Annotated in this window: 49 protein-coding genes (1 of these 49 only partly in view); 24 read left to right on the forward strand and 25 right to left on the reverse strand. The window is 34.8% G+C overall.

Translation table 11 applies throughout. The features are described 5' to 3' along the window. Positions 1 to 94 precede the first annotated feature (94 nt). From K350_RS0116420 to K350_RS0116445, 5 genes are all read left to right on the forward strand, one after another. Positions 95 to 1006 carry a hypothetical protein gene (locus K350_RS0116420; RefSeq protein ID WP_156027068.1) on the forward strand — a complete coding sequence of 304 codons (912 nt, stop codon included), beginning with the start codon at positions 95 to 97 and terminating at the stop codon, positions 1004 to 1006. Between the two features lie 796 nt (positions 1007 to 1802). After that, on the forward strand, positions 1803 to 2438 hold the full coding sequence (locus K350_RS0116430; protein WP_162144185.1) for a fibronectin type III domain-containing protein: 636 nt from the start codon (positions 1803 to 1805) through the stop codon (positions 2436 to 2438). A 130-nt stretch (positions 2439 to 2568) separates the two neighbouring features. Beyond that, complete coding sequence (locus tag K350_RS0116435) at positions 2569 to 3192, forward strand: hypothetical protein (protein ID WP_028980844.1); 624 nt, start codon at positions 2569 to 2571, stop codon at positions 3190 to 3192. Then, positions 3176 to 4198, forward strand: a complete 1023-nt coding sequence (locus K350_RS0116440) for a prenyltransferase/squalene oxidase repeat-containing protein (RefSeq protein ID WP_028980845.1) — start codon at positions 3176 to 3178, stop codon at positions 4196 to 4198. Before K350_RS0116435 ends, K350_RS0116440 begins: the two co-directional genes overlap by 17 nt. Continuing rightward, positions 4195 to 5145, forward strand: a complete 951-nt coding sequence (locus tag K350_RS0116445; protein ID WP_028980846.1) for a hypothetical protein — start codon at positions 4195 to 4197, stop codon at positions 5143 to 5145. The genes K350_RS0116440 and K350_RS0116445 overlap by 4 nt, the downstream gene beginning before the upstream one ends. Positions 5146 to 5220: 75 nt before the next feature. On the opposite strand, the gene K350_RS0116450 is transcribed toward K350_RS0116445, so the two are convergent. Further along, a complete protein-coding gene (locus K350_RS0116450) occupies positions 5221 to 7347 on the reverse strand; it encodes an RICIN domain-containing protein (RefSeq protein ID WP_081671039.1) in 2127 nt (708 codons plus the stop codon). A gap of 269 nt (positions 7348 to 7616) precedes the next feature. Continuing rightward, the gene (locus K350_RS0116455) at positions 7617 to 8048 is read right to left on the reverse strand and encodes a hypothetical protein (RefSeq protein ID WP_037576080.1); all 432 of its coding nucleotides are present in this window, start codon (positions 8046 to 8048) and stop codon (positions 7617 to 7619) included. A gap of 384 nt (positions 8049 to 8432) precedes the next feature. Here K350_RS0116455 and K350_RS0116460 point away from each other — a divergent pair, with 384 nt between their 5' ends. Next, positions 8433 to 9245, forward strand: coding sequence for a LuxR C-terminal-related transcriptional regulator (locus K350_RS0116460; RefSeq protein WP_028980849.1), 813 nt, complete (start codon positions 8433 to 8435; stop codon positions 9243 to 9245). Between the two features lie 407 nt (positions 9246 to 9652). Here K350_RS0116460 and K350_RS0116465 read toward each other — a convergent pair whose 3' ends face one another. The 3 genes from K350_RS0116465 to K350_RS0116475 all read right to left on the reverse strand — a co-directional run bounded on the left by K350_RS0116465 (position 9653) and on the right by K350_RS0116475 (position 14365). Beyond that, the gene (locus K350_RS0116465) at positions 9653 to 10828 is read right to left on the reverse strand and encodes an MFS transporter (protein ID WP_037576083.1); all 1176 of its coding nucleotides are present in this window, start codon (positions 10826 to 10828) and stop codon (positions 9653 to 9655) included. A gap of 288 nt (positions 10829 to 11116) precedes the next feature. Continuing rightward, the gene (locus K350_RS0116470) at positions 11117 to 13069 is read right to left on the reverse strand and encodes a T9SS type A sorting domain-containing protein (RefSeq protein ID WP_028980851.1); all 1953 of its coding nucleotides are present in this window, start codon (positions 13067 to 13069) and stop codon (positions 11117 to 11119) included. A gap of 174 nt (positions 13070 to 13243) precedes the next feature. Further along, complete coding sequence (locus K350_RS0116475; RefSeq protein WP_028980852.1) at positions 13244 to 14365, reverse strand: helix-turn-helix domain-containing protein; 1122 nt, start codon at positions 14363 to 14365, stop codon at positions 13244 to 13246. 1174 nt (positions 14366 to 15539) lie between these two features. Between K350_RS0116475 and K350_RS0116480 the strand changes: the two genes are divergently transcribed. The 7 genes from K350_RS0116480 (at position 15540) to K350_RS0116510 (ending at position 22390) form a co-directional block, all read left to right on the forward strand. Further along, positions 15540 to 16118 (forward strand): porin family protein, encoded by a 579-nt coding sequence (locus tag K350_RS0116480; RefSeq protein ID WP_028980853.1) that lies wholly within the window; start codon positions 15540 to 15542, stop codon positions 16116 to 16118. 498 nt (positions 16119 to 16616) lie between these two features. Then, a complete protein-coding gene (locus K350_RS31395; protein ID WP_051313217.1) occupies positions 16617 to 17420 on the forward strand; it encodes a hypothetical protein in 804 nt (267 codons plus the stop codon). A 564-nt stretch (positions 17421 to 17984) separates the two neighbouring features. After that, a complete protein-coding gene (locus K350_RS31400; protein WP_051313218.1) occupies positions 17985 to 18659 on the forward strand; it encodes a hypothetical protein in 675 nt (224 codons plus the stop codon). A gap of 675 nt (positions 18660 to 19334) precedes the next feature. After that, the gene (locus K350_RS0116495) at positions 19335 to 19982 is read left to right on the forward strand and encodes a dienelactone hydrolase family protein (protein WP_037576085.1); all 648 of its coding nucleotides are present in this window, start codon (positions 19335 to 19337) and stop codon (positions 19980 to 19982) included. Positions 19983 to 20188: 206 nt separating this feature from the next. Continuing rightward, entirely contained in the window at positions 20189 to 20584 is a 396-nt protein-coding gene (locus tag K350_RS0116500) for a DoxX family protein (RefSeq protein WP_028980855.1), read from the forward strand. 16 nt (positions 20585 to 20600) lie between these two features. Beyond that, a complete protein-coding gene (locus K350_RS0116505; RefSeq protein ID WP_081671041.1) occupies positions 20601 to 21257 on the forward strand; it encodes a phosphoribosyltransferase in 657 nt (218 codons plus the stop codon). Between the two features lie 128 nt (positions 21258 to 21385). Next, on the forward strand, positions 21386 to 22390 hold the full coding sequence (locus tag K350_RS0116510) for a hypothetical protein (protein ID WP_037576088.1): 1005 nt from the start codon (positions 21386 to 21388) through the stop codon (positions 22388 to 22390). An 8-nt stretch (positions 22391 to 22398) separates the two neighbouring features. Here K350_RS0116510 and K350_RS0116515 read toward each other — a convergent pair whose 3' ends face one another. After that, positions 22399 to 23382 carry a ribose-phosphate diphosphokinase gene (locus K350_RS0116515; protein ID WP_028980858.1) on the reverse strand — a complete coding sequence of 328 codons (984 nt, stop codon included), beginning with the start codon at positions 23380 to 23382 and terminating at the stop codon, positions 22399 to 22401. A 338-nt stretch (positions 23383 to 23720) separates the two neighbouring features. Between K350_RS0116515 and K350_RS0116520 the strand changes: the two genes are divergently transcribed. Next, entirely contained in the window at positions 23721 to 25253 is a 1533-nt protein-coding gene (locus K350_RS0116520; RefSeq protein ID WP_028980859.1) for a sensor histidine kinase, read from the forward strand. Between the two features lie 279 nt (positions 25254 to 25532). On the opposite strand, the gene K350_RS0116525 is transcribed toward K350_RS0116520, so the two are convergent. After that, on the reverse strand, positions 25533 to 26126 hold the full coding sequence (locus tag K350_RS0116525; protein WP_028980860.1) for a dihydrofolate reductase family protein: 594 nt from the start codon (positions 26124 to 26126) through the stop codon (positions 25533 to 25535). A 368-nt stretch (positions 26127 to 26494) separates the two neighbouring features. Between K350_RS0116525 and K350_RS0116530 the strand changes: the two genes are divergently transcribed. Continuing rightward, positions 26495 to 26740: a hypothetical protein gene (locus K350_RS0116530; protein ID WP_156027069.1), complete on the forward strand. Its 246-nt coding sequence runs from the start codon at positions 26495 to 26497 to the stop codon at positions 26738 to 26740. Positions 26741 to 27105: 365 nt separating this feature from the next. Then, entirely contained in the window at positions 27106 to 27447 is a 342-nt protein-coding gene (locus K350_RS0116540; protein ID WP_028980862.1) for a hypothetical protein, read from the forward strand. A 505-nt stretch (positions 27448 to 27952) separates the two neighbouring features. On the opposite strand, the gene K350_RS33115 is transcribed toward K350_RS0116540, so the two are convergent. The 4 genes from K350_RS33115 to K350_RS32750 all read right to left on the reverse strand — a co-directional run bounded on the left by K350_RS33115 (position 27953) and on the right by K350_RS32750 (position 31758). After that, a complete protein-coding gene (locus K350_RS33115; RefSeq protein ID WP_425423916.1) occupies positions 27953 to 28129 on the reverse strand; it encodes an Ig-like domain-containing protein in 177 nt (58 codons plus the stop codon). Positions 28130 to 28133: 4 nt separating this feature from the next. Then, on the reverse strand, positions 28134 to 30209 hold the full coding sequence (locus tag K350_RS31405; RefSeq protein ID WP_081671042.1) for a cellulase family glycosylhydrolase: 2076 nt from the start codon (positions 30207 to 30209) through the stop codon (positions 28134 to 28136). A gap of 335 nt (positions 30210 to 30544) precedes the next feature. Further along, on the reverse strand, positions 30545 to 31291 hold the full coding sequence (locus K350_RS29200) for an OBAP family protein (protein ID WP_051313220.1): 747 nt from the start codon (positions 31289 to 31291) through the stop codon (positions 30545 to 30547). A 281-nt stretch (positions 31292 to 31572) separates the two neighbouring features. Then, on the reverse strand, positions 31573 to 31758 hold the full coding sequence (locus K350_RS32750) for a hypothetical protein (RefSeq protein ID WP_156027070.1): 186 nt from the start codon (positions 31756 to 31758) through the stop codon (positions 31573 to 31575). A gap of 562 nt (positions 31759 to 32320) precedes the next feature. On the opposite strand from K350_RS32750, the gene katG reads away from it, so the two are divergent. Continuing rightward, positions 32321 to 34603 (forward strand): catalase/peroxidase HPI, encoded by a 2283-nt coding sequence (katG, locus tag K350_RS0116565; RefSeq protein WP_028980865.1) that lies wholly within the window; start codon positions 32321 to 32323, stop codon positions 34601 to 34603. Between the two features lie 134 nt (positions 34604 to 34737). On the opposite strand, the gene K350_RS0116570 is transcribed toward katG, so the two are convergent. The 4 genes from K350_RS0116570 to K350_RS0116585 form a co-directional block, all read right to left on the reverse strand. After that, entirely contained in the window at positions 34738 to 36171 is a 1434-nt protein-coding gene (locus K350_RS0116570; RefSeq protein WP_028980866.1) for a T9SS type A sorting domain-containing protein, read from the reverse strand. A 158-nt stretch (positions 36172 to 36329) separates the two neighbouring features. Further along, positions 36330 to 36836, reverse strand: a complete 507-nt coding sequence (locus K350_RS0116575) for a hypothetical protein (RefSeq protein WP_028980867.1) — start codon at positions 36834 to 36836, stop codon at positions 36330 to 36332. A gap of 116 nt (positions 36837 to 36952) precedes the next feature. Next, on the reverse strand, positions 36953 to 37540 hold the full coding sequence (locus K350_RS0116580; RefSeq protein WP_028980868.1) for a hypothetical protein: 588 nt from the start codon (positions 37538 to 37540) through the stop codon (positions 36953 to 36955). Positions 37541 to 37651: 111 nt separating this feature from the next. Next, entirely contained in the window at positions 37652 to 38569 is a 918-nt protein-coding gene (locus tag K350_RS0116585; RefSeq protein WP_028980869.1) for a hypothetical protein, read from the reverse strand. A 603-nt stretch (positions 38570 to 39172) separates the two neighbouring features. On the opposite strand from K350_RS0116585, the gene K350_RS31410 reads away from it, so the two are divergent. Then, positions 39173 to 42394 (forward strand): PAS domain-containing protein, encoded by a 3222-nt coding sequence (locus K350_RS31410; protein WP_051313221.1) that lies wholly within the window; start codon positions 39173 to 39175, stop codon positions 42392 to 42394. A 191-nt stretch (positions 42395 to 42585) separates the two neighbouring features. Here the strand turns inward: K350_RS31410 and K350_RS0116600 are convergent, their stop codons facing one another. From K350_RS0116600 to K350_RS0116630, 7 genes are all read right to left on the reverse strand, one after another. Next, positions 42586 to 43008: a VOC family protein gene (locus tag K350_RS0116600; RefSeq protein ID WP_028980870.1), complete on the reverse strand. Its 423-nt coding sequence runs from the start codon at positions 43006 to 43008 to the stop codon at positions 42586 to 42588. Between the two features lie 256 nt (positions 43009 to 43264). Continuing rightward, positions 43265 to 43966 (reverse strand): RibD family protein, encoded by a 702-nt coding sequence (locus K350_RS0116605; protein WP_028980871.1) that lies wholly within the window; start codon positions 43964 to 43966, stop codon positions 43265 to 43267. Beyond that, on the reverse strand, positions 43960 to 44385 hold the full coding sequence (locus K350_RS0116610; RefSeq protein WP_028980872.1) for a (R)-mandelonitrile lyase: 426 nt from the start codon (positions 44383 to 44385) through the stop codon (positions 43960 to 43962). The genes K350_RS0116605 and K350_RS0116610 overlap by 7 nt, the downstream gene beginning before the upstream one ends. A 43-nt stretch (positions 44386 to 44428) precedes the next feature. Further along, entirely contained in the window at positions 44429 to 45523 is a 1095-nt protein-coding gene (locus tag K350_RS0116615; protein WP_051313222.1) for an NAD(P)-dependent alcohol dehydrogenase, read from the reverse strand. Between the two features lie 187 nt (positions 45524 to 45710). Further along, on the reverse strand, positions 45711 to 46214 hold the full coding sequence (locus K350_RS0116620; RefSeq protein ID WP_028980874.1) for a DinB family protein: 504 nt from the start codon (positions 46212 to 46214) through the stop codon (positions 45711 to 45713). A 201-nt stretch (positions 46215 to 46415) separates the two neighbouring features. Then, positions 46416 to 47639 (reverse strand): RNA polymerase sigma factor, encoded by a 1224-nt coding sequence (locus tag K350_RS0116625; protein WP_028980875.1) that lies wholly within the window; start codon positions 47637 to 47639, stop codon positions 46416 to 46418. A 46-nt stretch (positions 47640 to 47685) separates the two neighbouring features. After that, positions 47686 to 48027, reverse strand: coding sequence for a YciI family protein (locus K350_RS0116630; protein ID WP_028980876.1), 342 nt, complete (start codon positions 48025 to 48027; stop codon positions 47686 to 47688). A 648-nt stretch (positions 48028 to 48675) separates the two neighbouring features. Between K350_RS0116630 and K350_RS33000 the strand changes: the two genes are divergently transcribed. Together K350_RS33000 and K350_RS0116640 are read left to right on the forward strand one after the other, a co-directional pair. Beyond that, a complete protein-coding gene (locus K350_RS33000; RefSeq protein ID WP_028980877.1) occupies positions 48676 to 49479 on the forward strand; it encodes a helix-turn-helix transcriptional regulator in 804 nt (267 codons plus the stop codon). 57 nt (positions 49480 to 49536) lie between these two features. After that, positions 49537 to 50031 carry a DUF7000 family protein gene (locus K350_RS0116640; protein ID WP_028980878.1) on the forward strand — a complete coding sequence of 165 codons (495 nt, stop codon included), beginning with the start codon at positions 49537 to 49539 and terminating at the stop codon, positions 50029 to 50031. Between the two features lie 108 nt (positions 50032 to 50139). On the opposite strand, the gene K350_RS0116645 is transcribed toward K350_RS0116640, so the two are convergent. Next, complete coding sequence (locus K350_RS0116645; protein ID WP_028980879.1) at positions 50140 to 51951, reverse strand: hypothetical protein; 1812 nt, start codon at positions 51949 to 51951, stop codon at positions 50140 to 50142. Between the two features lie 283 nt (positions 51952 to 52234). On the opposite strand from K350_RS0116645, the gene K350_RS0116650 reads away from it, so the two are divergent. Continuing rightward, positions 52235 to 52924, forward strand: a complete 690-nt coding sequence (locus K350_RS0116650; RefSeq protein ID WP_028980880.1) for a DUF421 domain-containing protein — start codon at positions 52235 to 52237, stop codon at positions 52922 to 52924. Then, positions 52925 to 53635 carry a DUF421 domain-containing protein gene (locus K350_RS0116655; RefSeq protein ID WP_028980881.1) on the forward strand — a complete coding sequence of 237 codons (711 nt, stop codon included), beginning with the start codon at positions 52925 to 52927 and terminating at the stop codon, positions 53633 to 53635. It begins immediately after the preceding gene. 12 nt (positions 53636 to 53647) lie between these two features. Here the strand turns inward: K350_RS0116655 and K350_RS0116660 are convergent, their stop codons facing one another. Continuing rightward, on the reverse strand, positions 53648 to 54154 hold the full coding sequence (locus K350_RS0116660) for a CinA family protein (protein ID WP_028980882.1): 507 nt from the start codon (positions 54152 to 54154) through the stop codon (positions 53648 to 53650). 337 nt (positions 54155 to 54491) lie between these two features. On the opposite strand from K350_RS0116660, the gene K350_RS0116670 reads away from it, so the two are divergent. Both K350_RS0116670 and K350_RS29210 read left to right on the forward strand, forming a co-directional pair. Next, positions 54492 to 55283: an SDR family NAD(P)-dependent oxidoreductase gene (locus K350_RS0116670; protein WP_028980883.1), complete on the forward strand. Its 792-nt coding sequence runs from the start codon at positions 54492 to 54494 to the stop codon at positions 55281 to 55283. Between the two features lie 409 nt (positions 55284 to 55692). Continuing rightward, positions 55693 to 57282, forward strand: coding sequence for an MFS transporter (locus tag K350_RS29210; protein ID WP_051313223.1), 1590 nt, complete (start codon positions 55693 to 55695; stop codon positions 57280 to 57282). Positions 57283 to 57298: 16 nt separating this feature from the next. Here K350_RS29210 and K350_RS29215 read toward each other — a convergent pair whose 3' ends face one another. Further along, on the reverse strand, positions 57299 to 57671 hold the 3' end of the coding sequence (locus tag K350_RS29215) for a glycosyltransferase family 9 protein (protein WP_051313224.1). Its footprint extends 746 nt past the window's final position; 373 of the gene's 1119 nt are visible here — the last part of the coding sequence; the start codon falls outside the window, past its right edge; its stop codon occupies positions 57299 to 57301.

Here is a 57671-nt window from a genome sequence, read left to right on the forward strand (position 1 = left end):
ATTAGCCTTAAAAACTTTACCTTTTGGCTCAATTTGTTTTTTAAATTACAGTTTTTATACAATTATTAATTTTTAACCAACTAAAACTAATTTCATGATGAAAAAATCAAAAGTATTTTTTTTAGGATTGCTGGCACTTGTTGTAGCATGTAAACAGAACGATCAAGAAGGTATTCTGCCAAAATCTGATCCGGAGTCTGAAGCTAAAAAAGCTGCTACCTTTAGTGTCCAGAATCTTGATCAGCACCATTTTTTAGTAAGCTTAACCAATATCAATGCTCTTGACCACACTTTCAAATATTCCAATGGTGAAAGTTCTAAGTCAGTTATTGATACGGTATATTTTCCTTTCAAGGGCTCTTATGAAATAACATTGGAAGTACTTACAGCTAATGGAACATCATCTTCTTCAAAGAAGGTAAAAGTGAACAAAGATGATGCATCTAATCCTGACCTTAACGACCCTATAGTTAAACTCCTTACAGGAGGACTTCAAGATATCGATGGTAAAACATGGGTTGTTTCTGCAGCACCATTTCAGTCGGGTATGGGACCTTTTAATACATTAACACCTGACTGGTACAATTTTCCTGAAGGTTTAATCGGTTTTGCTTGGGAAAATGGTATACTTCAAAATTCCTTTACATTTAATTTAAGAAATTACCAATACACTCCTAAAAATACCTCGGTTACTGTTCACTATGCTTATGCCAACAGATATTTTGGGACTTCTCAACCTATGTATGGCGATATTGCCTTATCGGATCCGGATCATGTGCAAGCACCATTCACGGTTAAAAATGCACATACTGGTATAGGAACCGGCTATACAATTGATATAGCCAATAACAGTTACATCGGCTATTGTGAAAAACGCAATCATTATGAGATTGTAAGTATCACTAATGATACTCTTCGTATAAGAAACCCTTATAGTGATGACGCTTATACAGACCCTTCCAATGATGTAGGGGTAAGATACTTTACACTTGTAGCAAAGCATTAATTGATAACAATATTATGCTATTAATAGAATGGCTTGCGTTTGCAAGCCATCTTTTTTTTCAGGACAACTATATCTTTTAATACTTTCTCTTTCACAGATTGCATAGCTAAAAAGTAATTGTAGCTATTTTCTTAAAAAAGTTTACCCTGCTTTACCAATACATTTTTTATTCAATTCCGAAAAAGCTAGAGACAAGCCTTCATATCTGGAATTCATTTATGTAAATTTCACATTCTTGACTGAGAATTTCTTTTTCCTTTTCAGGATTTTAAACTCCTATATAGGAAGTTCAATTTTATATGTAGCTATTTCTTATTTCTATGTAGGAATTTCTTTTTCCTATGTGGGAATTTCTTTTTCCCATATAGGAATTTCATTTTCCTATATAGGAATTTCTTTTTTCCACATAGGAATTATCGATTCCTATGTAGGAATTTCTTTTTCCTATATAGGAATTGTCTTTTCCTATGCAGGAATTTCTTTTTCCTGAATAGGAATAGCTTTTTCCTAATTAAGGTTTTAAATAATCAAGAATATGATGTATACTTTTTAGAGTTCAACTGAGAGAAAGCATTATTAATATATAAATTGATTTTGTCGTAGAAATCTTTAATTCTTATTTAATTTCTATTTTTTCTTATTTAGTAGTAAAGTCTGTTTACCATACAGAACAAATCATAAAATCAACTGATATTTAATTACATGTACAAAATTTTTTTGAGAAATTTCTTGCTTTTGATTCATGATATATAAATTTTTATCTCAACATTTTTTTAAACATCAAAAACATACAGCTATGTCCAGCACCAAAAAAGCCAAGGTTAAGCTTAACCTTAAAGGTTCTACTCTAGAAGAAAAGCTTATTCTATCAAGACAAATATTACAGGCACTTACAGAAAATGAACAGTTTCCATCCCCCATTCCAACGCTGGAGACATTATCTGCTGCAATAGTGGAACTGGATAAAGCAAATGCAGATTTAAAACAATCCCGTCAAGCTGTTTCAACCAACCTTAGTATTTTAAAGGATAAATCTATAGAACTTAATTCTGTACTAAATCAACTGGCTGCTTATGTAGAATGCACTGCAAAGGGAGATGAGATCAAAATTAAACAAGCAGGTATGAATATAAAAGCTCAAAAGACTTCCTCCGGAATTCCTTCTGCACCGGAGAACTTGCAGGCTGTTGCAGCCAATGAAAAGGAAATAGAACTTTCCTGGGAATCTGTAAAGCATGCTAAAAGTTATGTTGTACAACTTACTTCTGACTTGAGCAAAGATGATAACTGGAGCATAGCCATTATTTCTACCAAGTCCAAAGCCACAATAAAGAATCTGGAAAGTGGAAAAAAATATTGGTTTAAAGTTGCAGCAATAGCATCGGCTGGTCAGAGCGCATGGAGCGATCCGACAACCAAATATGCTATTTAATCAGCATGTGCAGATTTCTGCTTATCTCTCATAAGTTATGTCCTTGCGGGGATGGTATTAGGCGGAGGTGTATGGATAGATGTAAAATTAAAATTAATCTTTTTTATAAACCTTTAAACCAAATAAAGCTATGCCAAAATGGAAAACACGCAAGGAAGGTGGTTCCTGGGTCGGAGGAGGAACTGAAATTGAAACTTGCAATATACAAATGAAAAATGCGATTACTGCTGCATTTAACCAGATCAATACCCATCCCAGTGTTGGTTGCTTTCCTACACTTGCCCTTAACCTCGTCACACTATGGGGCAATGGTGACGGTGAAGGATCTCTTCTGATAGATTGTGGGGATACAGGATGCAACGGAAATGAGGGTGCAAGCACATCTCCACCACCTCTTAGAATATTTGCTGCAGGAGAGTTGAAAATATGTACCAGAGAGCCTAGCAGAATAGGTCCTGTTTTAATTCATGAAATTATACATGTTACAGGAGGCACTAAGCTTGATTCCAAAGCTGCGGAACATGCCATTTTTGCAGGCAATGGCGCGCTCCTTCCCACAGCCGATGAATGGAACCAGATTGTAGCACAAACTAAGCCAGGGGAAGATCTTCAGGTGAGAATAGGTAAATATGTCATTTATGATGCCAGGACCGGAGAAATTTTCTCCAACGAACGTGACCAGAGAGGCGCACGCTGCTTTCAGAGCAATGATTGGATAAGAACCTTGAATACTGGCAGTGGAAGTTGGGTATAGCATATCGAAAGCAGAGCAATTTCTCTTTTCTTCGACTGGAAAGTTCAGTTTATGGAATGACTTTCACACACTGGCCGGAAAAAGTTCTGAATGGGTAAGCTGTTATGTATTGTCTGCACTTCTTTCCCAACCGATGGCTAAGAAAGAATGGATGAATGATATGCAGATTAAATTAAATCTGCTAAAACTCCGTGATTTCCTGAGAGTACCCAAGGGATATAATTTTAAAGTACCAGCAGATGCTGATTCATCTGCATGGTACCTTTCTGTATTAACTCAGGTTGGAAGTCCAAAAAACAATGACCGGATTGACAAGCTTATCTGCTTCCTGAACAAGCACAGAACAAGCGATGGAGGTTTCTCTACTTTTCATTCAGGTTCTCCTATCCGGAACTTTATTAAAGCGAGTCCTCTTCATAATATGGATGGCTGGCAGCAATCACATGCTTGTGTTGCACCTTTTGTAATCATGTTGCTTTCAGATAAAGAGCGAGGATCACAAGAATATATTCTCCGCAATCAGAAACAGGATGGTTACTGGGCATCTTATTGGTGGACGGATGATTTGTATTCTACTTTTTTAAATGTTCAATGTCTCGCATCTCTGTTTCCGGAAGAAGAGAAAGCCATTGCAAAAGGAAAAGACTGGTGCAGGAGGCAGTTTGTAAATGATAGTTATATAGCCAATTTTAAATTTCCTTTTGGTTCAGCTTTCACGACAGCATTGGGAATTTCAACATTGCTGCAAGGAATTGTTTCGAAAGATGATATTTATATTTCCCGTAAGGCAAGTGAATGGCTTATTGATTCACAATTGTCCGAAGGAAACTGGCAACCTTCAGCACTGCTGCGCATCCCCTTCCCGGATTGCATTCATCCTGGTAGTATGAATTATTCCGAACAACTAAAGGGCGGTGGAGCATTATGCATAGATGAGCATACCTTTTTCACGACTGCTACAGTAATGCGGGCGTTAAAGTTATTTCACCAAAGGAATCTCTCATGAACGATATCTATTCCTACAGATCCAAAGCTTACAATCTTTTGAACCAATTTCAACTGGTCATGAGTCCTTCTGAGCTGAGAACATTTCATCAGAAAGTGATGGAGTGCGGGAAAAATGAATTCGAATACCTGATCAGTGAACTGAACAAAAAAGATCAACTGGTAATGGAGCTCGTTAAGCAAAGACTGGAAAATGAAGGTCTATTGTCATTGGAAGAAGTAATGCAACGTGTGCTCGGATTCGGATACTTTCAAACAGAAGGTTTTTCTTGCTTATGTAGCAATTTAAACTCCAATAACAAACGGAGATCTTCACTTGGAGCCAGGGCAAATTTCATTCTTTCATTCTATGACTTCTTAGTTGACTCGGATTTAATAAGAATAATTGAGGCACATGAATTTGACAATTTGCTTCGAAACAACAAGCCATTCTATTCACCATTGATTTTATTTTATCGGAAAGAAAATTGCGAAAGGATGATAGAAATGCTGGTAAAAAATTTCAGGGAAGGTGTTTCTGCCTCTTTAAAAGATAAGGAGCAGAATGATTTGTTTACTATCATTTTAATGGCATGTAAAATACAGAACAGCATTACCAAACCTGCGAACACTTCTTATGAGAAACTGGAAGAGAAATCTATCTACCCTTTCTTAATTCTTGCTTATATATCTCAACAAACGCCTCTCCCATCTTCTGTTATCAACTGGGCAAGTGATTTCGGGAGACTGATAGGTTTAGTAGATGATCTTAGCGACTATGAACTAGACCTGCTTAAAAATTCTCCTAATGGCATATCTGATTGTTTTATGAAAGATAGCCAGGGCATCAGCCATTTTGAAGAGAAATTCATAGCCCTTCTCAATCGCCTGTTCAGGACTACCAATCTAACTCCTTCTCCCATATTTACTGCAACTATTAACTCATGGATAAGCAGTTGGAATATTTGAATTTCTTATTCACTAGGCCAATCGATTTCAATAGTCCCTGCTTTTAAAACTTTCCTCTTAAACTCTCCTGCACCATTACTCTATCACAATCCCAGAAGAGATTTTGAATTCATCACCTTCCACGACAATGACGTAAATACCATTGCCTACTTTTCCGGTTTCAATAGCTTGATCACCTTGTAAATTACCTGTTAACTTTACAATTTCTTTTCCGCATAAGTCAAAAAGTGAAATTTTACTGGCACTTAAATCCCCGAGTGATACATATATTTTTTCTCTTGCAGGATTAGGATAAACCCTTATCTGTGCAGAAGCTGAAAAATCTCCAATTGAAGTTATTATATCTGCTGACTGAAAACTCCACTGTTGATTGTTGTTGTTGGAAGAATAGTCAGAATACTGTACAACAGGATTGCCATCTGTAAGTTTGCCATCTTTGTTGTCAAGCACTTTTCCGCTCATTCTGTTCATGATCCTGAAATAACCATTCCCCATATCAGTGAGCTCCCATTGTTGAGCAAACGTTGTTGGGGCTGCACCATCTTGCACAATCGGATCCAGATTGGTGACCGAATTATCATTACTTAAAAACTTTCCATCCAGAGAATTCTTAATAGAATAGTAACCATTTTTCAGATCGGTAATTTCCCAAATCTGGCTTCCTGAATTAGCAGTACCATTCTGCACAACCTGATCTGCTGAGATGCCATCCAGCACTTTACTACTGGTTCTGTTGACAATCCTATAGGTTTTACCAGATTGAGTTTTTTCGCTTACAGCGGTAATTTCCCACAACTGGTTGTTACTATAATTAAATACACCTAACTCTGCATCGGCTCCTGCTGCATTTGATGAACCGAAAATCTGCAGGGCTTTACCCAATGTATTTACACTTACAAATCTATGGTATCCGTTTCCACAATCAATGATCTGCCATTTCTGATTGTAGGCATCGCTCCAATTGTATTGGATGGCCTTTGCACCTGCATCTTTTGATGCTCCATTTATATCAATAACTTTTCCGCTTTCAATATTCGTAATTCTAAAAAAAGAAGCTCCCAGATTTTGAATTCTCCAATGCTGACTGGCAGTGCCTATATAATTCTGCTGTTGAACAGCGCTTCCGTTTGTACCCAATACTTTTCCTGAATGCTTGGCAGTGATTTTATAAACTCCATTTTGAAAATTAGCAGCTCCTGGAGCCCATACTCCAGTTTTAGTATCTATATTCCACTGATCGTTCCAACCTACACTCAGCTTGGTTCCGGAAACAGTAATCGGAAGCAGCACAATCCTGGACATTGCAAAATTATTGACAGACCAGCGATCTCCCATGTATAAAAAGGTAGTAGTCTCAGCGCCTGTAACAGGAACTGCAAAACCAACCTGAGATTCATAAGTATGAGTATTGGTCACTGCAATATTTCCCCCACTCGTCCAAGGGCCTGCAAGTGTTTTCGAATAGAAATATCGGTTATCGTTAAAATCCCATCCTGTGCACCAGGACATGAGCCAGAAATAGTATCCTCCAGTCTTGATGATGGCATGCCCTTCACATTCCATATCATCACTGGCATTGCCTCTGTAAACTTCTTTGACGATACCTGTATAATTTTCATCCAGCTCAAAAAGGCTCACATTCTGATTTCCCTTTGTAGTGCAAATGAGATATGCTTTGCCATCGTTATCCTGATAGACATTAAGATCCCTGCTATCGATATTCATAGGTCTGAAATGTGAACGGAAGGTGTAATTACCACCAATGGTGTTACAGGTGGCATATGCCACTTCTGCAACACTGTAAGCATTGTATCCTTCATAATGCATCCATATGATAAATTGACCAGTTTTTTTATTGTGTAATAATTTTGCCCGCTCCACTACAGCGCCGTTGTTAAGTTCTGCATGTGAAGTTTTTTTAAGGATCTGATTCACAAAAGTCCAGTTTTTAAGGTCTGGAGAGGAATATAGATTTATGCCTTCAAAAGTATAATTGGATTTCGAACGGTCCATCCCCCATAAGTAGTAGATGCCGTCTACAATTATAATTCCTCCTTCAGTGGCTGCTATGAGATTTCCTTTCTTATCCCTCCAGTCACCTCCTGGAACAATTGAGTTCATCTGCGCAAGGGCTGTATTGACAGAAAAGATACTCTGCGAAAACAGTATAAAGAAGATGTAATTTAGTAGACGACTGGTCATCGGAGGGTATTTTATATAGGTTTCGAATTAAAATAAGTAGTTAAAAACTCTTAATCTATATAAAATCGAAAGGTCGAAAGGTAAACATGAATTAAGATGTTTTTTCGAACATAATTTCGGGGATGGCGGATAGCTTTGAATAAATCTTGTATAAGTCAAATGTCTTATCCAATTGCCTTAATGTGATTTGGGATTAATGAAATCTAAGGAGAAACGGGATTCTATGAATTTTCAGAACCTGATATTGCCCTTATCGCAACCAGTTTTGTTTAGTTATTTGCAAACCTGTTTTTATTAATTTCTGATGCCACTTTAAGTTCAATAAAAACAAGTCCGCAAATGACTATAGTTTCCATTGAGAAGTAAGTGATACCAGCAATTGTGAGTATCGGGTGATAAACTATTATAAGTCCAATAGTCAAAACACAGTAAAGTAAGTTTGAAACACTAATTGCTATTATGGATGAGATCCGGTTTTCTTTTAAGAAAAAGTAACATGCAATTGAATATATAGAAAAACATGCTGCTATTACTGAAAGATAAGTCAATACTATTATGGGCATTCCGATGTATTCATTAAAATTTCTCGATAATACAAATAGAATAAATGCAGTAAGCATAGCTCCCAGACTGTCTGTTAAGAAAAGTATCTCAGGCTTTTCTGTTAGGTAATATATTATGTCTTTTACTTTTTTAATCATTAAGATGTCAGGTACTTTGACTGTGATATAGTTATAATATTATATTTTGAACAAAATTTTCATTCTCAGACTTTTTAAATTCTGCCACCAATGATTGAACACAATCAATTACCAGATTTAAGGAAAAAAACTATTTTTGGGTATATCCTATGTATCATCAAATCGTATACATCAAAGTTCTATTGAGCATAACATTCAAAGTAAAATTACGCTGTGGTAAATTAAATAATCAGTCAATTCCTATAGCGGGATTCCTTTAAAATGAGAGAAAACATCCTTTGAATCCAGCATAAATTTAGCTTTCATTCAATAAATTGAGTCAATATTCTTGAGATTTATTTCCTCTGACAAAAACGTTCATTGAAAATTAAGCGTTTACAAAAAATGGTTAAGAATATAATGGAGTTAGAAAATTTCTATAAAATATGGGAAAAACACGCACTTCTCCATATTTCCCCTCATACAGAAATCAAAAGTAATTTCGATTTATTCAACAATGAACAGTTTAAGAAACTGATGGCGAATTCGCCGTTTGTGACATATATAATTAACCATGTTACTTCGAAATATGAATTCTTCAGTGATAACTGTGAAATGGTTATGGGGTACAGCTCTGAAGAATTTAAAGAAAAAGGTGTGCCGCTAGGTATGAGCATTACCGACCCTGAATATTCTGATCACGTTGCAAATTTTCTTATTCCTAAGGTATTTGAATTCGCGGAAAAATATGCTAAGAATCATGAGCTTTACAAACTAAAATTCTCTTACAATTATAAGATCAGAAAGAAAGATGGTACATCTATCTGGATCTGGCAACAAATGACAATTCTTGAAGCAGATGATAACGGAAATCCCTTACTCACAATGGTTCATTTGTCTGACATTACACATATGAAGAAAGATAAAAAGGTAGACATATGCATTAGCAAAAAGTTGGAAAAAGAATATGAAATCATTTATGTCGCAAGTTATCCGGAAGACTTTACAGAGGAACTATTATTATCAAAGAGAGAACTTGAAGTATTAAGTCTCATAAGTAAAGGCGAATCTTCAAAATGCATAGCAGCAAAATTACATATAAGCATATACACAGTTAATAATCATCGTAAGAATATGCTGGAAAAGACAGGTTGCCGAAACGCTTTGGAATTAATAAACTATGGCCGAAGTAAGTGTCTGGCAATAGTTGACTTGTAACAGGTTCATCATAAATTAATTATGATTCAGAAATAACATTTTTTAATCTATACTTTTTATTATCAGGCTGATCCTCTTTTTACTATCCTATTAGAATCTTTTTCCATCTTTTAATTTTTCAACAGTTATAATAATCTTAGAAAAAATGACTACAAATAGCTATTTCCACAAAGCTCATATTCCGTTAATTTTGATAAAGTCAATTACGCATTATTCAGTTAAATCAGTTTAAGCAGATGCTAACTAATTAAAAATGAATAAAGACTATTTGTTAACCTGGGATATTTTTTGAACATTTTTTTTGGGGAGACTGGGCTGCAAAGTTCAGTCCCTCCTTTTTAGTAAATAAGAGATTGAATATTTTATATCTAATATTATATAAATCAGCCAACAATATAATAGGATAATTATTTGTTCCTGGCTTTACCTGTTGATACAAAGTATAATACAATCAAAACAACTGCTGCAATTGCAAATACTTTTGTTATTACTTCCAGACCAAATTCACCTGAAAGCAATCCGGCAAAACCAGGAAGTAATGAACCTCCTAACATAGCTGCAGAGATTTGTACACCTATTGCCGTTGCAGCATGTTCTTTACCTACTCTTTCAGGAGTCACGGAAATAAGACTTGGAAACACGGGAGCATTCGACAAACCAATAATTATGATTCCAAGAAGCGTTGAAAAATTATTAATATCTAAAGTAATAAGAAACGCCCCTCCTACTATTCCCATAAGAGCAGCTTTTATAGACTTGTGTACTGTAATTTTTGTAAGAACGATACCAGAGAATATTCTTCCTATCGTCAGACTTCCCCAATAGGTGCTTGTCCAAAGCCCTGCCTCTTCCGCCGCTATTCCTCTTGACTTAGTAAGAATAGTAAATACCCACTGGCCGAATCCTTGTTCTAACCCTGTATATAGAAAGAATATGACCATATTGATCCAGATAATCGGTAACTTCAATGTCTGTAGATATTCAGCTCCCGAATGATGTTCTTCTTCTTGCAAAGCAACCTGCCAGTATTTTTGTGTAAATAAAAATAAGACAGAAAGCGATATTTGTATGATGGCAACAGATATATAGCCATGATACCATTGATAATGATGGGCAAGTAAAAAGGTAACTAGAAGAGGTCCTGCTGTGGCACCAACCCCATAAAAAGCGTGAAGCCAATTCACAGTGCTTGCATTAAAACGGGAAGCAACAAATGTATTGATAGAAGAATCAATTGCTCCCCCTCCTGATCCCAAGAAAAATGAGGCAATGATGGCAAAATGCCAATAATCAGTTAATGCATATGTAAGCAAACTAAAAGCTGTTAAAAGACAGCTGAGCATTAACAACCTCCCTAAGGATAACAGTTTAAGAATTTGTCCATTTGTGCTACTTGTCAAAAGATATCCTGTAGTAAAACATACTAACAATATTCCAAGGGTGTCAAGTGGGACATCAAACTTTGAACTCATGAAAGGCCACGCTATTCCAAGTAAACCGTCAGGAAGACCTAAACTTATAAAAGCAAGATACATTACCAGTATCACAAAAAATGATTTACTCTCTTTAGGCAATTTATTCATTAGATGAAACGATTGTTCTTCCTATTTTTGAAATTTACAACAATTGCATTTCTAATAAAGCACCTTGTTACTACAATTGTTCTTAAACTACTCTAAAAAGAAAATCTTCCCTTGCCATTGAGAATCAATAGCCATCGAATAGTAAGGTTTATTGAAGATGACAAATGGATGAAGCTTCTACTTTGGTTTTGGATATCATCTTTCACAATTCCATCTTAGTTAAAAAAATAGCCAGCCTTTGCAACATTGCAACAAGCCGGCTATTACAAAAATAAAGGTTCCTTAGGTTTATTTTATAAGAATTTTTCTGCTAGTATATTGATCTCCCAGGTTCATCTCGAGCAGATATAATCCTTTGGGAAAATCTTTCATTAGAATACCTGTGCCATTTGATACTCCTTCCAATACCTGCACTCCATGACTATTATGTAATCTATATGAAACATCATTTGTAATATAAAGGATATCATCAACTACAGGATTCGGATAAGCGTTCAGAATATACTTTTCTGATTTCTTATCATCATTGCTGGTAGGTTCTTTATCTACTACAATTGTTTCTACAGTATTAGTAATTATAGGTGAATTGTAATCAAAATATATTTCTGCCTTATTGGAAAAACTTTGTCCTACTGCTAATGAAGGGGTAGCTTTTACACGAAAGCTGACATATCCGCAGCTATTGATCTTATTGGTATTGCTGTCCGGTAAAAGGATATTTGAAAACGTAAAATAAACCTGTTGATTTTTGATTACAGGCTCACAAGGATGTGATGCACTGATCATTTCAAAAGAGTTGTATAGAAGTTTATAATCCAACAGATCTGCGATAACGACAGTAAAGGCAGTATCTGTTCCTGTATTCTGGAAGCGAATGGTATAATCAATATATTCCTCATTTATTAATTGATCCGGAGTGATCTTTGCCGGACCTTGTTTGTCATTAGGATCATAGGCCCCCCGGATGACCAGGTTTAGAATATCCACATTATTCTCAGGAGTATGTTCTTTCAATTCATCAGCATTTACCTTTGCTTTCAACTCAAGAGTATTACCCAGCACAGCATCGGAAGACAGGTTGCAGTAAACGATAATGGAAAAATTATCTCCAGCAGGAAGATTGGGATAATGCCATGTTAATTTGTTAGATTGAGTTGTTGCCTTATCAGAAACTGAATCAATTGATAAGATATCAGGAAACTCAAAACTCAGGTCTGCAGGCGAATCCAGAGAGCCTGTATTTTTTATATCGATTTTAAAAGCGATATCAAACCCGGGACGTGGAAAGCCAAAGTTAGATACAGAAACTTCTAGATCTTTTACCAGCTCCGTTGGATATATTGCAATATCTTTGATAACTCTCTCTCCGAACCCTTTTGTTGTAATAGTTTCAGGAGTACTAAAATAATATGGAATGCTGGTGGAGAGCATATAAATATCAGGTTTATTCACACTCAATTCATAATATCCTGAGTCATTGCTGAACGTATACACTCCGGCAGAGGCAATAAATACCTTAACCCCTTTCCTGTAAAGTTCCTCAGAATCTTTTATCCCATTGTTATTTATATCCACAAATACTTTTCCGGAAATTAAAGGAAAAGACTGACAGTTATACCTATCCACTGTAGGATCACATAAAGGCAAATAAGATGTAATTCCCGCAGGTTTATTAGGAATGCAACGCAGATACGTCTGATCTGTATTGAGCAGCCCCAGATTAGATGGCAGATAAGGAATACAGGTTAAAGGATTACTATTAACCGCCAGAATTTTCAGGGAGGAAGGCAGAGATGGTAAAGACTTAATTGAATTCATTCCCAGGTCAAGATATTGAAGATTCTTTGGTAATGAAGCGATTGACTCGATCATATTCCCCCTCAGATTCAATTCTACTAATCCCGCAGGGAGAGCAGGCAGCACCCTTATCTCATTAAATGAACAATGAAGGTATTTTAAATTAGGTGGCAGAAAATTAAGGTCTTTAAGAAGGTTAAATCCACAGTAAAGAGATTCCATTCCAGTGAAATACTGCATTCCTTCCAATGACTTAATATCTTGGCCTTCAACCCCTATTCCAGTCTTGGTCGAAGCACAGACTGTGTCCAGCAAATTTCCATTAAAACAATCAGGAAAATATTCTTTTAGAATATTGCGGAGGTTAGTATCTGGAACTGAAGCATATTGCGCATTTGCAAAAGTTGTAAACAGGATAAAGAAAACGGTAAAGAGGTATTTCATACGAAAGTCAGTTAAATGATTTATTGAGATCATTATACTGTAAAATTATTTTTTCGTATGCTGAAATCTTTTGTTTTCAGTCTGTTATTCGTCTGAAAAAAGTTTTTCTGGACAAATTTGTATAAAAATCAAGTAGATAAGATGTAGAAATCAGAGCTAATTTCAAACTGTAGATTACTCTAAACCTTTTCGAAAAGACGCTGGAGTATGTCCTGTTACCTTTTTAAATGTAGAAAAGAAAGAAGCCCTGGAACTAAATCCAGCCATTTCAGCTATGGCTTCCAGTTTTAAGTTCTGGGCAGAAGGTTCTTGCATGATTCTCATGGATTCCTCCACCCTATACTTATTGATAAAATCACTAAAGTTAACATTGTATTGCTGATTAATGAAATGAGATAACTCTTTTGGATTAATCCCTACAGACTCTGAAAGAAGGCTGAGATTAAGTTCCTGATTCCTGTAAACTTTTTCTTTGTCAATGACTTGAAACAGTTTTCCTTCTATTGTATTGATCTCCTCGAAGGTATAATTTTGTTTTTTCTTAGTGCTTACAGAAGTTGCCTCCTGATATACATCAACAATAGCATTATTGGCAAATACTGGATTAAAACCAATACATTTCTTCAGGATAAGGAGATAACTTATTAATAGAGTTATGGGCGATATAACAGAACTTCCTACTGGAGAAGAGCCCACCACTAAATATCTGATAGTATGAAGAATCATAAATAAGCTACAGAAAATCAACATAGTAGTGAGAAAATCATAAATCCATATAATTTTCGCTTTTTCAGATTCCATGATTTGATGGCTGTTCTTTAAAAACTTCCTGATATAAGACCAACTATAATAATGATATACGCAGCCATGCAGCACAATAATGGTTCGGAACGTATCTGGCATTCCATAACCTGAAAACCAATAACTTGAGCCCGAAGCCATGCTTGAAGTCATGAATGTACCTATACTCATTCCTAAGGCCAATAGAATTGCAAGTATAAAATGAAGAATGATAGAACGTTTTACGATGTGAGTCCATCCAGTGTGCAAGCGGCTAAAAAAATAAACTGAAGGTCCTACCATAAAGGCAGGAAATGAGCACAGATAATAGTATCTCAGATTCAAAGCACCAATATAAACAGCAAGATTAAAGGTCATTGCGATTCCGAACAGAACAAAATAGAATCCGAATACAATATTGCTCCTGGTATTATGCTTATTCCCCCAAAGGATAAGAGTGAAAATCAATAAATTCAGGATACAGAATGAATAGCAACCTGTAACTAAAATATTCATGATGGATTAGTTATGACGTAAACAAAAAACTTTATGTTATAAGAACACCATTTGGAACTTATCAGGATTTGTATTCAGTCCCCTAATTATTTTACATAACGTTCTATAATCTCTGTTCCTTCAAACGGTCCCAGTAAGCAAATATTAGAAAAGAAGGAAACTTTCTCTCATTCAAGTATGAATACAAGGTTCTCAATTACTAATGAAACCGTATGCAACGAATAGAACGCCTGTTGAGTTTCATCGAGCGAAATAAGGAGTCTTTATATTTATCAACACAATGATGAATTCAAATATGATATGACCCAATCTAGTTCTAAGCGATACTGAGCACACAACTAAGTCCTATGCGGAATTAGAATTTAAGTTTAATGATATTCTAAAGATGTGACAAATTTTATTTTTGTTAAAATGCTTTCGTATTAAATTTCTTTATAAGGGATTTTCTCCATTCAAATATGAAGTTAAAATTAGCTGCTCCTCAACGTAAACGAAGTTATGTTTACTCTTTCAACCTGAAAGCATCAAGAAGTAGATCATCTTGAGATAGATGTTGAAAGAGTAGGCGGGAAAATTTTTAACAGACCAGAAAAATCTAATAAAAGATTTAATGGTGTTGGCTTTGCTGATCTAATGGCTAAATTTTTAATATCTTAGGTATGAAAGTAAGTTGATAAATGCAATAACAGAAGTCATAAAACATCTTACCTTAATAGTACTTCTCAACACAGCAGGAACGATGGATAAATAGTCTGCAACTTTTTATTAAACATCTCCGTACTTATAATTTCTTATTATAAAATCAACTTATAATAAGAGATCTGAAAGATGCTAACCTCATAGATCCTCCCCTCTTTATAAAACACATTCCATGATTCCATGAGGTATCTATTATTCATAATATTAATCTGGCAATCACTTCATCCAGCCTTGTGGGACAAAAGACTTATTCATTTCACAACCTTTCATCAAGTACCTTTACTTTCATATATAATGATGCTGCTGGGCATTTATTAATGTACTATACTTTACATATGTTATTAAGAAACATTTTAAATTATAGTTCCTGAATATTGAGGTATAACCTATTAAACATTTCCTTCGTTTGTTTTCCCTGTGATGAATAAAGTATAAATCACAAGAATTAATTAACTAACCAAACAATTTACTTTTTATGAAAAACTATTTACGCAAATTAACCTTTGTAATTTTTTTACTGAGTGTTTCTAAACTTGCTTCAGCACAAATCAGTTTTGGTCCGCGACTAGGCCTTAACTTTCCTACTGTTGCAGGAGTAAACAACAATGCAGGTTTTAAAACAGGTTTCCATATTGGTGGATATGCAAGAATCAATTTTACAGAAGCTATCTCTTTCCAACCTGAGTTGTTGTACTCTACTAAAGGATGTACATATGTCAACGGTGGCGGTGGATTGTCCCTGGGCTATCTTGACATTCCTTTGCTTTTTAACTTCGGTAAAAAATTCCATTTCCAGGCAGGAGCTCAGCCGTCTATACTATTATCTGCTAATAGTAAATTCGGCAGTGGTGCACCTAAAACTGATGTAAAGAGCAGCTTGAACGGCTTTGATATAGCCCCCGTATTAGGTTTTGGCTTTCACTTTCAGAATGGATTTAACTTTGGCTTAAGATTTTCTTACGGTGTTTCGGATATTTTCAAGGACAATCCCGGAGATGCTCAGCATAACTTTAATACACAACTTACTTTCGGTTATTCATTCGGAGGAAAGTAATCAGAACAAAACTTTATATGAAAGCCCCGTATTTAATCCATACGGGGCTTTTTAGTTCAGTAAGATAAAATGATCCACTGCAAAAAACTTAATAATACTCCATCAACTAAGAACTATTTAATATCTATAGTTAATGCCCTTAAGTAATGTATGCCCCATTGCATCTAACTTCAATGTAAGTAAAATTGGCAGTTCAACTGAACACCTCTTGGCCCTAATGCGCCATTAAAATACGATATTGAAAATCTGAAATTTCGTTTTATCCGGTGCTCCCTTGCGCCATTCTCAAGCAATAAAAAATACTTGTCCGGATAAGCTTTTGTCGTGTATCATTTTTTTTGACATACCTTTATTTCTCAATCCATATTCTTTATATCCCTGAAATGAATCGCCGGAAAAGGAACATTGCCTATTACAAATTGTTGTGAATATAGATACTACTTATTTTAAAAAATAAGGTGATTTATTCGTGGAGATAAAAATAAGGAGATCGAGCGTATGTTTGGAATTGATAAGAATAAAGGAAAAAATGGACACCAGCAGCAGGTGAAGGATCAAAATGAGGCTGAGCAGAATAAGGAGGGAAAAGAGAAAGACAATATTGCAAAAACAGATAAACCCAAAAATACAGACAGCCAGCAAAGGCCGCTCCAGCAAGTCCGTCCGTCGGGCAAATCGGAAGCGCCAGATACTACGGCCACTCTGCAACCGGTAGCAAATGCCGAACCTGAAGATTGGTTGGGTTCCAACCGAGATCCTGACGTAATGCTTTCCGTACCAAATGTGGGAATTGACCATATTGGATTAAACGTAAAGAACCTGCATGCTCACATAGACTTAAATGCAAAAGTCCTTGATCTGGTACAACTTCATGTAGGTGCAGATGTAGGAATCGAAGAGGTAGATCTACAGATCGATAACGTGCGTGTTCAGGCTATGCTTAAAGTAAAGTTAGAGAAGGTTCGAGAAATCGTAGGAGATGTTGTTGGCTTATTAGACCACCATCCGGAAATCCTTAGCGACTTAACGGGAGGTCTCGGTCGAGGGCTTGAAGGTGCTCTTTCACGAAAGCCTGGTTCAGAGAATCAGAATCAATTAAGCAGTCAGGAAAAGCAACAGTTGCGGAAGCTACTTCAACAATCTGAAAAGAAAAAAGAATCTAATAAGAATCAAGAATCTAATAAGAATCAAGAATCTAATAAGAATCAAGAATCTAACAAAAACCCGGAATCAAGTACAAGCAAAAAAATAGAATCGAACAATAACCAAGAATCAGGCAAGCAGCAGGATGATGCTAGTTAACATCACACCATGATGTTAAATCTAGTCTATCGCAAATTTATTACAAATACAGCGATTATATACCGTTCAAGTCGGTTTCACTCTTAGTTACTCCTATCTCTTGAAGATCATGTCATTCCTTCAGAAACAGGATTTTGTTAAAGTTCGGATTAAAGATATAAATGAATGAACCTATTTAAATAAGTAGAAAGTTAAAAGCTTAAAGTTTTTTTCTTTCTACTTTATTCTTTTATGCTCTCTACATTTTTTATACCCTCTACCTTATGATCAAGAAACTGACTTTACTTGCGAATAGTACATTCAAAAGAGAATGAAGTTAAAGTTCTATATTATTAAAGAAGTCTAAAGTAGAAAGTTAAAAGCTTAAAGTTTTTATACTTTACTCTGTTCAACTTTACACTTTCAACTTTATACTTACACTATTACTTTAACCATTATACATTTCGCCCAAATGGCGGCAAAAGGAACATTGCCAATTACAAATTGTTGTGAATAGTAAGTACTACTTATTTTAAAAAATAAGGTAATTTATTCGGTGGAGATAAAAATAAGGAGATCGAGTGTATGTTTGGAATAACTAAGAATAAAGAAAAAAATGAAGACCAGCATCAGGTGAAGGATCAAAATGAGGCTAACCAGAATAAGAAGTCTACAGAGAATGACAATGTTGCAAAAAACGATAAGCCCCAAAATACAGATAGCCAACAAAGGCCACTTCAAAAAGTCCGTCCTTCGGGCAAATCAGAAGCCCCAGACACAACGGCAACCCTGCAACCAGTAGCAAATGCACAACCGGAAGACTGGTTGGGTTCCAATCGCGACCCTGATGTAATGCTTTCGGTGCCAAACGTGGGGGTCGACCATATTGGATTAATCGTAAGAAATGTGCATGCCCACGTAGATTTGCATGCTAAAGTCCTTGATCTGCTGGAACTGCAGATTGGTGCCGATGTAGGTATCGAAGAGGTAAATCTACAGATCGACAATGTGCGTGTACAGGCGATGCTCAAGGTCAAGCTGGAAAAGGTTCGAGAGATTGTTGGCGACGTGGTGGGTCTTTTGGATAGAAATCCTGAAATCCTTAGCAACCTTACAGGAGGTCTTGGAAGAGGATTGGAAGGCGCTCTGAACCGCAAGCCTGGTGGTGAAGAAGATCAGTTGAGTGATGAGGAAATGACAGAGATAAGAAAGCTGCTACAGGAATCATCTGACGGGGAACAGAAAGATGATTCTGAATAAAAACTTCTATTGACTCTTCTGTAAGGAAAATTCGTTTTAACATTCTAAGTCCTTTATACTTGATAATTGTTGATTACCTGAAGCTTTAACAAACAGCAGAAAAAAGATCAAAAAGAAACCCATATTAGTCAAACCTACTTTAACTAAGTATTTGATGGATGTAAAAAAATATATAATAGAAAGTGCGGCCATAATTGTCCGCACTTCTTAGTCATAAATTATAATTCAGTTACAAAACCAGGAATCTCTGCTCAGAGCAAGAAAAAGAAATTAATGAGCTGCTTTCTTCTCATTTTATTTTCATTAACATACAAACCTTATATCTACCTTAATATTTCCTCGATACCTTAAGCATAAAATCTTCTTTAAACTTTATTTAAACGAAGAACTGATTATAACAAAATATAAAGATTAATAATCATTCCTAAATAAAATTTCTACTGTTGTTAAAACACAGTTCATTTAGATAGACCCTTCATGTGAACTAAGCCAGAGAGCAAAGACATTTCTCGCCATCATTTTTTGTTTCTTTTACCAGACAGGAATTGCGAAAAGCTTAGGTTTTAGCATTATACTTTTAGCTTTTTACTTTTAGCCTTATACTTTTAAAAACATCCTGAAAACTTAGTGGTTTGCGATATATGGAACCAAGTATTAATAATACTAACTGATATCATGATCGAACTTGCATTTGATAAAGAAGTAAGTGTACCTGTAGACTCGGTTGAGTTAAAAGGAAATCTTATTATTCCCGAGAAAGCAACAGGAATTATATTATTTTCTCACGGTAGCGGTAGCAGCAGGCTCAGTCCAAGGAATAATTTTGTCGCTAAGGTTCTCCAGGAAAAAGGCTTAGCAACATTCTTGTTTGATCTGCTTACCTTTGAAGAAGATCAAAATTACAACACGAGGTTCAATATTTCTCTACTTACGAAAAGACTCTTTCAGATTTGTAACTGGCTTAAAGAAAATGAAAGAATAAAAGACTTACCAATAGGATTGTTTGGCTCCAGTACTGGTGCCGCCTCTGCTCTAAGTGTTGCTGCAATGACGGGTGATAGGATAAAATCCGTTGTCTCGCGGGGGGGCCGTCCCGATCTTGCATTTCCTTATCTGGAAGAAGTAAAAGCTGCTACGCTGTTTATTGTCGGAGGAAATGATCAGGCTGTTATTGAATTGAACGAGGAAGCTTTTGCACTTCTAAGCTCAGAGAAAAAAAATATGGTTATTATTCAAGGAGCTACACACCTGTTTGAAGAATCCGGAAAACTGGAAGAAGTTGCCGAGCTGGCAGGAAACTGGTTTAAGGAATATGTGAAATAAAAGCTAAATAATTAATATCTAATACATGTAGAAGAACTCAGACCTTTCCATCTAAAAAGCCAAATACTACCAATTTCCGATGGCAGATTGTATAGCATCCCTTTGTTGTTGAGACTAATGAAACTAAACGAAAGGTTCATGGTTTTACAGAAAATAAAGTTCAGCAAACTATAATAACACCATTTGACGATTTAAATCGGACAATTATGAAGTACAATCTATTAGTTGGCAGAATTCTTTTTTCTTTAGTTTTTTTATTGGCCATAATTCGAAACTTCTCATCGGAGGCTGTAAAAAATGCATCAACAGCTGGTGTTCCTTGGGCATCTATAGCTGTACCTTTAAGTGGAATTATCGCATTTCTTGGTGCGGTTAGTATCATTATCGGATATAAAGCAAAAATTGGTGCATGGTTGATTGTCCTGTATCTACTATCTGCAACTTTTATAATGCATAGGTTTTGGGCAGATACTGACCCAATGATGCAAAAAATGAAAATGATGAATTTTATGAAAAACATTTCGATGCTTGGCGGAGCCTTAATAATCAGTTATTGGGGCGCTGGTCCACTCAGCATAGATAAGAATTCCAACTTTAAGTAATAACCAATAATATTATATGTACGGGAAAGACACAGGTCGGATTTTTACTAACAGGGAAGATGCAGGTATCCAGCTGGGGAATCAGTTGTCGGGTAAATTTAAAGACAAAAACGCTTTGGTACTCGCAATACCGAGAGGTGGTGTAGAAGTAGCTTATCATGTTGCTAAAATTCTCAATGGAGAACTGTCTGTTGTTATCTCCAAAAAACTTCCTTATCCGGGTCAACCAGAACTGGCGTGTGGAGCAATTGCAGAAGATGAGTCTGTATATCTTTCCGCTCTGGGAAAACGTTTGGATGAATCAACTATTAAAGCCTTAATCAAAGATCGGCTTCAAGAGATAAAAAGAAGGATATTGGAATACAGGGAAGGTAAACCACTTCCGAATATGAAAAACCGCACAGTCATTATTGTTGATGATGGTATAGCCACAGGGTCTACAATCGTGCCGATCCTACAATTATGCCGAAAACATGAAGTATCGGAACTAATTGTAGCTGCCCCTGTTTCTGGCAACAATTACGCTGATCTTATCCATGACCTGTCAGATGAAGTAATTGTGCTGGAGATACCTTCCTCCTATTATGCAGTGGGTCAGGTATATGTTGACTTCCATCAAAACACAGACGATGAAGTTATTTCTTTCCTTCAGAAATTACCTTCTTCCAGATAAGTTAGCTTGGATATTTATATTACAAAGGACTATAATAAGATTCATGAAAAGTTCATACTTGCATTTCGGCGGAAATTTCATAGAACAAGCAAGAGGATTTTTAATTTATCTGAAAGAACGATGAGTAAATGAGCAATAAAGGCTTTGAAATAAGCATAAATGAAATTGTGGAGTTTTTATCAGATAGTAATAACTTTCCTGATAATACAAATAATGTCATGGTCAAGGAAACTCATATGTCCTATGTCTTCATCACAGATAAGTTTGTATATAAAATGAAAAAGCCTGTATTATTTCCATTTCTCAATTTATCTACCCTTGAGAAAAGGAAACACAACTGCTTGGAAGAAATCGCTTCAAATAAAACCCTCGCTCCTGATATTTACCTTGGTATAGTTCCTTTAACAAGGACTATTGCAGGATTGCAACTTGAAGGTAAGGGAGTAGCAATTGAATGGTTCGTTAAAATGATCCGTCTTCCTGACCACAAAATGTTGGATTATAAACTTCAGGAAGGAGAAATAACCATTGAAGAAATAATTTCCTTGGGAAAAAAGCTATGTGCTTTTTATAAGCATAGCTGGAAGAAAGAAATGCATGAGAAAGAATACCTACAGCGATTGAAGACTTTCTTAATTAACAATCTTGAAAGTCTGAAGCATCCTGCATTTGAGGTATCAAATGAAATATTAAACAGTATAAAATCACTTCAATTGAACTTTATAGCAAAAAATGAACAACAATTAGGTTTAAGGGCATCCAAAATAATTAAGGTCCATGGAGATCTGCGACCAGAACATATTTGTTTGCTAAATGAGCCGGTAATAATCGATGCCCTTGAATTTAATCCAGATTTCAGAATTCAGGATCCTGTTGAAGAGCTTTCTTATTTTTCCCTTGAATGTGAAATATTAGGAAATGACTGGATAGGAAGAAAATTATTGGAGGTTTATGAGAATGAATCAAATGACCATTATTATAAAGGAATAGAGACTTTTTATAAAAGTATTCGTGCAACACTTCGGGCTTTATCTTCTTTCCGCCATATTTTAGATGATCATAGAAAAGACATTATTGTATGGAAGGTAAAAGGGCAAGATTACTTAAAGAGAGCAAAGATGTACATTTCCTAATACTTTAATCAATAGCTTAATTCTGTTAAAGATTCATTTGTATGTAGCCTCCGTATACACTCTGCTACCAAAGGCACCGTATCGAGAATCACTACTTTTTTCCCCTTTAATTCTTCATTTATTCTTATATTAGGAATGGAATTAGTAATTACAATTCTATCCAGTGCATTTGATTGAAAGTTGACATTTGCAGTTTCACTGAAAACTCCATGTGTAGCTGCTGCATATACTTTTAAAGCTCCGGATTCTTTACATGCTGAAGCTGCCCGAGAGAGAGTAGTTCCACTGCTGATCAAGTCATCTATGATAATTACGGTCTTGTTCTTCACATCGCCAACAAGACTACTTCCACTCACAATACCCTCACTTCTTTTCTTTTCCATAAAGATAACAGGAAATTCTTTTTGCAATCTTTTACTCAGGCTTATGCGGAATTCATCTGCCCTTTTCATTCCTCCAGCATCAGGAGACATAATAACTATATCTTCATTCGCAACCAGGGTCAAAAAATAATCGGCGAACAAAATTTTGGCTTCAAGATGATCAGTGAAGCAACGAAAAGAATTCTGAAATGCCTGAAGGTTGTGTACATCCAGGGTTACCACATGATCAGTTCCCACGGCTTCAATAATTTGAGCAAGATATTTGGTCGTAACAGGGTCCCAATCTTTGGTCTTTCTGTCTTTCCTTGCATAACAGAGGTAAGGAACTATTAAAGTTATTTTTAAAGCACAAGCATCTTTTAACGAACCTATCAGAAAAAGCAGCTTGCACAATTTGTCATTCACACTCATCGTGCTTTCAGAAAACAAAGACTGGACAATATATACCTCTTTACCTCTTACACGTTCAAGTGATCTTATCTTATGTTCTCCGTCTTCAAATTCTCTTTCTTCATGTGATGCAACATGCATTCCAAGAATTCTAGCAACTTCTTTTGCGTATTGCATTCCGGTATTCAAAGAAAAAATTCTCACATTGTCCGTAATCATTGATTTGATATCTGCATGATTAAAACTTAATACTTATAAATGTGTTTCAAAGTTCTTTGATAGCTCTAATCATACTTTTTCAGATTCCTATATAATACCAGCCACCTTGTCTACAACATAGGTAAATACATCCTTTCCGAACTTTTTTGTTCATTCATTTCAAATTCTTCGCCCGGTAAATCGTATTCATGCTTTATATCTTACTGACAAATAGAAATGTTTTCTTAAAACTTAATAATTTCAATTCTCCTTAACTCATCATATTACTTAAACTATACAAAGTAATATTGGTTATTTATTAGTAGTCCAATAGTATTTATCGCCTTTAATTAAGGATAATGGATCATAAGATTTATAAGAGAAACAAGCTTCCTTTAAAAACCAATAATTTTTTTGATTATATACTTGATAATTCACAAATAGCAGCCATTTTTATTTTGGACAAGAATGGCATAATCCTTGGCATCAGCCAGGGTGTCTTGCGGTCTTATGGTTATTTCCCAGATGAGTTAATTGGCAAACATTTCTCAGTTCTCTTTATCGAAGAAGACAGGTTATCAAAGAAACCTGAAATTGAAATTGGCATGGTGATGAACCAGGGTTTCGCAACTGACTTTAATTATATCCGGCATAAGGATGGTACCAATGTATGGACAACTGGTGAAAGTGTATTTGTTAAAGATGATGACGGAGAAGTTTACATTATTAAAAATGTTCAACAATTAAATCAGGAAAAGCTTTTAGAAGATTTCTTAAGGGCTTCAGAGAAAAAACAAAATTTATTATCCGAAATTATCAACTCAGTAGAACATGGTATTATACTATTCAAGGCATTAAGAAATGAGAACCAGGAAATATTTGACTTTGAATATATACTTTTAAATACTGCAACGGAAAAGCTACTTGGAAGAAAGAAAGAAGAATTGATAGGAAAAAGATGGTTAAATGAATATCCAAATATGAAAGAGATTGGGAACTTTGAACTTCACGTAAAGACAATGACGACCGGAGTAACCCAAACTACAGAATTCAAATACGTCCATCAAGGATTTAATAATTGGTTTAAGAACAAATTTATAAGAGTCGGACAAGATAAATTACTCGTTACATTTGATGACATAACCCAACAAAAGCTTATTAATCTTACACTAGAAGAGAAAATCAAAGAAAAGACTGAAGAATATCTAAAAGCTAATCAAGAGCTTTTAGGAATAAATGAATATCTGGATCGCTATGCCTACGTAATCTCCCATGACCTTAAAGCTCCTCTTGCAACAATTGAAGGCCTGGTTCCCTTTATAGCAGAAGATTTCACTAATAAACCTATTGATGAATCTGGATTTGAAATGCTAGATATGATCAAGACTAAAACTCAGGATATGCGGAAAATTATAGAAGAAGTTTTGCAATCCGCCAAAAAAGAAAAGAGATCTAAAGAAGTCATTAATTTATATCATTTAGTCCAGGAAGTACTTGTAACCTTAAATCCCCCAAAGCATTTTCATATACTCGTTCAACATTCTTTACCTATCGTATCCTATAATAGAACGGCTTTGATGCAAATCCTTCAAAATATAATTGGAAATGCTATAAAGTATATGGATAAACAACAGCCACTGATTCAGATAACTTTTGAAGATCTCGAGGATTCCTTTCTGATATGCATAAAAGATAACGGGCCTGGTATTCCTCCGGAAAACTTGACGAAAATTTTTAACCCCTTTGAAACAGCACATACCAATAAAGGAATTGAAAGTTATGGTCTAGGCCTCTCAATAGTTAAACAGTTAGTGGAAGAGAATAAAGGTAAAATATGGGCGGAGAGTATTGTGGGGCAAGAATGTAAATTTCGCTTTACTATACTTAAATAAACCTGAAGCCCCGACATTCCTCCCTCTTCAGAAAGATTCCCAAGAATCATAAATCAAAAATTTTATAGCTAGGTGTTATATTATAAACATCTTTAAAAGGCCTTGCAAAAGGAGAATCATTATCATACCTATCAGAGTATTTCACTTCCCTTATAGTAGTTGTTGTTAGATCAATGAGATAAGCAACCTTTATCTTTCTTTGATTTTTAATGTAACCAGCCTGAGATACATTAGAAATGAGTAGTTCTAAAAACTTAATACTTATAACTTACACCACCTTTAAGCACCCACTGTACCAGTCTTAACTTCTCCAGCTCTCTTATAATTGGCAATAATAACGCCGCTTGGAGTAACAACACTTTCTGTTAATGTAAAAGCTGCGGGAATCGGGCCATTATCAAACAGCTTTTTCCCACTACCAAGAGTCACCGGGAAAATTTTGAGCCAGAGTTCATCCACCAGATCATTTTTAAGTAGTAGCTGAATAAGCTCGCTACTGCCCCAAACCTGAATAGCAGAACCATTTGAATTTTTAAGCTTTTTGATATCTTCCAGACTTGTAAGAAAAACTGAGTTTCTCCAATCTGACTTTTTGATGGTGTTACTCAAAACATATTTTGTGACATCATTGATACCTGGCCAATAGTCTGAATGTTCGGGCCAATAAGCTTCCCAGATCTCAAATGTTTTTCTGCCCAGAAGAAGATCTGCTGGTTCCATCTGCTTTTTCATAACTTCAGCAGAAACCTCATCATCAAAAGATGCCGTCCAGCCTCCATATTTGAAACCGCCGGATGTATCCTCTTCCGGCCCTCCCGGCGCTTGCATTACACCATCTAATGAGATCATAGATGAGACAATTATTTTCCTCATATCAATTACCTGTTTTAAAATTACCCTTGAATAACCTCTTCAAAATTGGTTTTGTTATGATACAAATATCACTAACAAAGATCCTTCTATAGTATTGTAAAAGCGACAATCTTAGTAGCTGATTACGAAACAATAAATTTATTTCTTAAAATTCAATTCCAACTACTTGAAACTTAATATAAGTCTCTATTTGAAGACCCCAAGCCCCAAATACTTTAACTTTCAAAGATTTACACAAAGATCTATTTATATTAACAAAACTTTTTGTTAAATAATGTTACTTCCCGGTTTTGACTGGGGGCTTCTTCCTGAAAATCTATCCCATTTTCGTTATTGATAATACTACCATTTATAACGATAACTCCAATATGAGAAAATATTTACTACTGATGCTTTGCTTTATCTTCTTTTCACAATCAATGGCACAAACTCCGGATTTTTCACTTGTTGGTTTTGCAACTCGAAATGGAGGTACTACTGGAGGTAAGGCTGAAACAACAGTAACTGTAACAAGCTATAGCCAGCTAAAAAACTATGCAAAAAGTTCAACTGCATATATTATTATGATTCAAGGCACTATTTCAAATGGAGCTGATGGCGGTTATGAGATATAAATTTTATTTGACAAAGCAATAGCTTCAACATAACCTTAGAGGTCAATGCCTAACTGATTATCTGACATATATGATTGTTTTTTTTAACCGGTTATAAAACAGATAAACATGAAGATATTCTGGATAACTGCTTTATCTTACGCTAAATTATCAGGTGAAAATTTTATGATTGTAACCAATGTTACATTAATAAAAAAAATGGTAAATTAAAAAACAAGGTCCTCAAGACCGAGATTTGATGAATTAAGGTTATAGATAAGGCTAACTCTAATTTTCTTAAACACAATGAAATCAAACAATTCTTAACCCATTGTAACAATAAAACGTTGAAACTTTAATCAAATATTAACCTACCTTACAATAGAATGAAGAAAATTAAATTGAATATCAGCCATCCGGATAAAAGCAGAGCCGAAGCATTTTTAAATGCTATAAACAAAGAATTAGAACCAGCTCCTTTTGATTGGAAATTATTGAACGAATCAACAAGAATAGTAGATGCTGTGAAAATGATCAATACAGATAAAACGCTTACTATCACTATAATTTTTACAGATTCTTATGGAGATGCAGATCATATAGCTAAGGCCAACCCTCTAGAAAATTCAACCCGGTGGGGATATAATGGCTCAATTATGTATCTTGTTGAATCATCTGACTCTGATATAGTAGATGAGGTTGTAAGCACTTTTGCCGGGAAAGAATAAATTTAGCTTATAACTCTACAATGGTTTCCTTAATGTGGCTTTTTCTCCAAAGTGTACCAGACAAAAATTTGAGCAAATGCAAATGCATTACTGTTTCTATGTTCGCTAAAGTTTCAGATAGTGAAAATTTAAACAATATAAACCTATATTTACCTTTAATCAGTTATAATTTAATTATTGAATACTTACAGACATTCTTAAACGCCAAAGTTAGCTAATAGATTTTTATTAATGATTAAAAAACAATAGAGTTGAGATACAATAAATTGTATCTCAACTCTATTGCTAGCTTTCTAAATGAATATGTTATCGTTTAATAATTTTGATAACTTTATCTTCTTTTAGTAGGTTAATTGCTATTAAGAAGTAAATATCCTGTGGTGATGTTCCACCAATTTGAATATCATTTCCCCCTTTACCTTTCTCCAGAATATTACCGGTTGTTACAGATACAAAAACCGCTACATCAGCATTAACCTACAACCATTAACAGTTATTGCACGTGCTAAATTTTATATGAGCAAGTTGGTAAATGAGTCAAGTTATAACTGTATGGTTGTTGTTCGTTTTGACCTATCAAAGAATTTCCATTGTAGTATTGAAGATTGCTTATTTCTGTACTATTGAAATTAGCATCAATCGTAATTAAAGAGCCATCACAACTCCTTTTTAATGATTTCATAGCCTTATTCCTTGATAATATTTATTACCTTTTCTTCCATATTATTATTTACTTTAAGAAAATAAATGCCTGCAGGTAATGATTCCCCTACATGAAATTCATGAGTTGTTATACCTCGCTCCTGAATATTTCCAATGGCATCCATAATAATAAATTCAAGTTCAGCGTAAGGGCTAATGACTAACTGATGATGGAATGGATTAGGATAACAAAGAGTTCTATCAATATCACTAGGACCTTTCAATGAAGTTATTACATTGTTTACTGTGACATTGATAGATTTAGAATTACTGCAATTGATTGCATCGATAGCTTTTGCAGTGATGGTATAAGAACCATTATCTACATTCTTCCAGTTGAAATTATAAGGAACTGTAGCGTCCTGCCCCAGTAAGTTTACTCCATTCATGAACTGAACATTGCTGATATTATTTCCTGATACCGAAACCTCTATTAAAATATCAGCAGGATTGGATGTAATAACAGAATTGTCAGAAGGAGAAGTAAATGTTATAGCAGGTTTTTCCTGGACAGTTACAGGTATTGACAAACTATTGCTGCAATTGTTGGCATCACTATAGCTCACCTTATACGTCCCGGATTGAGCGGGCTTGATATCTTTAAATGAAATCTCACGAACAGAAGAGGTAAAATTGTCTGGCCCCGTCCACGACCATCCGACAGAAACATCATAAGGATGAGGTCCAATTGTAAGACTTCCACCTTCACATAATGTAGCTGAACCTTGCGCCTCCCAGGAACCACCATTTACAGACATATAAGATTCTATAATTGGAAGAGCATTAACATTTACTGAAATACTGGCTCTTGGGCCTTCACAACCATTTAAAGTTTGCGAAACATAATAAGTCGAGGAGCCAACAATAGCAGTATTGGGAAACGGAGCAGTAGTGCTCGATGAACCTGAAGTAGCATCTGTATACCATTTCAAATCTGTTCCTGTTGCACTAAGAGCTGTAGCAACATCATTATGACAGTAAACTCTTGAAGGTATTACAACCGGTGCTGCAGTTTTACATGAACTTGTACAGTTTGGGTTTGAAAAAACGGAACACTCCACAGCAGTCTTAGTACCATTCGTCCCATTAATAATTGTATTACCCCAAGCGGATAAATTGGTACAAGCCCAATCGTTACACAAATCCAGATACTCAACACCACCACCATTTCCCTTTTGTGACCAAGCCAGCCATCCTACTCCACCTGCCTGACAAGTATTTAAAATAGTTTGTTCATCGATATCACAGGAACCATCAGAAGCATGCTGATACCCGAATTCTCCGACTATGACCGGTACACCTGAACTTTTGATCGTGTTAACTATCCCAATATTATCACCTCCTTTTTTCCATTCACAATACATATGTATGGAAAATAAAAGATTAGCCTTTTGAGTACTGTTGCTGGGCCCTCCAAGATAGACATTATCCGCACGCTGAATATCTTTTCCATAAGTCCTTAGATTGTAAGCATCGTCAATGTCTTGACCATACCCAACGGCATCTATAACAATTGTAGTAGAAATACCGGCATCCCTCATTGGCTTGATTGCATTGATTACAGCATCTCTCCACATTGTGTTCTTATTGCTTGCCGTTTGCCAGGTACCCCATTCATTTGCCAAATTGATAAGGATATGTTTCTTGATGTTTACCCCGTTGAAATTTGTATTATTAAAGAATGAAGCTTTGCTTGCCCAGAAATCTCCCATTGTCTTTAGAGCTCCTGCATCAGTACTACCTGTCACATCATGAAGCTCCACCATAGGAATAATCTTATTCTTTATACAGTTCACAACTGTCGTTTGCCAAGCATTATCAGAAGTATTTGTTTGTACCACAATACGCAAACAATTGGACTTTGTATTGTTCTTCAGTGCTGTTATGCTTCCATTCACATCATTGACATACCATGCCAGAGGAACATTCATCCCTTTCATAACAAAATTATTTCCACAAGCATCTATCAGATTCCCATTAACATTATTAGTAGTAAAACCCTGTGACATAGCCAGACATGGCAATAATATCAGAAAAACTGATCTTAATAAATTTCTCATAAGTTTATTCAATTTAGGTTAAATAGATTTCTTTGCTTTAGTCTAAAGTATAATAGTTATCTTTGGAAGATAGCGCACGAGCAAAATTTTCAATAGATAAATAAGTCAGACTATGCTGATAGATTAGTAAAAGCTTATTCAATATTATACAGTAGATTATAAATGGTGTATATGACTTATCCATCACTCTTTTTTACATGTACAATAAACTTTTCAAAAAGTCACACCGGATTAAAAAAATAAAATAAAAATTTTGCATGGCATAATAACAGTATTTGAGAAAAAATAGCAGTTTAGCTTTAGAAGTAAGAACTTATAATTGTTCTTCTGTTACCTTAATGTTGGTGTTTATGCCTGGTTAAAGAAGGTAATTGTATTACCTCTCCATTTTGCCATGAGTCAGCTCCAGGATTGACTTTATGAGCTGGTATATCTTCTCTATTCTTTCTTACTTCTTGTGTAGATATATCAAAATTCTTATCCCTCTTTGTAATAAGTGAATCTTCAAGCTGTCCATCTTTTGTAAATCCCATCATGAGTTGTGGTGAACCGTAAGGCAATTCCTTATCCTGATCTGTATGCCACGTATGCCAGGTCTTTCCATAAGAAGATACAAGTTTCTCCATAAACTCATGTTCTGCCAGTTGTGGAATTCCCGGAGCTATAAGCGTACCTGATTTAACTTCATGATTATGGCTGTGCCAAAGTTTCTTTTCATCATCAGGTAAACTTTTAAATATCCTCTCGGAGACAATATATTCCACTCCCATGATATGAGCATCTTTTACATTCCCGTCATAAATAATGCATTGAGTAACATCTTCATTAAGTACAGTGCAATAATGATGAGCTTCCATTTGTCCCTTCATATTACCATTGTAGAAATGAAATCCATCCATATAAACATTTATAGCATTAATCGGGGCTTTATTTTGCATTACATTAGTCCCTGTTTTAAGTACATCCTTTTTGATTGAATCTTCAACTCCTGGTTCTTTTACATACGGTTCAGTATTTTTACCTCCACATGCAGATATGAGTATTATAACAATAATGGAAATGTAATTTGAGCCTTTTAACATCTGGTTTGATTTAGACGAGCATAACACATAATAATATGCTTTGTTCAAAGTCCTTTGACTCCAAACTTTAAATCTCCTAATCACTCAATAACTCAAAGATGGAATAGTATTAACAGACTTCCAAAACCTTTTATGTTCATCTCCAGAATTAAATAAAATAGCCACTTCATATTGAAGAGGCAAAACTAATTCATAATGAAAATGTAATATTCACTGATAAAGAGATATAAATAACAAGGCCTATAAATGTCTTTTTTTATTTTGTTTACTTAAGTCTTCCATCAACTCTTTAAGCGGACCGAATGATCATCTCCGAAGGCTACAACTACATTGTCATTACTATTAGCAATAACCTCTGTAAATAATAGTAAATTGCAAACTGCATCATGCACAGCCGAAACACATTTGTCATTAAGAGATCTTTTAAGGTCACCCAGTTTGTCATGCCTTTTAGCATCACTTTCCATTTCTTTGAAAAATGCTTATCTGAAATATCCTGCATAACCTTAATCTTCTTGACATCCTTGTGTCTGATGCTTATGGAATGGTGCTGTCCATCATTATCTATAGCCTTTCGGCCATCTCCTCCTATGACATTCCTATTGTCTTGCTTGTCAAATTTATTCACAAAATCTACAAGGAATGCCTGAGTTTCATCATTAACAAGGGAAATACCATATCTGTATAGTTGTCTCGATCCTCAGGAAGAGGTGGATATTCTAATATGAACGATGTATTTTTAAGGTTCTCCTCCTTAATCGGAGACGAAACGTCCTTTCCTAACGGTTTATGGATAGTTCCCTGAAGTTTAATATTTTGCTTTCCCATAACAACTATTTAATTGCTATATATAACCCATTTCAGTCTTTCTCTGCAAAAAAAAATCTTGTACTGAAGGTATCATCTTCATTTTAAACCACTTTTACAAAATAGATTTTATCTATCTAATCATAAATAAATATAATTTTACTCTATAAACACTTTCGGGTAAGTTTGTACAGTATTATTTACCTGGTAAAATTTATATTTATGAAGAAAACACTTTTAGTAGCCAGTTTGGTCGCTCTTTTTACAGGATGCCATGAGAGTAAGAAGGAAGTAAACAACGAAGGCGCCGAAAAAGGTGGGTGTCCATTTCATTTTGGAAATAAAGGAAAATCCGGTGGCCTCAGTACTACCAACAATGGAAAAACCAACAGAGATTGGTGGCCTAATCAATTGGATTTAAGTGTACTTAGGCAACACTCCACCAAATCTGATCCTATGGGAGAAGACTTTAATTATAAGCTCGCATTTAACAGTCTGGACTATGCAGCGTTAAAGAATGATATCCGAGAGGTGCTAACTAAATCTCAGGATTGGTGGCCTGCAGATTATGGTAATTATGGACCTCTATTCATTCGTATGGCATGGCACAGCGCCGGAACATACCGCACAGGAGATGGTCGTGGTGGAACACGTGAAGGTCAACAGAGATTTGCTCCACTAAATAGCTGGCCGGACAATGCTAACCTTGATAAAGCCAGAAGACTTTTATGGCCAATCAAACAGAAATATGGTAATAAAATTTCATGGGCTGACTTAATGATCCTTACAGGAAATGTAGCCTTGGAATCAATGGGATTTAAGACTATTGGATTTGGTGGTGGCAGGGAAGATGTGTGGGAACCTGCAAGTAACGTGTATTGGGGAATGGAAGAAAAAATGTTGGATGACAAACGTTATGGCGAAGGTCGTAAGCTTGAAAAACCATTGGCTGCCGCACAAATGGGGCTTATATATGTTAATCCGGAAGGTCCTAACGGAAATCCTGATCCAGTTGCTGCTGCAAAAGATATACGTGAGACTTTCAGACGTATGGGAATGAATGATGAGGAAACTGTAGCGCTTATAGCAGGAGGACATACGCTTGGTAAAACACATGGAGCAGCTAGTGGTACCAATTTAAGCCCAGAGCCTGAAGCTGCAGGTATTGAAGAACAAGGCCTAGGATGGAAAAGTAAACATGGTACAGGAAAAGGCAAAGATGCTATTACCTCAGGATTAGAAGTGACATGGACTACCACTCCTACCCAATGGAGTCATGGTTTTTTCAAAAGCCTTTTTGAAAATGAATGGGAGCTGACTAAGAGTCCAGGTGGTGCACACCAGTGGGTGGCTAAGAACCCTAAAGTAATGGTACCGGATGCTTTTGATAAGAACAAGAAGCACAAGCCCACAATGCTTACAACAGACCTTTCATTACGCTTTGATTCAATCTATGGAAAGATCTCTAAGAACTTCCTTGATAACCCTGAACAATTTGATGCTGCATTTGCGCGTGCATGGTTCAAATTAACGCATCGTGATATGGGACCTAAAACAACATATCTCGGACCTGAAATTCCTAAAGAAGAGTTTCTATGGCAAGATCCGATTCCTACTCTCAATCACAAATTGGTGAATGATAAAGATATTGCAGAGTTAAAAGCTACCATTCTGAAATCTGGTCTTACAACAGATGAACTGGTTTCTACAGCTTGGGCTTCTGCTTCTACTTACCGTAATTCTGATAGAAAAGGTGGTGCTAATGGTGCACGTATCCGCCTTGCACCTCAAAGAAATTGGGAGGCTAATAATCCTCAACAACTTAATAAGGTATTGACCAAACTTGAAGAGATTCAAAAGAACTTCAATTCAAAATCAGGAAGCAAACAAATTTCAATGGCGGATCTTATTGTACTTGGCGGATCAGCAGCAATTGAAGATGCAGCTAAAAAAGCTGGATATCCTGTGAAGGTAGCGTTTATTCCTGGTCGTATGGATGCTACACAAGAGCAAACAGATCCTGCTTCTATAGCAGTACTTAAACCAATGGCAGACGGATTCCGCAATTATCAGAAGAAGCAATATACATTATCTACAGAAGAATTATTGGTAGATAAAGCACAATTGCTTACTCTGACAGCTCCTGAAATGACAGTATTAATTGGTGGTATGCGCGCTTTAAATGCTAATTACAACCACTCGAGACATGGAATATTCACCTCTCAGCCAGGAGTATTAACGAATGATTTCTTTATGAATCTGTTAGATATGAATACTGAATGGAAAGCTACTTCGGATAACAAAGAAGAATTTGAAGGACATGACAGATCAACAGGAAAAGTAAAATGGACAGCGACCCGTGCAGATCTTATTTTTGGTTCTAACTCAGAACTAAGAGCCTTAGCTGAAGTCTACGGTTCCTATGATGCTAAGGAGAAGTTTGTAAAAGATTTCGCAGCAGCATGGACAAAAGTAATGAACCTCGATCGTTTTGATGTAAAATAACCATTTGCTGATTCATTTAAGAAATTTCAATCAATTCTATATACAGTTTAGTTAAACAAAGCCTGTGCAAATTGTACAGGCTTTGTTGTTTTGTTATGGCTACTGCAGCCAAATATAATAATTAGACTTTATTATTAATTAACGATAAGCTTACCCTCCATCCTCTTTGTTTCATGTTGCCAAACTTCATAAAAATAAATCCCTTCCTGAAGATCTTTAATATCAACCTGAGACATTGTGTTGACCAAAATTATGCTTTTCTTTAACGTTCCTGTGATTGAGAATAATTTTAATTCCGTCCTGTCATTAGACTCAGGTAATTCTATAGTTATATTGGACAAAGCAGGGTTAGGAAATAATTTAAATACTTTATTAAATTCTATATCCGTGACACCGGCAATTGATGTTGAAGATCCATTTAAGCGAACCAAATGAGGATGTTCCACATCATCATAAAGTAAAAAATACCCACCGATTAAAATTTTGTTATCTGCATCCAATGTAGCAGCAAATACTGGTAAATTGGGACCGACTTCAAAGTTAAAGGTTGGATCATCTGTGCCATCTGCATTTAATCTGCTTAAGTATTTTTCCAGATTTCCATTGAAGGTATTAAATTCACCTCCGATAATTATTCTCCCGTCATTCTGTAATGCTACGCAGCGAATTCCTACAACATCAGCTCCGGATCCCATCGCAAAAGTATTATCAATGGTTCCATCGCTATTTATCCTTACTAAATAATTCTTAGATATACCCTTATATTTTGTAAACGAACCTCCCAAGATAATTTTTCCATCAGGTTGAAGTGCCATAGTCCATACTTCTGCATTAGTACCAGTACTGCTATTTAATATATTGTCTTTCGATCCATCGGCATTTATTCTGACAATACCTTGAGCCGCTGCACCGTTATAAGTAGAAAAAAGTCCAGAGACCAATATCTTTTGATCTGGTTGGATAATTATAGCTCTAGGTTCACCATTCAATGCAGTTGTCACTACAAAGGTATCATCCTTTGATCCTGCTGCCGTAAGCCTTGCTATTCTATTAATACTACCATTGTTAAAGACAGTAAAAGCTCCTCCTACAACAATCTTTGTATCATTCTGAATGGCAATAGCATAAATGGTATTATTGAATCCACCTCCAATATTGAATGTATTGTCAAATGTTCCGTCAGCATTTAGTCTTGCAAGCCTGTTTGTTCCTTCACCGTTATAAGTAAAGAATGAACCACCAATTAAAATTTTACCATCCTCTTGTATTTCCACTGCATGAATGGTGCTATTAGCTCCTGTTCCACCAGGGTTAAAGGTTGCATCTAGAGAACCATCTTCGTTTAAGCGGGCTATCCTATTTACGGTTGTTCCATTGTAGCTGGTAAACTCTCCTGCAACAATTATCTTCTTATCAGATAATACTTTGATAACTCGAACATGGGAATTGAATTGACTTGTAACAAAAGATGCATCTATAGTCCCATCTTGGCCTAATACTTCACTAGCAAAAGGAATAGCTAATAAATAGATAACTAGGGCATAAAGTAGTGTAGATGATTTTCTCATAGGTCATTTAGATTGATCAGGGAAGATATACGAGAATAGCCTGGTTCTTGTTTTTCAATCTATCTTTTACTCCTTATAAATTCACTTCGAATACCGTACTCAAGTGTAGATCTTTAGTTAACAACAAAGCCTGTACAAATTGCACAGGCTTTGTTGTTTTAATAGTTTTTTAAAAAATCGTTGAATTTTTCAGTTAAATCTTCATCTTCAAATTCCAGAATGACTTTAGCAATATCTATATGGCCTTTAGAAGCTGCTATTGCTGATAAGGCACAAGATGAAAAAGTTCTATCCCAATTTGTTATTAATGCAGCTAATTCGGAAACCTTGTCCAGCATTTTTAAATATTCATTTTCATAATTTAGGGGAAGCCTGGGATTATGCTCTGAATGACGCTCTATTTCTATAATTGCAATTAATCCTAATATCTTCCAATTGGATATTTTTTTAGATAGTCCAATCCTAATCAAATGAGGTACTGCAAGATACGAAGCCATTCCAACATCTCCTTGATGGTGTAATTCCTCATATAACTCATCTAAAACCTTATCTTGATCATCAATTGAATTGCTATTTTCAAGCTTTAATAAAGGAATTGACACATCGTATGGAATTCTATATCCACTTTCAAAAGTTCTCCAAGAGTTATCACTTAATGGTATCATATTATGAATTGAAAGTTATGTGGCATTATTAAATTCAGCGATTAATATAAGTATAAAGAAAAATTGTTTCATTTGGAGATTTTATTCATATGTCCCCTATTGTGAAAAACAAAATATTATACCTTATTCATATTTAATACTTTGCTAAGCCTATCAGTTATTTGACTTTTGAAAGTAATCAACGCCCAACCAAGCATTCCTATTCCCCAACCCAACCAACCAATTTCATTAGAAATAAAATCTAAATATGAAGAAAGGACAATTGCCAATCCAATTACATACAGAGAATAGTTTATTGTTATAAACCAATCACGATCTTTTTTAAGGTTATTATTTTTGATAAAATCAATAATTGATGCTGTTGTAAATTGGCTTTTGAAATCCTCATAATTGTCATTTTTCTCCTTTATAATCACTCCTTCTTCACAAAGTCTTTTTACAACAGTGCCAAAATCCTCACTGGATTTTATTCCATTATATTCTAAGATATCTTGTATTGATCCGTTGTCGTTATCAATTAAATCTTGAATGATAAAATGCGTCACATTCTTTGAGTTGATGTGGATTTCATTTTTTCTTTTTCGTGTAATAGATTGATGAATATGTCCAACCATTTCAACTCTTATACCTGTTTCATCAGAAATTTTAGTCCAGATTCTTAGGTGTAAATTCCGATCAATGTTTTCTTCAGTAGTATGCTCCATGTCTATCTGTCTGTCTGTATTTTTCTTTAATAGTTCTTCTTATGGTTATTATTGACATTGAGAATAAGTTAAAATATAGCGTGGCTAAATCCTTTGCAATTTTAGCAACTGTCATCTATTTATTCTTTGCCGATCTTGAATCTTATACCGTTTTCCATCAAATACTAAAACCGAACTCCATGAATCATCACCCTCAGGAAAGTGAGACCCAGTTAATAGAACTGGTCTATTATTTATAATTATCGGTAAGAAGATTAATTTATCAATATTCTCTGATTCATCACTTTTATATATAACACTTTGGATAGTATCAATACTTTCAAGTAAATAAGAAATTGAATCGGTATTTAATAAAGATATTGAAAAGTTAGAGGTTGAATTTTTATAATGAGTAAAATGAAAATCTCTGTTACCAGTAGTATCCAAAAGTTGTAAAAGCTTTCCGGTTAAATCCTCATCATCGTAAGAACTATAATATCTTGACAGACTATAAGCCTTTTCATTTCCTATACAGTAGTATGATTCATTTTTACTTAACTTATTTGTCTCAATAACGCCGATGAATCTAGAAGAGATGTTCTGATCTAAATATTCAACTCTCTTAATATGACAGGTAGTAATTAATTTATGCTCAAGATTGTAAATATAAAGTGGATCTAGTCCTGATAATAAAAAATATTTTTCAGCTACTTCAAAAGGTATCCTTGTCCTTTTATTTTCATCATCCTCATAAATTATAGAATCCCCCATTTCAATAATATGCAGACATTCATCTTCATCAATTTTGTCATCTTTAAAATATAGTTCTACATAAAAATCATAGCCTTTATCAAAATAACATTTCTCAACAAATCCTATAAATTTTGAATTGTCATTATACTTTTCAATCAGTCCATGAATCGAATTTGGTTCTTTACTTGAAATTTTATCATGTTTTATTACTCTGCTTTTTTCCCTTCCAGAATTAGATTCTGAGCAGGAAAATAAATAAAATAGGCCAACAGAAATGATGAATAACTTAAATTTCATAATCAACAATGATATAATTAGTACAGACATGATTATATACGGCACCTATCTGCATATTTCCTTTATCCCTACTAAATTATTTATTTAAAAAGTAGCAATCAAAAAATCAGAACTGGGATATTTACCCAAAGGCTTCAGCATATGAGCTTTTACCCTATAAATGTCAGCAAAAAGCCTCGTCATGTGAGCTTTTACCCCACAAATGTCAGCAAAAAGCTTCGCCATGTCAGCTTTGACCTCACAGATGTCAGCAAAAAGCTTCCTGAACTCTTATCGGTTACACTTATTAAGCTCGTAGTTTTTTCAATGCTAGGCTTAAGTTGCCCTTCTCATTCGGAAGAAGGGAATAGTCTACAAAAAAATTTTAACTTTAAGACCGACATAGCAAATAACATATACATTAAGGTCCTTCTTTAGGGTAATGTCCTTAATGAGTATGTTACACAATGCCTCTGAAGGTAATATATTAGTAAGGAGAATTAAATATTAATTCAATTTATTTTTATCCCATTTCCACAAACAATTCTTAAATAAAAGCCTTTTAAAGACTTAAATACTTATACCTATCTTTCAGGTATTTAAACCTTTAAAAGGTAAAATATAATGAATAAATATGTGTCCTTTTTATACCATAATCATTTGGATGATGTTGCTGAATTATGTTTAAAGAGATTATATGAAGGAAATCATTTTATAAGCTTTACTATTTTTCCTGAAAAAATTGAATCAAAGGAATTACTAAAAAATGAAGTTAAGAAATTCCTGAATTTATTGTTGAAAAATCAGGTAATCGATGAAATTGGAACGCTGTTTTCCGAACTTAAAGCAGGCAAACTTACATTTCAAGCTAACCTCGAAGATATACAATCTATTTTTTATAATAGGAAATTCATATTGCTGGAGTTCTTGAATAGCTATACCAAAGATGCTAAGGAAATCATCAGAATAGTGAAAGAAATAGACCAATATTTTCATGCTCAGGAAATGTATGCCGTTGCAAGCATGGAAGAATTCCATAAAAAGTCATTGGATGAAAATCAACTTTTATTTGATAACACAGAATCATTGGCACACCTTGCTCACTGTGAATTTAACTATAGCGATGGCACAATTAAATGTTCCAAAGAGTTTTATGAAATTTTCGGAATAGCACATCAACCAAAACTTTCTTTTAACAATCTTAAAAAGATGACCATTTATGAAAATGGTTTTGATCCCTTCTCTGAAACCCTTACACAGAAGTTTATAGATGGAAAACCTAACATTCATGAATTTAAAATAAAAAGGAATGATCAGGAGATTCGTACTATTTATTCCAAAGACTTCCCCTTGGAAGATACAGAAGGAAAAGTAATCGGTATAAAGAGATTAGTTCAGGATGTCACTCAATTAAGAAATATAGAAGGAAAAATAAAAAATGAGGAAAAGGTACTTAAAAGGATATTTGAAAATTTGCCAATATACATAGGCATATATGATGTTGCTGAAGGGAGGCTGGTATATGCTAACCAGAGTTCCAGGGAGCTTTTTCAGTTTGCATCTGAAGATATTTATAATTCAAAATTTACAAACGTAATCGAAAATATTGTCGCCCCTGAAGATAAAGAAAAATTGCGAAATCGCCTTTTAGCATATCCTCATGCAACTGAAGATAGTTATCCACCATTGGAATATAAGGTTATTCTTCCTAATGAAAAAAATATCTGGTTTTATACAAAAGCAATTGTATTTAAAAGAGAAAACGAAAAAGTAAAAGAGGTCTTGATATCAGCTGTGGATATTACCTCTTTAAAGGAAACGGAAGAAAAATTAAAACTCAATGAGGAGAAACTAATAGTAGCACAAAAGATTGCCAAGGTTGGAAATTATGACTGGAATATAGAAAAAGGAACATCTGCTATTTCAGAAGATTTAGTTGAAATTTATGGCCTTCCATCAGGTACAAAATCTTTTCTTTTTCCTGAATTTATAAAAATAGTAAGGCCGGATTTTTATCCTAAAATGAATGAAAATATGAACCAGATTATGAATGGTTCAATAGATTCCCTTGAAGATGAAATAGTAATTGTAATGCCCGATAAAAGTGAAAAAGATGTTTTAAGCAGATCACGAATATATCGTAACAGTTTAGGTCAGCCCAATCGTGTTATAGGTACCATAATGGATATTACCAGTATTAAAGAAAACGAAAGAAAAATTCAGAAGAAAAATAAAGAACTTCAGCAGGCTTATTTAGCTCTTGAGAGTGTTCAGAAAAAGTTAGAAGAAAATAATATAGAACTGGAGCATCGTGTAGCGTTAAGAACTCAGGAGTTGAAAAATATCAATGAGCGATATGAGGTTTTTATTAAACAAAGTTCTATAGGACTATGCCGCTTTGAATTTAAAGATATACCATATGTTGACACTACTATTCCAATTGAAGAGCAGGTTGAATTAATCAGCAAACACACCTACATAGCGGAGGTGAATGATTGCCTGGTAAATATTCTTGGATTAGAAAATCAGCAGCAATTAATCGGACATCAACTAAGGGAATTTATCAAAATTTCAAATCTTCGTTTAAATATAAAAATTGCCAAGGCAATACAATCTGACTATAGAATTCATGAAATAGAAGTAATAGCAAAACATCAAAAAGAAAAGCCTGTGTATTTGCACATGAAAATAGAGGGTGTGCTGGAGAATGATAAGTTAATAAGAGGATGGGGAATCATTGCAGATGTATCAGCAAGAAAGTATTCAGAATTAGCCTTAAGAGAAAGTGAACATCGTTATAAAACACTTTCGGAAGCAATACCCGGATTTACTTGGACTGCCCTTCCTGATGGAAAAAATGATTATATCAATCAAAGGTGGTTTGATTATACAGGTTCTTCAATTGATGACAGTAGAGACTGGAAGTGGCTAAAATTTATACATCCTGATGAAATTGAAGATACTTTAAAAAAATGGAAAAGCTGTCTGGAATCAGGATCTATTTATGAAAATGAATATAGGATACAACGTTTTGATGGAGTATACAAATGGTTTCAGGCAAGGGCAATACCTATCAAAAACTATAAAGGTAAAATTATCAGATGGATTGGAATTCAAACAGACATAGATGATAAGAAAAGGACTGAAGAAAAATTAAAACAGCAGAATGAAGATCTTGATAATTTCATTTATATGGTTTCTCATGATTTGAAAGCCCCGGTTTCTAATATTGAAGGATTGGTGGGCGTATTGAACGGTTTATTTGAAGAAGAAAATATAAATAAGGAAGGTGCAAGTGATGTTCTTGAGATGATTGAAAGTTCAATAGGTAAATTTAGAAAGAATCTCCTGGAACTTATTGAGATTGCTAAATCTCAAAAGACAAGTACAGAGAATTATGAAGACATCAATTTAGCTGAAATGTTAAACGAAGTTAAATCTATGTTTGAAGAGTCCATAAAAAAAACTAATGCAATAATTAAAGAAGACTTCAGTGAGATTTCAACCATCAGATTTGCAAAGAAAAATCTTCAAAGCATATTCCATAATCTTTTAAGCAATGCCATAAAATATCATTCACACAATAGAAATCCAGAAATATTTATTAGTACCAAACGTGAAGAAAATTATACCGTTTTATTGATTCAAGACAATGGATTAGGTATGAAAAAAGAACAGGCTGATAAGATTTTTTCTGAGTTCAAAAGGCTTCATAAAGACGTAGAGGGATCAGGGGTTGGACTGTACCTCGTTAAGCGAATTATTACCAATGCAGGGGGAAAAATTGAAGTTGAAAGTGAATTGGGTAAAGGTTCGGTTTTTAGAGTGTATTTTAAAAATAAGTAATGGTGTAGGACCTTTCGATCCGGCACTTCGTTCAAATGATACCGAAATAAAATGTCGTTAAAAACTTTTAAAAGTGTTAGGTTGAAAGACATGATACCACAGGAAGTTGACAGCCATTACTTACAAGAGCATTAAGGCTTTAAACCTAATGGCTTATCATATTAAACTTTTAGCTTTCAACTTTTAACTTCTTACATTGGCTCCCAAAGCTCTATCTTATTTCCATCAGAGTCCATAATGTGAATGAACTTTCCATATTCAAATGTTGAGATTTCATCAAGTATAGTCACATCATTTTCTCTTAGCTTCTCCACTAGCCCTTCAATATTCTGAACTCTGTAATTAATCATAAATTCCTTTTTAGATGGAGCAAAATACCCACTCCCATTCTTGAAGGGAGTCCATTGGAGTTGATTTATTTCGTCAGGTCTGTTTACATTTCTGGATTCAAAAGTAGAACCCCATTCATTGACTTCAAGTCCTAAATTCTTAGCATACCATTCCCTGGTATCTTTTGGATTATCAGAAAAGAAGAAAATTCCGCCAATTCCCGTCACCTTTGGTGTTGTATCATTTGATGATACTGCATTTTCAATATTTTTTGGTTCTTCCATTTTATCTGTCTTTTTATTTATGATCTTAATATAAGTAAATACGGTTAAAATTAATATTCAGGAACTTACTTTACAATAATATCTTAAATAGAATATTATTCTTACAACTTTAGTATTTTCCCCAACAACAAAAGCTAACATAAACCAAAAAAGCCTGCTGAGCTGGCTTTTTATGCTTTCTAATTACCAATAAATAGTCAAATGTGATTGTTATTTATTTTATAGTCGATCTTAATCCCCAGAGAGCAATAGTTGACTAATTATTAACAGTATATTTAAGCCAAAGCACTGCGTTCTCCAGTTGCCTCACTTCTTTCAAATGAAGATGCTGGGATATATTTTTCTGCTGGTATTCACCCAGCTCAAAGGTAGTTGGTGCATCGGGCGATGCATCAGCAACAGGAACTATTAGAATACTTAATTCGTCAATTAGTCCTTCATTCAAAAGAGAGCCGTTGATATGTCCTCCTCCTTCCAACATCAGGGTTTTAATATTAAAAAGATCACCTAATTGTTTTAGAGCCAACTTGAAATCCATTTCTGTTTTGCCAGCAAAAATATAGGATACTTTTTTTTGCTGAAGGAAATTCAAATACACATCGCTCACTTGTTCCGTAAGTACTTCAATAATATGATCTCCCCCTGTTTCGTTGGAATCCCATATTAATTTTCCTTTAGCATCTACAGCTATGGCAAAGCTTGTTGCTTCTTTATTCCCTATAAATGGCTTCCTTTCTATCAAAGCATTGGGCTTTAACAATGAAGGCTTCTTTTCCTCTGAAAAATGTCTTTCCATCGTAACCCGGCCTACCATCCATGCCTGACTGGCAAAGCTTTGATGACATCTTTCGTAAATATCCGTATAACTTTTGGTGAGGTCTTTACTTCCCCAGTTATCAGAAATAATCTTGCCATTAACAGTAGACATCATATGACAGATTACATGTGGCTTTACCATAGTTGACTTTTTTTTTCTAAGCCTTTTGAATGATACTGCTCATCGGTAACTTTCTCCATCCATTCCACTACTTTTCCATTAAGGCTTTCCTGTATGGCTATATGCGTCATGGCTATAGTAGACGTTGCTCCATGCCAATGTTTTTCTCCTGGTGGAAACCAGACAATGTCCCCCGGATGAATTTCTTCAACTGGCCCTCCTTCCCGCTGTGCCCAGCCACAACCTGAGGTTACTATCAGCGTTTGTCCAAGAGGATGAGTATGCCATGCTGTTCTGGCACCTGGCTCGAAGGTGACACTTGAGCCTGCTACCCTTGCCGGATCACTAGCCTGAAAAAGAGGATCGATACGCACTGTTCCTGTAAACCAGTCAGCCGGACCTTTTCCTGAAGACTGTGATCCAATTCTCTTAATTTCCATAATAAAAAAACTTCTTTATTTATTGATATATCTCTTTTGATTTCTACTTTTTTAAAGATGCCATATCAATAACAAAACGATATCTGACGTCGCCTTTCAGTAAACGTTCATATGCATCATTGATCTGTTGAATACTAATCATTTCTATATCTGAAATGATATTATGTTTACCACAGAAATCAAGCATCTCTTGCGTTTCTGCAATTCCCCCAATCATTGAACCTGCAAAGGTTCTTCTATATGGTATGAGACTGAATGCAGCAACAGACAATGGATGCTCAGGTGCGCCTACTAATACCAATACACCATCAACTCTCAGCTGACCTAAGTATGCATTTACATCATGCTGTGCAGAAACAGCATCCAAAACAAAATGTAATTTACCTGCATAACGTTGCATCTGATTTTTATCTTTGGACAACACTACATCATCAGCTCCAAGACGTTTAGCATCTTCAACCTTAGAAGCTGAAGTAGTGAAAACAATCACCTCTGCACCCATTGCTTTCGCAAACTTCACTGCCATATGTCCCAAACCACCAATACCAACAATTCCCACTTTTTTACCAGGACCTACATTCCAATGCTTCAAAGGTGAATATGTAGTGATGCCTGCACATAGTAAAGGTGCAACAGCTGCCAGATCAAGATTTTCAGGTACATGCAAAACATAGGCTTCATCCACCACAACGCTTTCCGAATAGCCTCCATAAGTCTGTGTACCCAGGTGCTTATCAGGAGAATTATAAGTTGCTGTATTTCCCTCCTCGCAATATTGTTCCAGATCTTCTTTGCAATATTGACACTCTCTGCAGCTATCAACCATACAACCTACAGCTGCATGATCTCCGACTTTAAATTTTGAAACATGCTTTCCTACACTCACGACTTTTCCTACGATTTCATGACCAGGTACACAAGGGTAGACAGTACTATGCCATTCATTGCGAGCAGTATGAAGATCTGAATGACAAACACCGCAATATAGAATTTCAATTTCCACATCATGAGGTGTAGGTATTCTTCGATTTATTTTTATTTGTTGCAAAGATTTATCGGCTGCCGCAGTACCAAATGCCCTGACTTCTTTTGCTTTGACAGAAATTACACCTTCCGCTGTTGTCTTCAGTGTTTCCATATTTATAAGGTTTTGTTTTAAAAAAATATATTTTTATAAATTATTCACCATCCCTGAATCGCTTACACCGACAATAAAAGCAGATTATATCAGTATTGTTATATTGCAGCCAATGATTTCTGATATGGAAGTCAACAAACAGGAAAACAATTTGACCTGTCTTCTATGATTCTTGTCTGAGCTGGCCCTACCTGAATGGATTGTCATCAGCAGAAGGTCCGTAGATTGATGGAACCGGGATTCCATTCATCCTCATATAAACAGTGAGTTGTCCGCGATGATGGATCCAGTGATTGATTGCCTCTGAAATTGATTCTTCCAATTTTTGAGATATCAGGATTTTTCCCTGGGCTTTTAATGTAAAATTCCTGGAAAGGTCATCATCTTTGATTGTTTGTAATGATTTTTTAGCTTTATTTATATTATCCTCAAAATAAGTAACCATTTCCCTTGTTGTCTTAGGGGTGAGTCTTGTAAAGGTGGCCAGGTCTATCTCGCCATTATCAATCATAGAAGCTATCCAAAGCGGTATTTGAGCAACAAGTGTTGTCAGATATCCGAGTTCCATTGATGTTGGATGAGGTTTAAATCCAAATAAATTTTCTGGTATACGTTCAAGGCAATTTCTGGTAGCAGGTACTTCCTTGTCCAGTTCCCTGAGAATAGCATTCACAATAATGGATGACTGCATAGAGTATAAAGATTTGCTTAAAACATATAACTTACAATGCCAAACTTGCTCAAACTAAAATAAATAAGATTAATGTTCATGTCTAACCGGCATTTTACTTATTTCAACTGCTGCTGGCTGGAACTGTTTTGCTTCAAAAAAAAAATATCAACCCTACCTGAATAAACAACATATTTCATGCAGTTAATAACTGATTTCCTTTTAACTAAGACGTTTAATTTCTTTTGTTAAAGTTTGCATTTCAGTCCTGGATTTAGTCAAAGCAATGGCTCTTTTATAATAGCTTATAGCTTTATTTACATCAATTTCTGAATAAAGATAACCTAGTAAAGAATAGTAATGGCTGCTATCCTCCAGATTTAATTTTTCGGCTTCCTTAATTCCTATTTCATTTCCATAAACTTTGGCCAATGCAAACGTTCTGTTCATGGCTGTTACAGGCGAATATTCAATAAGAACAAGTTGATTGTACAATTGCAAGATAAACTCCCATTTGTTTTCATCGGTAGGTGTTGTATGCCAATATGCAATGGTAGCTTCCAGATGATACTTGGAAATTTCATTTCCTTCATAAGCTTTTATTAAATAATGATTACCTTTTTCGATTAATTCATTATTCCATAAACTTTTATCTTGCTGGTCAAGTAGAATTGCATCACCTTCTTCATTTGTCCTTGCGTCAAGACGTGAACTTTGAAAGCACATCAAAGCAAGCATGGCATTGGTTTGTGGAGTATTCGTTATTGGATTTTCAGTAAGAATATAAGTTAATCGAACAGCTTCAGAACAAAGATCTTTTCTGATTGCCTGATTATTTGTTTTTGAAAAGTATCCCTCATTAAACAATAAGTATAATGTTCTCAGAACTCCATCCTGGCGTACTTTGACTTCCTCTTCACTTAATATTTTAATTTGAAAATTATTATCCCGAAGCATTGTTCTTGCTCTATGCAATCGCTTTTTAATCGTCTCTGATTTTGATAACAATGCATTGGCTATTTCGTCCACACTAAATCCACAAAGAATTTGGAGTGCTAGACAAATTTGGGCTTCAGCCGAAATGCTCGGATTACAAACAGAAAAAATCATAACCAATTGGCTATCTGAAATATTCTGACTAGTGAATTCGAAATCAATTTCAGCCTTGTCATCATTAGACTTCAAGACTTCCTTGATTTTATTTTCATAAACAGAATGATGCTTAAAATAATCCTTGGTCTTGTTTTTAGCTACTGTATAAAGCCACGCCGTGGGGTTGTCCGGAGCACCTTTAATCCCCCATACCTCGGAAGCTTTTAAAAAAGTTTCACTCGCAATATCTTCTGCTATTTCGATATGCTTTAAATCAAATGAGTTACAAAGTACAGCGACAATCTTGCTATACTCAGTTCTGAATAAATGCGGTATTAATTCGGCTCCTTCCATAGTCTGGAAAGCCCTTGCCTAGTATAGCAAGGGCTATAATGAAAATTTACAATGCATCAATTTCTCTTACCTCTACATTTCCTCCAATGGAGAATACAGGGCAACCATGTGCAAGTTTCGTTGCCTCTTCTAAAGAAGCTGCCTTTACAACTGAATAACCCAAAATTGACTCTTTAATTTCAGTATAAGGACCGTCTGAAACAACGCTGTCATCTTTTAGCACCTTTCCCGTGTTAACTAATCGATTGCCCCGGTCAGCTAATTTACCTTGAGCTGCAATTCCTGCAACCCAATTCATCCAACTTTGTGTTCTTGCCTGCATCTCTTCTGGTGATGCCTTAGGCATAGCTTTGTAGTCTGCTCTGAAGATCAATAGAAATTCTTTCATTTTATTAAAGTTTTATTGTTATATACCGCAATGACGATTGGAATCTCAAAACGGGGACAAAAGCATATGAACATTTTTTCTAAAAAAAGATTCATGTTATAATAACCTCATCTACTTACACTTAACAATCTCAATTGCATACAAACCTCTGGCAACTGAGATTTGTGCGCCTTCTCTCTTCAATGCAAACTAAAATACTTTTTAAGAATAACAATGTAGGAATGAAAAAGAAATATCACAGATTGATAGTTCTTCGAATAAAAATGACTTAAGCATTTTTTATTCAATAATAGGGAACAGGAACCAGTATTCAAATCTAACTTACCAACTGGTTTTAAAGTATTTATACTAAAAAACTAGATCCACTTACCTTAACAATATATTCAAGTTTGATCAAAAAAACAGTATCATTATAAATAAATGCGTGTCAATAAACTGAAGTGTAGAAAGTACTTTAATGTCATTGTAGAAAGGGCCTAGAAAGAGATAATTTCTTTATAGTTTTCTGAAATAGAGAACAGCACATGAAATACTAACATCTATTTAAGTTTATCATAAACAAAAACTAATTAATTTTTAACTAAATTTAAAAAACTGACACTGTGGTTCGAGATAAATCGCGCCCATTATAATAGAGAGACTATATTTATGAATGATCAAAACCTCAATTTCAAGGCTTACAATGAGCATTATAGTTATTTCCAGCAGTTGCTCCGAACAAACAATATCAAGGATGTTGCTCCAGAAAAAATAGAAAAAAAACATTTTCCGGATGTAAAACAATATGAGGCTCTTTTAAAAATTACGCCTGGTATCATTCTCCTTGTTGATTACTCACAACATAGCTATTTATATCATTCTGAAAATATATCTTTACTGGACCTTGATATTGATTTGATGTATCAGTTTGGAACTACCTACACCTTTTCTCTCTTCCAGAAAGATCACTACGAAATTATGCGCAGTCATATTTTTCCTGAAGTTTACAAGCTCTTCGGTGAATATATTATGAAGGGTGAATGCCATAACCTTCGAATTGCCTATTGCAATAAAATGAGGACACCTTCCGGAGAATATAAATGGTTTATGCATCACCTAAGTGTATTAACCTCTCGTAAAAATGAGCCTGTCGTGGGTTTAAAACATATGATTGAAATAGATCATTTCAAAAAAGATAATGTGATTGACTTTGCCGCGTACATCGTTAATCCTGACAATACGCAAAGCACAATTCTTAAAAAATCGATTAATCCGGATGAAGAATATACTCTGTCTAAAAGGGAAAAAGAAGTTATGGTATTATTGGCTCAGGGTAAGACAAGTAAACAGATTGCGCTTGAGTTAAATATAAGTCATCATACTGTTAACAACCATAGAAAAAAGATGCTTCAGAAAACGAATACAGCTAATGTAACTGAGTTGATGAGTGTGGCTTCTCAAAGGTTAAAATAGCATTTTTACGAATGTCTATCTTAGTGTTTAATACATTGCAATTCTAATTTTAATAAAATGAAACCATTAAACAACTACGTAGAAATCTATAAAGAACAACTTGACAAAGGGGATATTCAGGAAGCATATGGCAGACTGGTGAAATTTGTAATGAAATTGAATTCTTCTTTTTCTAATGATTTAGCTGATAGATACTCTTTTGGAAACCTATTTCAAGGTTATATGGATTATACATACTTCTATTTCAGCGATGACTTTCTAAAGAAACGAAAACTTCGTTTTGGGTTAGTATTAAACCATTCCAAAATGAGATTTGAAATTTGGTTGCTAGGCCAGAATATAAAAGTTCAGGAAAAATATTGGCAAATATTAAAAGACACTAAATGGAATAAAAACAGAACAAGCAGACCTCAATATTCTGTACTTGAAGCTATAATACTCGAGAATCCAGACTTTAATAATTTAGATAAACTCACTCAGCAACTTAAAAAGTCATTGATTAAATTCACAGATGAAATAACTGAACATATCCAAAACTGCAAGTTGGCATAACTTCTCTGTGGTAAAGATGGGACGAACATTTACATTCTGAAAATTCAAAATAATCACAAAGGATATGATGTTTACATATCCTTTATGATTATTAACATTAGCGATTAATTACATCCCTACAATTCCACCTAAACCTGCAGCTATGCCAGATACTACCAGCATTGCAAATAACCACCATCCTGCTTCAGCTGCAAGCTTTCTAGTGTTCTCCGCTTGTTCTAAGGCAAACTCACTAGCTTCTCTTGTTTTACGCCTAATTAAATCCTCTGCTTGATCCACTCTCTGAACTGTATCTGATTTTACATCTTCGAATTTTCGAACTACGTTATTTATTTCAGATTTATTCAATGCTCCGCTAGCAGTTAAAAGTCCAACCAAAGTATTTGTATCCATTTGATTCAACTTCATCTTTAATACCTTTGGTGCCAATCTCGGATTCTGAATCATAAAAATGAGTTCTTTCTTCAAAAGATTATAATCCAATTCAGGTCGATCTATTCTTCTAAACAAATTTTGAAATTTACCTTCTAGTTTGTTCATGTATTCATCCTTTTTTGATGCAAGAGTTTCCTTAACCTGCTCCTTCGTTTCTTCTAATTTGGGTTTAACTATTTCTTTAATTTTAGATGACCGCAATATGGAATTCAAAGCATCTTCCAATTTATCTGCAACATTCAAAGCTTCAGATCTACTTACCCCTTTTTGTTCAGCGACTGCAGTAGCGATGTCATTCTTATCAAATAACTTCCCTTGACTCTTTATTTTTGCAACATCTACATCGTGACTAAATATTTCATCGATCTCTGCTCTCACAATTTCTGGATCAGTGTCAATTGGATTTCTATCCATAACATAATGTTCCATCTCATCTTTTATTTTGGGCAGGTACTCTTCTTTAAATTTAGGAATATATTCTTCCTTAACTTTTGGTAAAACTTCTTCCTTTACATATTCTGAAGCTTTAGATCCAAGCCCCCCTGCCTGTCTGGAAACTCCTGACAATCCTACTCCTGAAAGCGCGCTTTCAAATATTTTATCTAAACTGGATACATCAGTTCTACTGAAAGCAGGCTCCTTCTCAGCTACTTTAATAAATAGTTCCCTGATGTCAGGAGAAACACTACCTTTTTGCTCTATTTTTATCTCATTTAATAGTTCAGCAAGTTCTCTCCTAAACTGATGGGTATCAAACTTTGGTCTTATCTTTTCAATGACATTATCAAACTTCGCACTCATTCCAGGATCTTCCACTAATTGATATACTTCCTCTTTAATTTTCTCAACTACATTACTGTCTCTTTCACTCTGAGACTCATGGCTGGAAAATATTGATCCTGCACCTGAAATTCCTGATTTTATAGCATTGATTGCAGCTCCCCAAACACCACTGATAATGGAACCAAGTGCTCGACTCTCAAGATAAATCATAGTCATACTGAATACAGCCCAAATTACAAGGCCTAGAGTAAAACCTATAGCGTTACTTTCTATCAGTGACAATTTAACAGCTAACATACAAGCGAGAAATAGAGATATAGCCCCTGTGACCAATGTCCATCCGCCTGCCAAAGACATAAATTTGGATGCTACATTTTTAGACTCTTTTTTTTCATCTGGTTCTTCTTCGCTATATCTTTCTCTTTTATTATCTAAATAAGTATTACGCAGAAACCTTTCTGTTTTCTGTTTGATATTACCAATTGATGTGATACCTAATGCTACTGATAAATTTGTCAGTATAAACTGGAAACCCAGTGCCATTAACACTCCTGCCACAATAGTTACAAGAAAGTTTGGATTAGTTATCATTTCTGAATCCAGCAAAGATGAATTGGGACCCAGATCAGATTGGCCATATGTATTTATTGCCAGGACAATTCCAGCTAAAAGTGAAATTAATCCTATAATAGTCTTTTTCATAAATTTTATTATTCAAGTAAATAATATGTCTACTTCAAAACTGCTGTCTTTTTAATATCGTTCGCATATTTATTGAACAAGAGATAACAATTAATCTGTTTTGTATTAGAAAGATGATCTTTTTAAAAAAAATAGAGTCATACTATAATTTTTATATAACATAATAGTGTACCAAGTTCATAAACATTTGTAAAATTAAAATTCATCACATCTAACTTAATTTTTAGCAAACATGTAACAAGCTTTAAGGTTAGTCTAATCTTGATTCTCAACATGATTAAGCATGAAAAAAGAAGATGTGCACCTGTACGATTGGAAAAGAATTTTAATCGGAGAAGCACCCTGGTCCTTTATGCTCGAAGTGTTTATCCGAACAATTATTATTTATATATTTTTAATTATTGCCATGAGAATAATGGGAAAAAGGATGTCTGCTCAACTTTCTATTTTTGAACTTGCAATTGTAGTAATGTTAGGAGCAATTATATCTATACCTATGCAAGTTCCTGACTATGGATTATTAGTAGGTATATTCATCCTTATTATCGCAGTCTTTCTGCACAGACTCATAAATATTATTTCTCTGAAGAATCCATTTTTTGAAAAGCTTACGCAAGGAGAATCATCTACAATTCTGAAAAATGGAGAATTGCAACTAGGGGAAATGAAAAAAGTTTCCTTGTCAAGGGAAAACTTATTTGCCAATTTGAGAAGTAAAAATGTGCAACATCTCGGACAAATAAGCAGAATATATTTAGAACCTACAGGCAACATAAGTATTTTTAAATTCAAGGATATCCATCCTGGATTATCAATTATGCCAGATAGTGACATTGATTTAAAAGGGCATAGCAATATATCGAGCAATTATTTTGCATGTATTAGCTGTGGCAGAGTTGAACAAGGAAAAATATTCTCTAACCAAAAATGTATCAATTGTGGAAGTAAACAGTGGACTGAAGCAATACAATAAATGAAGCCTGAAGAAATTCATTTATACGATTATATCCGAATCCTTTTTGGTGATGTACCCTATGAATATTTTATTGAAGCTTTAGTTAGAATTCTTTTTACATTTACGATCCTGATAATTTCCCTCAGACTAATGGGAAGAAGAATGGCAGCTATGCTGGATATGCATGAACTTTCCGGTCTTGTAGCTCTCGCTGCTGGAATTGGTGTCCCCTTAGGATCACCTGACAGAGGATTATTACCAACAGCAATAATTGCGACAATAGTAATTTGCATGCAAAGATTAATTTTTTCCATCGGTTTTAAAAACAAAAAAATAGAGTTGCTTTTGCACGGAGATATGTCCCTTTTAATTGAAGACGGCACAATAAACCTTACAAATTTAAAGAAGACACTTATTTCAAGAAATCGGATATATGCACAATTAAGATCATTCGGAATCAAAAATATGGGAGAAGTTCAAAGGCTTTATATTGAAAACAATGGTGGCTTTACTCTGATGAAGAATGATGGGCGTTCCCCTGGCCTGTCTATCATACCTAAATATGATATACAATTTGAACAATCAGAAATGAAGCATATTAAAGACACATGTTCTTGTACAATTTGCGGATATACTCGGAAATTAAATGAAGGTTTCGAAAAATGTAACAATTGTGGAAATAATGATTGGGAAGAATCAGTTGTTGAAAATAATCAGGAAAACTTCTGATTTAACCCTCTCTTAAAAAGTTCTCTTTGACAAATACTCACCGAATATTCTTATTGCACATTCTGCAAAATACCTTTGTACTTCATCCCTTTCCTTTAATTCGTATTCTATTTTTTCATGATGAACTTCAGAGATTTCTTCATTGGAAATCCTAGCAATAGATATGTATGCTATAGGCTTATCAGAATCGTTGTTTTCATCAGGCCCCACATAACCTGTCACCGCAATGGAAAAATCACTCATAAATAGTTTTAACGCTCCTATAGCCAATTCCCTGGCTACTTTATCAGAAACACTATTACATTTGATTGCATGGATAGGTTCTACTCCCAGATGCCTGACTTTTTGCCCTATGTTATAAGTTGTTATACCTCCCTGATAAAAATCAATAGCCATTGAAACAGATGCTAAAAGCGCTTGGATATTTCCGCCAGTCACACTTTCCGCAACTGAAACGGTCTGGTTATTGGAGATTAAAATGTCTTTTATCAAATCAAGATCTGAATGTATGGAGCTCATAATACAAAAACTAACGTTTCAATCCTTATATAATAATTTCACACAAGACGTATTGTTTGCGAAGTCGATTAAAGAATAAAAATTGCTTTCTAAAAAATATAGAAACACTATAATTTCTTACTTAAATCTGCAGAAATACAGTTGATAATTGTCTTGATTTATGAATTAGAATTCATTACCTAATTCAAGTTAAGTCTAAATGAAATTCTAAGTTATTCACTTCCATATTGTTTGCTAATAAAGCACATCTTGTCCAAGAGGCAATCTGAAACGAAGTAATATAAGGCTTTGTTCTAACTGGAAGGGATTTAATAAAATATTTTATAAATAGAAACATATGGCAAATGATAAAAAAAATGTATTGATTACTGGAGGAACCAGTGGGATCGGGCTCGAACTGGCAAAGTTATTTGCTCAGGAAGGTTTCGACCTTGTCCTAGTTGCCAGGGACTTTTCAGAACTCCAGGCAATTTCAGTAGAATTTCACCATCAATTTGGCATTCAAGTAATCACTATTGAAAAAGATTTATCAAAAAAAGACGCACCATTTGAAGTCTGTGAAGAAATAAGATCTAAAAACATCCAAATTGATATATTGGTAAACAATGCAGGACAAGGTGCTTATGGAAAGTTTTCTGAGACAGATATAAATCGCGAATTGGAAATCATTCAATTGAATATCGCTGCATACGTTGTACTGACAAAGTACTTCCTAAAAGATATGCTTTCAAGAAATGAAGGAAGGATATTAAATGTTGCCTCAATTGCAGGAAAAATGCCCGGTCCATGGCAATCTGTATACCATGGAACTAAAGCATTTGTTCTTTCCTGGACAGAGGCAATACAACAGGAAATTAAAGATACGAATATAACAATCACATCTCTTCTGCCAGGTGCTACAGCAACTGACTTCTTTCATAAAGCGGATATGGAGGAAGCAACATTGGTACAGAAAGGAGATTTAGCTGATCCGGAACAGGTAGCAAAAGATGGATATAAAGCATTGATGTCAGGAGAACTAAAAGTAGTTTCAGGTTGGAAAAATAAAGCACAAGTAGTCATGAGTGGCATTCTTCCTGATAAAGCTGTTGCAGCAATGTCAGAAAAGCAAAACAAACCTGCTGAATAAAATTCAATGTCCTGCACTGGCAGACAAAACTATTGCAGGACTTTTTAAATTTAAACAGTTCACTTGTAGGAAATTTATCTGTAAAATAAATTAGGTAATAAATGAACTATTATGAGTAGAATATAATAGTTCATATTTAACATTTTTTTTCTTAAAGATTTCCTGTTTGTATATTCTTGACTGATTGTAGATTTCAATATTTCCAGATTTACTTTTTCTTCGGCTTTGATTTTTTTGCAGCCGTTCAATTAACAGAGATGTCATAAATCATCCCGTTTACCGAAACCTTCTCTGAAAAGTGATTGTTCCTTAACAAGCCCTTTAATAAGACTGAATAACTATTTTAATAAAAGATTACGAACGTTTTATTTATACGAATTGTATAAACGTAATCACAACTCAAATAAGAATGAATTTAACTCCATCAGAAGCTCCTCTTACTGAACATCAGGTAAAAAAAGGATTAAACCTGATCGTGAAAGACGGTCTCATGGCAGAAGCAATGGCAACCTTTACAGGTGGTGCGTTTTTAGTATCTTATGCATTAAAGTTGGGAGCATCAAATTTTCAGATTGGATTGCTGGCTTCGATGCCTACTTTAACAAATCTTTTCCAATTACTGGCAATTTATTTGATATACCTGATTGGAAACAGGAGAAAACTTTCAGTAGCAACTTCTTTGTTTGCAAGGCTTCCATTGTTATTTATAAGTCTTATTCCATTTCTATTTTCACCATCTACAGGATTATCTCTCTTGATTCTGTTTCTTTCCTTTCATTATATATTAGGAGCAATAAGCGGCTGTAGCTGGAATTCATGGATGAAAGACCTTGTACCTGAAGATCAACTTGGAACTTATTTTTCAAACAGAAGCCGGCTTATACAAATGTTAAATGTGGCGTTGAGCCTGGCTTGTGCTTTCTTCCTGGATTTTATAAAATCAAAGTTTCCTCAATGGGAAATGAACACATATTCAATTATGTTTTTTCTTGGCGGTCTGGCAGGATTATATGGGGTTTATATCGTATCAAAAGTTCCTGAACCTAAATTAGCAGCTATCAAGACAAATGTATTTAGACTTTTCAAAACTCCATTCAAAGAGAAAAACTTTAGAAATCTTTTAATATTTAATTCATTCTGGGCTTTTGCTGTAAACCTTGCAGCCCCCTTCTTCAGTGTATATCTTCTGAAGATGTTGAATTTACCATTATCTTATGTTATCGGTTTTTCTATTCTTAGTCAGGCAACAAACATTCTCTTTATAAGAGTTTGGGGAAAATACTCTGACAAATACAGCAATAAAACCATACTCAGAATATGCGGTCCAATATATCTGTGTTGCATATTTGCATTTACATTCACAACGATGCCTCATGCACATGGTCTCACACTACCATTGCTTGTTCTGATTTATATGTTTAATGGAATTTCGGTTGCAGGAATAAATCTTTCCCTAACAAACATAGGAATGAAGCTTGCCCCTAAAGAGGGAGAAGCAACAGCATTCCTGACAATAAGAGGTCTGACAAATGCATTCTTTGCAGGAATTGCACCTATCATTGGTGGGTATTTTGTAGACTTCTTTTCAAAAAGAGAATTGTCGTTCAACTTTGAATGGAAAGCACCAGACGGTGATTTCGTCTTACATACATTAAATATTCAAACCTGGGACTTCTTCTTCTTGTTTGCATTCTTATTGGGTATAGTTGCATTATACAGACTATCCTATGTGAAAGAAAAAGGCGATGTACATCAGAAAGTTGTAATAAATGAAATATCCTCAAGCTTCAGAAAGGAATTAAAAAGTAATGCTATGTTCCAGGGAATCAAAAGCATGTTTTATATACCATTTTCATTTTTCTCAATACTTAAGAGAAAGAGAAGAATTTATAAATACAAAGTAAAGAAGAAAGCAACCAGCGGCGTTTCAAAATTGGTTTCTATCTCTGAAAGCCCAAAAGGACATCATTCCAAAGAAAGTAAATTAATAAAAGCTTAACTGAAAATCTCTTTAATCAGGTTTGCACCAATATTGTAAGATTAGGCTCCCGGGATGGTTTAATCAGCTGCTTAACTGCTGACAAAATCACTTCGGGAGTTATCTCTTTCGGTTTATTAACAAAAGACTTTTTATAAGCATAACTAATTATAGTATTTTTGCTTTGCGTATCAAGAGGAACATCAAATGGTAAAACCTCGTGAGGAACACACCATGGAGCATGTTGAGGATTAGTAAGTGCATACAGAACAACAACAGGTGTCTGAGTTGCAGCTGCAATATGCACGCTCCCTGTATTATTCGACACTACAACTTTAGCTTTTTTAATTAAGGAAATAAACTCTCCCAGATTTAATTCTCCTGCTAAATTAAAAACTTTATTATTAGTC

Source organism: Sporocytophaga myxococcoides DSM 11118 (assembly GCF_000426725.1).
GTDB lineage: Bacteria > Bacteroidota > Bacteroidia > Cytophagales > Cytophagaceae > Sporocytophaga > Sporocytophaga myxococcoides.

Coding starts and splice junctions, on each gene's coding strand:
- katG (WP_028980865.1), top strand. CDS start 32,321: ATGAAGAAAACACTTTTAGTAGCCAGTTTGGTCGCTCTTTTTACAGGA.
- K350_RS0116500 (WP_028980855.1), top strand. CDS start 20,189: ATGAAGTACAATCTATTAGTTGGCAGAATTCTTTTTTCTTTAGTTTTT.
- K350_RS33115 (WP_425423916.1), bottom strand. CDS start 28,129: ATGAAATCATTAAAAAGGAGTTGTGATGGCTCTTTAATTACGATTGAT.
- K350_RS29200 (WP_051313220.1), bottom strand. CDS start 31,291: ATGTTAAAAGGCTCAAATTACATTTCCATTATTGTTATAATACTCATA.
- K350_RS0116420 (WP_156027068.1), top strand. CDS start 95: ATGATGAAAAAATCAAAAGTATTTTTTTTAGGATTGCTGGCACTTGTT.
- K350_RS0116470 (WP_028980851.1), bottom strand. CDS start 13,069: ATGAAATACCTCTTTACCGTTTTCTTTATCCTGTTTACAACTTTTGCA.
- K350_RS33000 (WP_028980877.1), top strand. CDS start 48,676: ATGAATGATCAAAACCTCAATTTCAAGGCTTACAATGAGCATTATAGT.
- K350_RS31400 (WP_051313218.1), top strand. CDS start 17,985: ATGTTTGGAATAACTAAGAATAAAGAAAAAAATGAAGACCAGCATCAG.
- K350_RS0116630 (WP_028980876.1), bottom strand. CDS start 48,027: ATGAAAGAATTTCTATTGATCTTCAGAGCAGACTACAAAGCTATGCCT.
- K350_RS0116525 (WP_028980860.1), bottom strand. CDS start 26,126: ATGAGGAAAATAATTGTCTCATCTATGATCTCATTAGATGGTGTAATG.
- K350_RS0116475 (WP_028980852.1), bottom strand. CDS start 14,365: ATGAATATTTTAGTTACAGGTTGCTATTCATTCTGTATCCTGAATTTA.
- K350_RS0116670 (WP_028980883.1), top strand. CDS start 54,492: ATGGCAAATGATAAAAAAAATGTATTGATTACTGGAGGAACCAGTGGG.
- K350_RS0116585 (WP_028980869.1), bottom strand. CDS start 38,569: ATGAAATTTAAGTTATTCATCATTTCTGTTGGCCTATTTTATTTATTT.
- K350_RS0116640 (WP_028980878.1), top strand. CDS start 49,537: ATGAAACCATTAAACAACTACGTAGAAATCTATAAAGAACAACTTGAC.
- K350_RS0116540 (WP_028980862.1), top strand. CDS start 27,106: ATGAAGAAAATTAAATTGAATATCAGCCATCCGGATAAAAGCAGAGCC.
- K350_RS0116515 (WP_028980858.1), bottom strand. CDS start 23,382: ATGATTACGGACAATGTGAGAATTTTTTCTTTGAATACCGGAATGCAA.
- K350_RS0116615 (WP_051313222.1), bottom strand. CDS start 45,523: ATGGAAACACTGAAGACAACAGCGGAAGGTGTAATTTCTGTCAAAGCA.
- K350_RS0116510 (WP_037576088.1), top strand. CDS start 21,386: ATGAGCAATAAAGGCTTTGAAATAAGCATAAATGAAATTGTGGAGTTT.
- K350_RS0116435 (WP_028980844.1), top strand. CDS start 2,569: ATGCCAAAATGGAAAACACGCAAGGAAGGTGGTTCCTGGGTCGGAGGA.
- K350_RS0116460 (WP_028980849.1), top strand. CDS start 8,433: ATGGTTAAGAATATAATGGAGTTAGAAAATTTCTATAAAATATGGGAA.
- K350_RS31410 (WP_051313221.1), top strand. CDS start 39,173: ATGAATAAATATGTGTCCTTTTTATACCATAATCATTTGGATGATGTT.
- K350_RS0116580 (WP_028980868.1), bottom strand. CDS start 37,540: ATGGAGCATACTACTGAAGAAAACATTGATCGGAATTTACACCTAAGA.
- K350_RS0116650 (WP_028980880.1), top strand. CDS start 52,235: ATGAAAAAAGAAGATGTGCACCTGTACGATTGGAAAAGAATTTTAATC.
- K350_RS0116520 (WP_028980859.1), top strand. CDS start 23,721: ATGGATCATAAGATTTATAAGAGAAACAAGCTTCCTTTAAAAACCAAT.
- K350_RS0116430 (WP_162144185.1), top strand. CDS start 1,803: ATGTCCAGCACCAAAAAAGCCAAGGTTAAGCTTAACCTTAAAGGTTCT.
- K350_RS0116605 (WP_028980871.1), bottom strand. CDS start 43,966: ATGGTAAAGCCACATGTAATCTGTCATATGATGTCTACTGTTAATGGC.
- K350_RS0116445 (WP_028980846.1), top strand. CDS start 4,195: ATGAACGATATCTATTCCTACAGATCCAAAGCTTACAATCTTTTGAAC.
- K350_RS31395 (WP_051313217.1), top strand. CDS start 16,617: ATGTTTGGAATTGATAAGAATAAAGGAAAAAATGGACACCAGCAGCAG.
- K350_RS0116610 (WP_028980872.1), bottom strand. CDS start 44,385: ATGGAAATTAAGAGAATTGGATCACAGTCTTCAGGAAAAGGTCCGGCT.
- K350_RS0116455 (WP_037576080.1), bottom strand. CDS start 8,048: ATGATTAAAAAAGTAAAAGACATAATATATTACCTAACAGAAAAGCCT.
- K350_RS0116625 (WP_028980875.1), bottom strand. CDS start 47,639: ATGGAAGGAGCCGAATTAATACCGCATTTATTCAGAACTGAGTATAGC.
- K350_RS0116600 (WP_028980870.1), bottom strand. CDS start 43,008: ATGGAAGAACCAAAAAATATTGAAAATGCAGTATCATCAAATGATACA.
- K350_RS0116530 (WP_156027069.1), top strand. CDS start 26,495: ATGAGAAAATATTTACTACTGATGCTTTGCTTTATCTTCTTTTCACAA.
- K350_RS0116505 (WP_081671041.1), top strand. CDS start 20,601: ATGTACGGGAAAGACACAGGTCGGATTTTTACTAACAGGGAAGATGCA.
- K350_RS32750 (WP_156027070.1), bottom strand. CDS start 31,758: ATGGAAAGTGATGCTAAAAGGCATGACAAACTGGGTGACCTTAAAAGA.
- K350_RS0116480 (WP_028980853.1), top strand. CDS start 15,540: ATGAAAAACTATTTACGCAAATTAACCTTTGTAATTTTTTTACTGAGT.
- K350_RS0116655 (WP_028980881.1), top strand. CDS start 52,925: ATGAAGCCTGAAGAAATTCATTTATACGATTATATCCGAATCCTTTTT.
- K350_RS31405 (WP_081671042.1), bottom strand. CDS start 30,209: ATGAGAAATTTATTAAGATCAGTTTTTCTGATATTATTGCCATGTCTG.
- K350_RS0116450 (WP_081671039.1), bottom strand. CDS start 7,347: ATGACCAGTCGTCTACTAAATTACATCTTCTTTATACTGTTTTCGCAG.
- K350_RS0116660 (WP_028980882.1), bottom strand. CDS start 54,154: ATGAGCTCCATACATTCAGATCTTGATTTGATAAAAGACATTTTAATC.
- K350_RS0116645 (WP_028980879.1), bottom strand. CDS start 51,951: ATGAAAAAGACTATTATAGGATTAATTTCACTTTTAGCTGGAATTGTC.
- K350_RS0116570 (WP_028980866.1), bottom strand. CDS start 36,171: ATGAGAAAATCATCTACACTACTTTATGCCCTAGTTATCTATTTATTA.
- K350_RS0116465 (WP_037576083.1), bottom strand. CDS start 10,828: ATGAATAAATTGCCTAAAGAGAGTAAATCATTTTTTGTGATACTGGTA.
- K350_RS0116620 (WP_028980874.1), bottom strand. CDS start 46,214: ATGCAGTCATCCATTATTGTGAATGCTATTCTCAGGGAACTGGACAAG.
- K350_RS0116495 (WP_037576085.1), top strand. CDS start 19,335: ATGATCGAACTTGCATTTGATAAAGAAGTAAGTGTACCTGTAGACTCG.
- K350_RS29210 (WP_051313223.1), top strand. CDS start 55,693: ATGAATTTAACTCCATCAGAAGCTCCTCTTACTGAACATCAGGTAAAA.
- K350_RS0116575 (WP_028980867.1), bottom strand. CDS start 36,836: ATGATACCATTAAGTGATAACTCTTGGAGAACTTTTGAAAGTGGATAT.